Origin of the sequence: Planomicrobium sp. CPCC 101110, assembly GCF_007859395.1 — a bacterium.
Lineage (GTDB): Bacteria > Bacillota > Bacilli > Bacillales_A > Planococcaceae > Planococcus.
The window spans coordinates 1111487-1169157 of record NZ_VOHD01000003.1; the positions used below are offsets into that span (position 1 = coordinate 1111487).

At 45.2% G+C, this 57671-nt stretch carries 51 protein-coding genes and 1 other annotated feature (2 of these 52 running past the window's edge); of the genes, 39 read left to right on the forward strand and 12 right to left on the reverse strand.

Annotation, left to right across the window (positions count from 1 at the left end; translation table 11 throughout):
• Together FQV30_RS05405 and FQV30_RS05410 are read right to left on the reverse strand one after the other, a co-directional pair.
• Window positions 1–83, reverse strand: the start of a protein-coding gene (locus tag FQV30_RS05405) for a CsbD family protein (protein ID WP_146499085.1). It extends 109 nt beyond the left edge of the window; the window shows 83 of its 192 coding nt (coding positions 1–83); its start codon is at window positions 81–83; its stop codon lies beyond the left edge, outside the window.
• An 87-nt stretch (window positions 84–170) separates the two neighbouring features.
• Window positions 171–455, reverse strand: coding sequence for a hypothetical protein (locus tag FQV30_RS05410; protein ID WP_146499086.1), 285 nt, complete (start codon window positions 453–455; stop codon window positions 171–173).
• A gap of 476 nt (window positions 456–931) precedes the next feature.
• Between FQV30_RS05410 and FQV30_RS05415 the strand changes: the two genes are divergently transcribed.
• The gene (locus FQV30_RS05415) at window positions 932–2008 is read left to right on the forward strand and encodes a glycosyltransferase family 4 protein (protein WP_146499087.1); all 1077 of its coding nucleotides are present in this window, start codon (window positions 932–934) and stop codon (window positions 2006–2008) included.
• 67 nt (window positions 2009–2075) lie between these two features.
• Here FQV30_RS05415 and FQV30_RS05420 read toward each other — a convergent pair whose 3' ends face one another.
• Entirely contained in the window at window positions 2076–3125 is a 1050-nt protein-coding gene (locus FQV30_RS05420; protein WP_146499088.1) for an LCP family protein, read from the reverse strand.
• Window positions 3126–3243: 118 nt separating this feature from the next.
• Window positions 3244–3879: a YigZ family protein gene (locus tag FQV30_RS05425; protein ID WP_146499089.1), complete on the reverse strand. Its 636-nt coding sequence runs from the start codon at window positions 3877–3879 to the stop codon at window positions 3244–3246.
• A gap of 160 nt (window positions 3880–4039) precedes the next feature.
• On the opposite strand from FQV30_RS05425, the gene FQV30_RS05430 reads away from it, so the two are divergent.
• The 5 genes from FQV30_RS05430 to FQV30_RS18160 all read left to right on the forward strand — a co-directional run bounded on the left by FQV30_RS05430 (window position 4040) and on the right by FQV30_RS18160 (window position 8646).
• Window positions 4040–5185: a sensor histidine kinase gene (locus tag FQV30_RS05430; protein ID WP_146499090.1), complete on the forward strand. Its 1146-nt coding sequence runs from the start codon at window positions 4040–4042 to the stop codon at window positions 5183–5185.
• 27 nt (window positions 5186–5212) lie between these two features.
• The gene (locus FQV30_RS05435; protein WP_146499091.1) at window positions 5213–5887 is read left to right on the forward strand and encodes a response regulator; all 675 of its coding nucleotides are present in this window, start codon (window positions 5213–5215) and stop codon (window positions 5885–5887) included.
• A gap of 115 nt (window positions 5888–6002) precedes the next feature.
• The gene (locus tag FQV30_RS05440; protein WP_146499092.1) at window positions 6003–6563 is read left to right on the forward strand and encodes a nuclear transport factor 2 family protein; all 561 of its coding nucleotides are present in this window, start codon (window positions 6003–6005) and stop codon (window positions 6561–6563) included.
• A 59-nt stretch (window positions 6564–6622) separates the two neighbouring features.
• Window positions 6623–7990, forward strand: coding sequence for an ATP-dependent helicase ComFA (locus FQV30_RS05445; protein ID WP_255473321.1), 1368 nt, complete (start codon window positions 6623–6625; stop codon window positions 7988–7990).
• Window positions 7987–8646 carry a ComF family protein gene (locus FQV30_RS18160; protein ID WP_255473322.1) on the forward strand — a complete coding sequence of 220 codons (660 nt, stop codon included), beginning with the start codon at window positions 7987–7989 and terminating at the stop codon, window positions 8644–8646. Before FQV30_RS05445 ends, FQV30_RS18160 begins: the two co-directional genes overlap by 4 nt.
• Window positions 8647–8678: 32 nt before the next feature.
• On the opposite strand, the gene FQV30_RS05455 is transcribed toward FQV30_RS18160, so the two are convergent.
• On the reverse strand, window positions 8679–9386 hold the full coding sequence (locus tag FQV30_RS05455; protein ID WP_146499093.1) for an SDR family NAD(P)-dependent oxidoreductase: 708 nt from the start codon (window positions 9384–9386) through the stop codon (window positions 8679–8681).
• Between the two features lie 124 nt (window positions 9387–9510).
• Here FQV30_RS05455 and hpf point away from each other — a divergent pair, with 124 nt between their 5' ends.
• From hpf to FQV30_RS05515, 12 genes are all read left to right on the forward strand, one after another.
• Complete coding sequence (hpf, locus tag FQV30_RS05460) at window positions 9511–10080, forward strand: ribosome hibernation-promoting factor, HPF/YfiA family (RefSeq protein ID WP_146499094.1); 570 nt, start codon at window positions 9511–9513, stop codon at window positions 10078–10080.
• Window positions 10081–10341: 261 nt separating this feature from the next.
• On the forward strand, window positions 10342–12861 hold the full coding sequence (gene secA / locus FQV30_RS05465; RefSeq protein ID WP_146499095.1) for a preprotein translocase subunit SecA: 2520 nt from the start codon (window positions 10342–10344) through the stop codon (window positions 12859–12861).
• Between the two features lie 65 nt (window positions 12862–12926).
• A protein-coding gene (gene prfB, locus FQV30_RS05470) for a peptide chain release factor 2 (protein ID WP_146499590.1) occupies window positions 12927–14028 on the forward strand; the annotation gives its coding sequence in 2 pieces (ribosomal slippage) (window positions 12927–12998 and window positions 13000–14028; 1101 coding nt in all).
• Between the two features lie 166 nt (window positions 14029–14194).
• Window positions 14195–15067, forward strand: a complete 873-nt coding sequence (locus tag FQV30_RS05475; protein WP_146499096.1) for a YitT family protein — start codon at window positions 14195–14197, stop codon at window positions 15065–15067.
• A 51-nt stretch (window positions 15068–15118) separates the two neighbouring features.
• Window positions 15119–15460 carry a cytochrome c551 gene (gene cccB / locus FQV30_RS05480; RefSeq protein WP_146499097.1) on the forward strand — a complete coding sequence of 114 codons (342 nt, stop codon included), beginning with the start codon at window positions 15119–15121 and terminating at the stop codon, window positions 15458–15460.
• 262 nt (window positions 15461–15722) lie between these two features.
• Window positions 15723–16409, forward strand: coding sequence for a cell division ATP-binding protein FtsE (gene ftsE / locus FQV30_RS05485; protein ID WP_146499098.1), 687 nt, complete (start codon window positions 15723–15725; stop codon window positions 16407–16409).
• Window positions 16399–17283 carry a permease-like cell division protein FtsX gene (gene ftsX / locus FQV30_RS05490; protein WP_146499099.1) on the forward strand — a complete coding sequence of 295 codons (885 nt, stop codon included), beginning with the start codon at window positions 16399–16401 and terminating at the stop codon, window positions 17281–17283. Before ftsE ends, ftsX begins: the two co-directional genes overlap by 11 nt.
• A 186-nt stretch (window positions 17284–17469) precedes the next feature.
• Window positions 17470–18783 (forward strand): murein hydrolase activator EnvC family protein, encoded by a 1314-nt coding sequence (locus FQV30_RS05495; protein WP_255473323.1) that lies wholly within the window; start codon window positions 17470–17472, stop codon window positions 18781–18783.
• Between the two features lie 137 nt (window positions 18784–18920).
• Window positions 18921–19496 carry a redoxin domain-containing protein gene (locus tag FQV30_RS05500; RefSeq protein WP_146499100.1) on the forward strand — a complete coding sequence of 192 codons (576 nt, stop codon included), beginning with the start codon at window positions 18921–18923 and terminating at the stop codon, window positions 19494–19496.
• A 12-nt stretch (window positions 19497–19508) separates the two neighbouring features.
• Window positions 19509–20615, forward strand: coding sequence for a trans-sulfuration enzyme family protein (locus FQV30_RS05505; RefSeq protein WP_146499101.1), 1107 nt, complete (start codon window positions 19509–19511; stop codon window positions 20613–20615).
• A gap of 180 nt (window positions 20616–20795) precedes the next feature.
• Complete coding sequence (locus FQV30_RS05510) at window positions 20796–21857, forward strand: PDZ domain-containing protein (protein WP_255473324.1); 1062 nt, start codon at window positions 20796–20798, stop codon at window positions 21855–21857.
• 12 nt (window positions 21858–21869) lie between these two features.
• Complete coding sequence (locus FQV30_RS05515; protein ID WP_146499102.1) at window positions 21870–22127, forward strand: DUF2198 family protein; 258 nt, start codon at window positions 21870–21872, stop codon at window positions 22125–22127.
• A gap of 38 nt (window positions 22128–22165) precedes the next feature.
• On the opposite strand, the gene FQV30_RS05520 is transcribed toward FQV30_RS05515, so the two are convergent.
• Both FQV30_RS05520 and FQV30_RS05525 read right to left on the reverse strand, forming a co-directional pair.
• Window positions 22166–22471 carry an AzlD domain-containing protein gene (locus FQV30_RS05520; protein ID WP_146499103.1) on the reverse strand — a complete coding sequence of 102 codons (306 nt, stop codon included), beginning with the start codon at window positions 22469–22471 and terminating at the stop codon, window positions 22166–22168.
• Entirely contained in the window at window positions 22471–23163 is a 693-nt protein-coding gene (locus FQV30_RS05525; RefSeq protein WP_146499104.1) for an AzlC family ABC transporter permease, read from the reverse strand. The genes FQV30_RS05520 and FQV30_RS05525 overlap by 1 nt, the downstream gene beginning before the upstream one ends.
• A 363-nt stretch (window positions 23164–23526) precedes the next feature.
• Between FQV30_RS05525 and FQV30_RS05530 the strand changes: the two genes are divergently transcribed.
• The 7 genes from FQV30_RS05530 to FQV30_RS05560 all read left to right on the forward strand — a co-directional run bounded on the left by FQV30_RS05530 (window position 23527) and on the right by FQV30_RS05560 (window position 35519).
• Complete coding sequence (locus tag FQV30_RS05530; protein ID WP_186725534.1) at window positions 23527–24156, forward strand: TVP38/TMEM64 family protein; 630 nt, start codon at window positions 23527–23529, stop codon at window positions 24154–24156.
• 74 nt (window positions 24157–24230) lie between these two features.
• Window positions 24231–27707 (forward strand): helicase-exonuclease AddAB subunit AddB, encoded by a 3477-nt coding sequence (gene addB / locus FQV30_RS05535; protein ID WP_146499106.1) that lies wholly within the window; start codon window positions 24231–24233, stop codon window positions 27705–27707.
• Window positions 27685–31296 carry a helicase-exonuclease AddAB subunit AddA gene (addA, locus tag FQV30_RS05540; protein ID WP_146499107.1) on the forward strand — a complete coding sequence of 1204 codons (3612 nt, stop codon included), beginning with the start codon at window positions 27685–27687 and terminating at the stop codon, window positions 31294–31296. Before addB ends, addA begins: the two co-directional genes overlap by 23 nt.
• A gap of 10 nt (window positions 31297–31306) precedes the next feature.
• Entirely contained in the window at window positions 31307–32485 is a 1179-nt protein-coding gene (locus FQV30_RS05545) for a DUF418 domain-containing protein (protein WP_146499108.1), read from the forward strand.
• 43 nt (window positions 32486–32528) lie between these two features.
• Window positions 32529–33428 carry a fumarylacetoacetate hydrolase family protein gene (locus tag FQV30_RS05550; protein WP_146499109.1) on the forward strand — a complete coding sequence of 300 codons (900 nt, stop codon included), beginning with the start codon at window positions 32529–32531 and terminating at the stop codon, window positions 33426–33428.
• A gap of 69 nt (window positions 33429–33497) precedes the next feature.
• Window positions 33498–33878: a YisL family protein gene (locus tag FQV30_RS05555; RefSeq protein ID WP_146499110.1), complete on the forward strand. Its 381-nt coding sequence runs from the start codon at window positions 33498–33500 to the stop codon at window positions 33876–33878.
• Window positions 33879–34064: 186 nt separating this feature from the next.
• Window positions 34065–35519: an alpha-amylase family glycosyl hydrolase gene (locus tag FQV30_RS05560; protein WP_146499111.1), complete on the forward strand. Its 1455-nt coding sequence runs from the start codon at window positions 34065–34067 to the stop codon at window positions 35517–35519.
• Between the two features lie 49 nt (window positions 35520–35568).
• Here FQV30_RS05560 and FQV30_RS05565 read toward each other — a convergent pair whose 3' ends face one another.
• The gene (locus FQV30_RS05565; RefSeq protein ID WP_146499112.1) at window positions 35569–36420 is read right to left on the reverse strand and encodes a DegV family protein; all 852 of its coding nucleotides are present in this window, start codon (window positions 36418–36420) and stop codon (window positions 35569–35571) included.
• Between the two features lie 20 nt (window positions 36421–36440).
• The gene (locus FQV30_RS05570) at window positions 36441–37247 is read right to left on the reverse strand and encodes a Cof-type HAD-IIB family hydrolase (RefSeq protein WP_146499113.1); all 807 of its coding nucleotides are present in this window, start codon (window positions 37245–37247) and stop codon (window positions 36441–36443) included.
• A gap of 224 nt (window positions 37248–37471) precedes the next feature.
• On the opposite strand from FQV30_RS05570, the gene FQV30_RS05575 reads away from it, so the two are divergent.
• The 3 genes from FQV30_RS05575 (at window position 37472) to FQV30_RS05585 (ending at window position 40899) form a co-directional block, all read left to right on the forward strand.
• Window positions 37472–38239, forward strand: coding sequence for a prolyl oligopeptidase family serine peptidase (locus tag FQV30_RS05575; protein WP_146499114.1), 768 nt, complete (start codon window positions 37472–37474; stop codon window positions 38237–38239).
• A gap of 65 nt (window positions 38240–38304) precedes the next feature.
• Window positions 38305–38613, forward strand: a complete 309-nt coding sequence (locus FQV30_RS05580; RefSeq protein WP_146499115.1) for a metal-sulfur cluster assembly factor — start codon at window positions 38305–38307, stop codon at window positions 38611–38613.
• A gap of 141 nt (window positions 38614–38754) precedes the next feature.
• Window positions 38755–40899, forward strand: coding sequence for an ATP-dependent Clp protease ATP-binding subunit (locus FQV30_RS05585; protein WP_146499116.1), 2145 nt, complete (start codon window positions 38755–38757; stop codon window positions 40897–40899).
• A 19-nt stretch (window positions 40900–40918) separates the two neighbouring features.
• Here FQV30_RS05585 and FQV30_RS05590 read toward each other — a convergent pair whose 3' ends face one another.
• Entirely contained in the window at window positions 40919–41104 is a 186-nt protein-coding gene (locus tag FQV30_RS05590; protein WP_146499117.1) for a YjzD family protein, read from the reverse strand.
• A 187-nt stretch (window positions 41105–41291) separates the two neighbouring features.
• On the opposite strand from FQV30_RS05590, the gene FQV30_RS05595 reads away from it, so the two are divergent.
• The 9 genes from FQV30_RS05595 to FQV30_RS05640 all read left to right on the forward strand — a co-directional run bounded on the left by FQV30_RS05595 (window position 41292) and on the right by FQV30_RS05640 (window position 53394).
• A complete protein-coding gene (locus tag FQV30_RS05595) occupies window positions 41292–42227 on the forward strand; it encodes a beta-ketoacyl-ACP synthase III (protein WP_146499118.1) in 936 nt (311 codons plus the stop codon).
• A gap of 27 nt (window positions 42228–42254) precedes the next feature.
• Window positions 42255–43496 (forward strand): beta-ketoacyl-ACP synthase II, encoded by a 1242-nt coding sequence (fabF, locus tag FQV30_RS05600; protein ID WP_146499119.1) that lies wholly within the window; start codon window positions 42255–42257, stop codon window positions 43494–43496.
• Between the two features lie 184 nt (window positions 43497–43680).
• Window positions 43681–44733, forward strand: coding sequence for an ABC transporter ATP-binding protein (locus FQV30_RS05605; protein WP_146499120.1), 1053 nt, complete (start codon window positions 43681–43683; stop codon window positions 44731–44733).
• Window positions 44730–45740 (forward strand): ABC transporter ATP-binding protein, encoded by a 1011-nt coding sequence (locus FQV30_RS05610; RefSeq protein WP_146499121.1) that lies wholly within the window; start codon window positions 44730–44732, stop codon window positions 45738–45740. The genes FQV30_RS05605 and FQV30_RS05610 overlap by 4 nt, the downstream gene beginning before the upstream one ends.
• A 27-nt stretch (window positions 45741–45767) precedes the next feature.
• Window positions 45768–47486 (forward strand): oligopeptide ABC transporter substrate-binding protein, encoded by a 1719-nt coding sequence (gene opp4A, locus FQV30_RS05615; protein ID WP_146499122.1) that lies wholly within the window; start codon window positions 45768–45770, stop codon window positions 47484–47486.
• A gap of 153 nt (window positions 47487–47639) precedes the next feature.
• A complete protein-coding gene (opp4B, locus tag FQV30_RS05620; RefSeq protein WP_146499123.1) occupies window positions 47640–48605 on the forward strand; it encodes an oligopeptide ABC transporter permease in 966 nt (321 codons plus the stop codon).
• Window positions 48606–48614: 9 nt separating this feature from the next.
• A complete protein-coding gene (opp4C, locus tag FQV30_RS05625; RefSeq protein WP_146499124.1) occupies window positions 48615–49538 on the forward strand; it encodes an oligopeptide ABC transporter permease in 924 nt (307 codons plus the stop codon).
• 310 nt (window positions 49539–49848) lie between these two features.
• Complete coding sequence (locus FQV30_RS05635; RefSeq protein ID WP_186725535.1) at window positions 49849–51543, forward strand: peptide ABC transporter substrate-binding protein; 1695 nt, start codon at window positions 49849–49851, stop codon at window positions 51541–51543.
• A gap of 144 nt (window positions 51544–51687) precedes the next feature.
• The gene (locus tag FQV30_RS05640) at window positions 51688–53394 is read left to right on the forward strand and encodes a peptide ABC transporter substrate-binding protein (RefSeq protein WP_255473325.1); all 1707 of its coding nucleotides are present in this window, start codon (window positions 51688–51690) and stop codon (window positions 53392–53394) included.
• 117 nt (window positions 53395–53511) lie between these two features.
• Here the strand turns inward: FQV30_RS05640 and trpS are convergent, their stop codons facing one another.
• Both trpS and FQV30_RS05650 read right to left on the reverse strand, forming a co-directional pair.
• Window positions 53512–54501: a tryptophan--tRNA ligase gene (trpS, locus tag FQV30_RS05645; RefSeq protein ID WP_146499127.1), complete on the reverse strand. Its 990-nt coding sequence runs from the start codon at window positions 54499–54501 to the stop codon at window positions 53512–53514.
• 41 nt (window positions 54502–54542) lie between these two features.
• Window positions 54543–54753, reverse strand: a binding site (T-box leader).
• 42 nt (window positions 54754–54795) lie between these two features.
• Complete coding sequence (locus FQV30_RS05650) at window positions 54796–55137, reverse strand: DUF3899 domain-containing protein (protein WP_146499128.1); 342 nt, start codon at window positions 55135–55137, stop codon at window positions 54796–54798.
• 245 nt (window positions 55138–55382) lie between these two features.
• On the opposite strand from FQV30_RS05650, the gene FQV30_RS05655 reads away from it, so the two are divergent.
• Both FQV30_RS05655 and opp3b read left to right on the forward strand, forming a co-directional pair.
• Window positions 55383–57089 carry a peptide ABC transporter substrate-binding protein gene (locus tag FQV30_RS05655; protein ID WP_146499129.1) on the forward strand — a complete coding sequence of 569 codons (1707 nt, stop codon included), beginning with the start codon at window positions 55383–55385 and terminating at the stop codon, window positions 57087–57089.
• Window positions 57090–57280: 191 nt separating this feature from the next.
• Window positions 57281–57671 carry the beginning of an oligopeptide ABC transporter permease gene (opp3b, locus tag FQV30_RS05660; RefSeq protein ID WP_146499130.1) on the forward strand. The gene runs 545 nt beyond the window's last position, so the window shows 391 of its 936 coding nt (coding positions 1–391); the start codon lies at window positions 57281–57283; its stop codon lies off the right edge, out of view.

The window sequence follows — 57671 nt, forward strand, 5'->3', positions numbered from 1 at the left end:
TTGCCGACTTGGTCTTTTATTTCACCTTTGCCTTTGCTCACAGCACTCTTAAGTTTGTCAGAAAATCCTCCACTGTTGCTCATTAGAAATTCCTCCTTCTCGTTGTCTTATAACTTGTTTAGCCTTTTTTCCGCGTTTTCAAACGTTGAGCTCTTATATCAGTTGCTGCACTAAGAAGCCAGGATGCGTAAGGTATTTTGTGCGGCGTCTTGCACACTGCTGCAAAGGTCTTGCTCGGCTAATCTTCGAAGTGTGGTAATGGGGGTATGCGGGTTTTGTGCAACCCCTTTTCGCACTGCTTCATGCTGGTCCATGGACAAGTCGACTAATAATCCTGCGCAAGTGATTGCTTTGGCCAATTCGGCGCGCATTTCGTAGCCCATTTTAAGCACGGCTGCTTCGTCCCAAGGAGACCACTCGGTCTTCACTGCATAAAATTGCAGATCGCCATTCATTCCGGTTAGCACCTCTAGTCGAATTTATTGTAATATTCCAACTAATAATATTATATCATATTGTAGGGGAAATGCCAGATGGCGAAAGCCGGTGGAAGAAATGGTTTGAAAGGAAATTTGAATTTAACAGTTGAACCAGAGTGAATTCGTTCGCTTTTCAACATGGAAAAGCGAATCTTTTGGTTTCCGTAAATTGAAATTCAAATGAATGAGAAGGGGAAATGCTGAGAGAAGAAAAGGGGAAAATGGATATGGGCATAAAAATACAAGAATTTAATCACACGGCTAGGCTTTGCATCGGTAGAATTTTTTTTCAATACAGGGTAAAACTAACGAAACCTTCTGCGGCAAAGCACGTCTAAGTACTCAAAAGATTGAACAAAATGGATATAGATAAGGTTTTATTTTATACTGCGAGGTGGTATAATCAAATAATGGATTCTTATGTATATTGTTGAGTTCTAAGGAGGATAAATATGCTATACCTAACTATGGTTGTGGCATTCATCGCTTCGATTGTTCTGACTCCAATTGTCAAGCGGCTTGCTTTTCGCTTAGGAGCAGTCGACCGTCCCAATTACCGGAAAGTACATGCGAAAATCATGCCGCGATTAGGCGGACTAGCTATATTTGGATCGTTTTTGATCGGGTATTTCATCTTGCATCCCAGTGAACCGGCTTTCGGTCCGGCAGAAGCGGGATTTATTCCACTTGATTCAGCGATATTGATTGGTGCTTTTCTGATTATCATAACGGGTGTTTTAGATGATATATATGAAATAACAGCCAAAGCAAAATTGGTAGGCCAATTTCTAGCCGCCAGTATTATCGTTATTGGCGGTGGATTGGAAATTTCATTCATCAACTTGCCTTTTGGCGGTGAATTGGATTTCGGTTATTTCAGTGCTCCGTTAACCCTTATATGGATTATCGGCATCACAAACGCCATTAATTTGATTGATGGGCTTGATGGGTTGGCTACCGGCGTTTCTTCAATTGCGCTGCTGACCCTTTCTGTAATGGCCTTTATCATGGGAGACATTTTTGTCATGACACTCACGGCTTTGCTTGCCGCCAGCTCGCTTGGTTTCTTATTTTACAACTTCTATCCGGCAAAGATTTTTCTTGGAGATACTGGAGCTTTGTTTTTAGGGTTCATGATTTCTGTATTTGCCTTGATGGGCTTCAAGAATGTTACGATTGTTGCACTCATAATCCCAATCATCATGTTAGGTGTACCGATTTCCGATACCTTTTTCGCGATTGTCCGTCGCTTGCGTGAAAAGCAGCCGTTGTCAGCTGCTGACAAATCCCATTTGCACCATTGTTTGTTAAATATCGGTTTTTCGCATAGCCAGACCGTATTGATCATTTATGGAGTGGCCATTCTATTTGGCCTGGCAGCATTGTTGTTCTCTCAAGCGACATTGTGGGGAGGACTTCTGCTTATCAGCCTCATTTTAATCGCAATCGAGTTGTTTGTGGAAGTTGTAGGATTGGCCGGAAAGAATTATCGGCCACTTATAAATCTAGTTAAAATGATTGGAAAATAACGGATTGGACAAAGCCTTTGTCCAATCCGTTTGTTTTTTTATATTGGCCAGCAAAAAACCTCACAGTTTACTGTGAGGTTTCAGTGCTTGCCGGGGTTTCTGCAAGTTCAGTGTCTCCATTGTCGGATATACTTGAAGTATCTGGTTGTAGCCCTAAGTGGCTTCGTAATATGTCTTGAACTTCCATAAGGGATTCTTCATCCAGCTTCCAGTAATAGATGCCAGTCGACATATCATCATAACCATCGACAGTCAATGTTTCAACATCGGGCTTGCCGCCTTTAGCATATTCAAAAAATGCCTGCATATCTTGGAATGACAAGTTAGTTTTCATATTATCGCCAACCGCTTCGATAACATCGCCATACTTGGTAATCGAACCAGCGGATAATGCTTTATCCATAATTGCCTGTAAAATCATTTGCTGGCGCTTTCCACGTTCGATATCATTATCGTAATGGCGTGTTCTGGCAAGTGCGAGAGCCTGACTGCCGTTAAGGTTTTGAATTCCCTTTTGTAGAACGATTGCGTCTTTTTTATCGTTTTCATCTTGTTCTTTCAAATCATACGGCACTTCAGCAGTGATTCCGCCAAGAGCATCCACTACGTCAATAAATGCATCAAAATTCATATTAACGTAATAATCGACTGGAACATCCAATAATTCTTCAACAGCTTCAATAGTAGAAGAAGGGCCACTATATCCATATGCATGAGTGATTTTATCCTCATAACCTGCATCAGGTATAAGCGTGTAGGTGTCACGGGGGATGCTGACAAGCTTAACTGATTTATCAGCGTTATTCAAAGTAGCAAGCACTAAAGCATCAGAGCGCGTATTGCTGTCGGCAGCTCCGCGTTTTGCACTATTGTCGACGCCGATGAATAAGATGGAAATGTCATCATGCAGCGGTTCAACTTGTTCCTCGCGAAGTTCAGACATCTCCCGGTCTTCAAGTTGTTGAAATGCTAGATTTGCCGCATTTTCCGCTTTTTTAACTAGATATATTCCATAGGCAGATCCGCAAATCAGAAGTGAAACAGCCAGTGTCAAAAGAATCTTGATAGCCGTGCGTTTTTTGCTCGACTTATTCTTCCGGAAATTTTTACGGTTCATGGTTAAAGCTCCTTTTTTAGGGATGGCTAACCGAGTATTCAATTCGATTTTTCCAATTTGTCCTTAAACTTTTAAAATCTATTATACAGCGAATTTCCCATGCCGTAAACGAAAAGTCTCATGTTATTTTAAATTCCAGAAATTCTTTCTGATTACAGCGAACTTTCGCTTGGCCATTGGTAATTTCGTTCATCCAATTGGTAAAAACCGTTTCCTTTTCTGCAGGAATATGGACAAAAAGGTCAACTCCGTCTGTATACTGAATTTCTTTGAGTAGGTATTCGGACTGGCGTATTTCGTTTTCTACTTTCCCAAGCCAACTATAGTCAACGGAGATTTTCATAAGATGATGCAATCTCCGTTCGACGATACCGGCAGCGTTCAAAGCTTCTGTAGTTGCTTTACCATAGGCCCGGATCAAACCGCCCCCGCCTAATTTGATTCCGCCATAATAGCGTGTTATGACAACTACCGTATCTTTTAGCCCCTGTTTTTTCAATACTTCTAAAATAGGAACGCCGGCTGTTCCGCTAGGTTCCCCGTCGTCATTCGCTTTTTGGATAGAATCATGTTCGCCGATCAGATAAGCGGAGCAATTATGAGTGGCAGAGCGGTGGATGGCTTTGATGGAGTCGATAAATTCAATTGCGCCTTTCTCTGTTTCCGCCCTGGCGGCATAGCCTATAAACCTCGATTTTTGAATAATAATTTCCGCATCGGCTATTTCGCCCACGGTTTTGTAATTCTCTCGCATTTTAATTCCCCCTGTAGTAGAATGTAATCAGATAATTAGTAATATGTTTATTTATACGACTTTCCTTATATAGTGATATACTTGTTAATATTATAGCAGGCATAAAGAAATAAAGTTTATTCACTTTAGCATAGTGGAGTGCAGCTAAGGCGGTTATAAAATGGCTAATAAAATGAATGGAAAAGGTCTTGATTCCATTTTTGATCATTTGATTGCGACTATGGAGCAGTCGAAACAGGAAATTTTTTTAATTAGTGAACAAAGTCGGCAAAGTTATGAGGAAATGAAAGATGAGCTTGAAGAAGTGCGAACCAATATTTCCTCCGTCATAAAAGCTGGCGACTTACTAGAAGAAAAAACCCGTACTGCCCGCAGGCGTTTAGCGGAAGTGTCGCGTTCATTTGGATCGTATAGTGAAAGCCAAATCAAGAAAGCATATGAGCAGGCAAACGAATTGCAGATTCAATTGGCGTTGAACCGTTCTGAAGAAAAACAGTATCGAAAAAAGAGGGATGGTTTGCAACGCCGATTGCAGACTTTGCTGCAAACGATTGAACGGGCTGAACGCTTAGTCAATCAGGTTAATATAACAACAAATTACCTGACTTCCGATTTGGAAGATGTTGGAGATGCCATTGATAATACAAAGCTAAAGCAAGATTATAGCTTGCGTATTATTGAAGCGCAAGAGGATGAGCGAAAACGGCTGTCACGGGAAATCCACGATGGTCCCGCCCAAATGATGGCAAACGTTCTTCTTCGTTCTGACCTTATCGAACGGACGTATCGGGAAAAAGGATCTGAGGCCGCTTTTCGAGAAATTTCTTCTTTAAAAGAAATGGTGCGCGATGCTCTTACCGAAGTCCGAAGAATCATTTATGATTTGCGGCCGATGGCGTTAGACGATTTGGGCCTTGTGCCGACATTGAAAAAATACCTTGAAACTATTGAAGATTATAACCAAGGCGTACGAATCATGTTTCAATCGAACGGCATGGAAGTCCGTTTGCCTGCCAATCACGAAACATCAGTATTTCGGCTGGTGCAAGAAGCTACTTCAAATGCGATTCGGCATGGCAAAGCAACGAGCATTGACGTTAAAGTCGAGTGGCTAAAAAATCAAGCAACCATAGTTGTGAAAGATAATGGCTCTGGATTTGACCAGAGCATCGTAAAAAATCAATCTTTTGGGTTGATTGGCATGAAAGAAAGAATCGATCTGATAGAAGGCGATTTTTTCATCAATTCTTCTCCCGGCAATGGGACAGTGTTGATGTTTCAAATTCCTTTTAAATTGGGTATATAAGATACGGTATTCGAGGAGGACAACATAATGACGAAAATAATAATTGTAGACGATCACCAACTGTTCCGTGAGGGAGTAAAACGAATATTGGATTTCGAAGATTCTTTTGAAGTCGTCGCAGAAGGCGGAGACGGAAATGAAGTCTTGAAATTATACGAAGAATACAAGCCGGATGTGGTATTGATGGATATCAACATGCCGCAGAAAAACGGAGTGGAAGCGACCGGGGAATTGATGGACAAATACCCGGATGCTAAAGTCATTATGCTGTCAATTCATGACGATGAATCATATGTGACACATGCATTAAAAACAGGTGCCCTTGGTTATATGCTAAAAGAAATGGATGCTGAAGCAATCATTCAGGCGATCAAAGTGGTAGCAAAAGGCGGTTCGTACTTGCATCCGAAAGTGACACGCAATTTGGTTATGGAATTCCGCCGTTTAAGTGAACGTGAAAACAAAGGATCGTTCCATCAAACGGAAATCCGCCGCCCATATCATTTGCTTACCAAACGTGAAAGTGAAGTTCTTCAACTATTGACGGATGGCCAAAGCAACCGGGTGATCGGCGAGACATTGTTCATCTCGGAAAAAACGGTAAAAAACCATGTTTCCAGTATTTTGCAAAAAATGCAAGTGAATGACCGGACCCAGGCAGTGGTAACAGCCATCAAAAATGGCTGGGTAGAAGTACGCTGATCAGAAAAGACCTTGCAGCTTTAGCTGCAAGGTCTTTTGTTTTCTTTTGGTCACAGTTTCTTCATTTGAATTACGGTACCTGCTATGGCAAAATGAAACGCAGGAGGAATGATGGATGAAAAAAATGATGGTAATGGCAGGCTTGGCACTGGCGCTGGCTGCTTGTTCAGATTCAGAAGAGCCTTCAGTAAATGGGAACACGGTCGAAGACGGCAATTCGGCAAATGAAAACAACGCAGTCGACCATGGAATAGAAGATGAGTCGGTCGGTTTTACGTTAGGTGATGACGGTAAAGTGGTTGAAGCCGATGTTCCGGAAGAAGAGGCGGACGAAGTGCTGGCTGCATACAAAGAATATATCGATGCTTTCAATGAGGAAGACTTGCAGCGCTATATGAACGTAATCGCTTCAAATCCTGATGGCTTTGACCGTGCGGAAGACGAAGCGGCTTTGGAAGAAGCATTCAAGGTCTACAACACCACTTATTCAACGGGCAATGAAACCATTGTTGGATACGAGGAAAACCGGGCAGAAGTTTTTGCAGAAGTTGATGTCTTGGTGGAAGATCCCAATTCGGAAAAAAGCACCAAACAATCCGGCAGGCAAGTTGTGGTATTCATAAAAGAGGATGGGAATTGGAAAGTCACCAGCCTCCATTTTATAGGCAACTCATAAAAACTTCTCGCTATAAAAGCGAGAAGTTTTTGGTTTTTCATTGGAAGGATTCTGGTAAAATGAAAAAGAGAATTAGAAACCATGAAAGGAAGATGCCATTGACAGAACTTGAGCAATTTTTGACAGGCCGTATTTGGCTCAGGGAATTTATGCCTTTTGCGCAAGAAGAAGTGGATTCTGCAATTGCCGCTGGAAAAATAGGTGTGAAAAAAGGAATTACGGAAAATAAGGAATGTACCCGTTGTTTGGAAAGATCCCCTCAGAAAATCATCTCGTTTAACTGCGCGAAATGCCAGTCCGTTTGTTATTATTGCCGGCATTGCTTGAAAATGGGCCGAGTCAGTTCCTGTACTGAACTGATATATTGGGCGGACCCATCCCCGAAACCAAAAACACCCCATTCATTCATATGGAATGGTTTGCTGACAAATGCTCAGCAGCGCGCTTCTGATGAAGTGCTAGAAAGCCTCTCCTGCAATCAATCCCATCTTGTTTATGCCGTCTGCGGAGCAGGGAAGACTGAATTGCTGTTTCCGCCGCTTGCTAAGGCGTTGGAGAAAGGGCAGCGTATCTGCATTGCCGCTCCTCGGACTGATGTTGTTTTGGAATTATCGCCGCGCATCAAAGCGGTTTTTCCTGATTCCGTTATCCATACGTTATACGGCGGTTCTCCTGCAGAAACCGGTTTTGCCCAAATTGTAATTGCGACAACCCATCAGCTGTATCGCTTCGAAAATGCTTTTGATGCCATCATCGTTGATGAAGCGGATGCTTTCCCTTACTCCTTCGATCCATCTCTTGAAGGCGCCGTCATAAAAGCGAAAAAAAGGGAGTCGCCTATTGTATACGTTTCGGCTACCCCTTCTGATCGGTTACTGAAAGAGATTCCAAACCAATCAAAGATTTTCGGAAGATTTCACGGCCATCCATTGCCGGTCCCGCAATTTCGTCCGCTATGGAACTACAGAAAAATCTTTTCAAAAAACAAAATACCCAAATCATTAACGCGTTGGGTAAATGACCGGCTTGCCAAGAAAGAGCCGTTCCTGGTGTTCTTGCCGACGGTTGAATTGATCGAACAAGCGATTCCGCTTTTTAAAAAGCTGGATGCGCGCATTGAAAAGGTCCATGCATCCGATCCCGAGAGAAAGGAAAAGGTTCTAAAGCTTCGGGAAGGAAAAATTTCTGGTGTTCTTACCTCTACAATATTGGAACGGGGAATTACAATTCCAAATGTGCAGGCTGCGGTTGTAGGAGCAGATGAAGCTGTCTTCGATTCCGCTGCATTGATCCAGATTGCAGGGAGAGTCGGCAGGTCCTCTGATTTTCCGGCTGGAGAGATCGTGTTTTTTCATAACGGCATCGTCCGGCAAATGGACAAAGCGAAACGCCAAATCCTTTTTTATAACAAGGAGGGGTTCCGGTGAATTGTTATTTGTGCGAGCGTGAGCTGCCGCAATTGCCGTCTTGGCGAGGGCTTTTTTTGAATGATATTCAAGAAGTGATATGTGGAAGGTGCAAAAACGGGTTTATGAAAATAAGCGGCACGGTTTGCCCGATCTGCGGATTGCCGAATGAAGGCTTATGCAGAGACTGCCGATACTGGGAAACGACCGAATATGCAGGCCTTCTTCAAAGCGGCACAAGTTTGTACTATTATAATGAGGCTATGAAAGATTTTTTGCATCAGTATAAATTTCTGCAAGACATCGTACTTTCTGAAGTATTCGCTCGTCAGCTGCGCGATGAACTGGGCAAAACGAAAGCTGCTATAGTTCCCATTCCTATGCATCCGGATAAATTAGAGGAAAGGACATTTTCGCAAATTGACTGCATGCTGGAAGCGGCGGGTCTGCGATATTCACAGTATTTAACAAAAAGTGAACAAGTACAAGGCAAAAAAACAAAGAAAGAGCGGATGTCTGCACCCGATCTTTTCCATTGGAACGGCAAAAACGTGCCTCGGAAAATACTGCTGGTGGACGATTTGTATACTACCGGAACAACATTGCGCCACGCCGCAAAAGAATTGAAAAAAGCGGGGGCTGAGGAAATATCTTTTCTGGCCCTCATACGCAGTTAGAAAAAGCCTTCCGGAATGCCGGAAAGCTTTTTTTAATGTTCATATATCATTTTTCGTGTCATGCCGCCATCTATGATCAAACACTCGCCGGTAATGAACGAATTGCGGGGGTCGCTCAAGAAAAGGCAAGCGCGTGCAATGTCCTCCACTTTGCCGACGCGTCCGCTCCAATGCTGGGTATGGTCGACTTCCCGCAATTCTTCCGTGTCGCCTGTATGAATCCAGCCTGGTGCAATGGAATTCACCCGTATTTCTTTTTCGCTCAAAGTTGCGGCCAGCGAATGGGTCAATGCGTATATGCCGCCTTTTGAAGCAGAGTATGTTTCAGTGTTGGGTTCCGACATAAAAGCCCGGGTCGAAGCCATATTGACAATTGACCGGATATCTCCAGTCATATAGCGCGCCGCTTCACGGCTGCAGATGAATACGCTTTTTAAATTGGTGTCAAGAACGCGGTTCCAGTCAGTCTCTTCAATCTCCCATATGGATTTGAATTCCGAGACTCCCGCATTGTTGATCAACGCGTGGACTTCTCCGTAATCTTGATGGATTTGCGCAAATACGTCTATTACCTGCTGGAAGTTTCCTACATCACATTGCCTGGAATCCACGCCTTCTAGGGTGAAGTTTTCCAGGTCCAATCCAATAACGCGGGCCTTTTCAGATACAAAGAGCTCGGCGATACTTTTCCCGATGCCGTTTGCAGCACCTGTCACTACAATAGTTTTATCAATGAACATCCTATCATCTCCTTCCAATTAGTTTACCTGTTTTATCATACGGCAAAACTTTTTTACGTTTTAAGGAGGAACGGAAAGGGAAGATATAGAAATGTATAGCTAGATACAAGAAGGAGGAGTTAAGATGCTACAATTTAATATTAAAGCAGACAACGTAGAAGCAACTCCAGCGGTTCGTGACTATATTGAGAAAAAAATAAGCAAGATTGAGCGTTACTTCCCAGAGGGAACGAACGCTACAGCGATGGTTTATTTAAAATCAATCAACCACAGCCAAACAAAAGTGGAAGTTACGATACCGATGAAGAACTTAACCCTGCGAGGCGAAGAAAGCCATATAGAGTTATATGCGGCGGTAGATTTGATTGTAAGCAAATTGGAACGCCAAATCCGAAAATATAAAACAAAGGTTAACCGCAAATTCCGTGACCGTGATGGAATCGGCGTTGCATTTGCAGCAGCCGAGAATGAGCTGAGAAGCCAGAACGAAGAAGCGGAAGAAGAAGACGATTTAACGATTGTCCGCACCAAACAATTCGATTTGAAACCGATGGATGAAGAAGAAGCGGTTTTACAGATGAATATGCTGGGACATGATTTCTTTGTATTTACCGATGCAGAGTCGAATGGTACGAATATTGTCTATAAACGCAAAGACGGCAGTTACGGTTTGATCGAAACAAGTCCTTCATAAGCGATAATGGGAAAGCCTCTCGTGACGAGAGGCTTTTTTGTTTGTCTTGGATTCCTGCGAATCAACGCAAACTAAACCTGTCCGGATATTTGCACCGATGTATATGCAGTGTTAAAATAAGAAGTGAGATTTTTCGAAAAGGCCTGAAACGCACAAGGGATTTATGGAATTTCAAAAGCGTTGCGTTAAAAATTATACTATTATAGCAAAGGCGATCCGGTCTTTTTATCTGGCTGGACACTATGCAGGGAGCGGTTATAAATGCTTGGAGTATTGAACAAAGTATTCGACCCAAACAAACGGGAATTAAAAAGATTTGAAAAAATAGCAGATGAAATAGAAGCCCTGGCTTCAGAGTTTGCTGCTCTTTCTGATGAAGAACTTCAAGGGAAAACACCGGATTTGATGGAGCGCTACCAGAAAGGCGAAACCTTGGATTCTTTATTGGTAGAAGCGTTTGCGACGGTTCGTGAAGCCTCGAAGCGGGTTCTGGGCATGTTCCCGTTCCGCGTCCAAATCATGGGGGCCATTTCCCTTCATGAAGGCAATATTTCCGAGATGAAAACCGGGGAAGGCAAAACGTTGACTTCCACTATGGCGGTATATTTGAACGCTTTATCGAAAAAAGGCGTACATGTTGTAACTGTCAACGAATACTTGGCAAGCCGCGACGCTGAGGAAATGGGCAAGCTATTCCAATGGCTTGGCCTGTCTATCGGCTTGAATTTGAACAGCTTGACGAAAGAAGAAAAACGTGAAGCTTACGCTTCCGATATCACCTATAGCACAAATAACGAGCTTGGCTTCGATTATTTGCGTGATAATATGGTGCTTTATAAAGAAGAAATGGTTCAGCGTGAATTGAACTACGCAGTAATTGATGAAGTCGATTCAATTTTGATCGATGAAGCGCGTACGCCGCTGATCATTTCCGGACAAGCCGCAAAAGCCGCGCAGCTATATATGCAGGCGAATGCATTTATCCGTGTATTGACTAAAGATACCGATTATACGTATGACGAAACGACCAAAGGCGTTATGCTGACGGAAGACGGCATCGAAAAAGTGGAAAAAGCTTTCGGGATCGAAAACCTATTCGACATGAACCATGTGCGGCTGAACCATGCTATCAACCAGGCTTTGAAAGCGCATGTTACGATGCACAAAGATGTCGATTATGTGGTCCAAGACGGCGAAGTCATCATTGTCGATCAGTTTACAGGGCGTTTGATGAAAGGCCGCCGCTATTCGGACGGCTTGCACCAAGCGATCGAAGCCAAAGAAGGTTTAGAGGTCCAAAACGAATCGATGACCATGGCAACAGTCACTTTCCAGAACTATTTCCGCATGTACAGCAAACTCTCTGGCATGACAGGGACAGCGAAGACAGAGGAAGAAGAGTTCCGCAACATATATAATATGAACGTTATTGCGATTCCAACGAACAAACCGATCATCCGGGACGACCGGGTCGATTTGATCTATGCAACGATTGCCGGGAAGTACAAAGCGGTAGGCGATGATATTGCGGAGCGCCATAAAAAAGGCCAGCCGGTATTGGTAGGCACAGTCGCCATTGAAACGTCTGAAATCATTTCGGACTATCTGACGAAAAAAGGCATCAAACACTCTGTGCTGAATGCCAAGAACCATGCCTTCGAAGCGGAAATCATTTTAGGGGCTGGACAAAAAGGCGCTGTGACAATCGCGACAAATATGGCAGGACGAGGTACGGATATCAAACTTGGCGAAGGTGTTAGAGAAGTCGGCGGCTTGGCCGTCCTTGGCACGGAACGCCATGAGTCGCGCCGGATCGATAATCAGCTGCGAGGGCGTTCAGGACGTCAAGGAGACCCGGGCGTTACACAATTCTACCTTTCTCTTGAAGATGATTTGATGCGCCGTTTTGGATCTGATGCGATGCGGAATATGATGGGGAAACTTGGAATGGACGATTCCCAGCCGCTGCAGTCGCGAATGGTTACGCGCTCTGTGGAATCTGCACAGAAACGTGTGGAAGGGAACAACTTTGATGCACGGAAACGCTTGCTGCAGTATGATGATGTATTGCGCCAGCAGCGTGAAATCATCTATAAAGAGCGTATGGAAGTCATCGAAACGGATGATATGCGCGCGTTGGTCGAGAAAATGATCGACAGCACAATTGACCGGATGGTTGCAGTGCATACATCCAATGAAAAGCCGGAAGAATGGCATTTAAAATCACTCGCTGATACAATTGCTGCTAATCTGCTTCCGGAAAATACAATCACTGAAGCGGATTTGCGTGATAAATCTCAAGAAGAGATCACCGATCTAATCAAATCGGAAGTTACAAAGCATTATGATGAGAAAGAAGCGGAAATGACGCCGGAACGCATGCGTGAATTTGAAAAAGTGGTTCTGCTGCGTTCAATCGATTCCAAATGGATTGACCATATCGATGCAATGGACCAATTGCGCCAAGGAATCCATTTGCGCGCCTATGGTCAAAATGATCCGCTTCGCGAATACCAGAACGAAGGGTTCAATATGTTCGAAGCAATGGTTGAAGCCATTGAAGAAGATGTATCCAAGTATGCCATGAAAGCGGAAATCCGCAATAACCTGGAACGCCAGGAAGTGGCGAAGGGGCAAGCGGTCAACCCGAAAGAGGATGGGCCGCCAGTCAAAAAGAAAAAAGAGCCGGCACGCAAAAACGTTGAAATCGGCCGAAATGACGCTTGCCCTTGCGGCAGCGGCAAGAAATACAAAAACTGCCACGGGGCAGCAGCGCTATAGGAAGCATGAACAAGACCGAAGAGCTAAAGCTCTTCGGTGTTATTTTGAGGAGGAACATATAGATGATGGATTTAGCAGACATCCGCAATGAGCTCGACAAATCAGCCAAGAAATTGGCGGACTTTAGGGGGTCTCTTTGACTTAGAGAACAAAGAGGCGCGGATTCAAGAACTGGATGAAATGATGATTGACCCCGATTTTTGGAACAACCAAGAAAAGGCCCAAGTGGTCATTTCCGAATTGAACGGTTTGAAAGATATTGTTAATACGTATCACGGGTTTGTCGACACCCAGGAAAACCTGGAAATGACACTCGAGCTGCTTCGGGAAGAAGCGGATGAAGACTTGCACGAGGAGCTGAGTTCGGAACTGAAAACATTCCTATCGGAACTTAGCGATTATGAATTGCAGATGCTGTTAAGCGAACCATACGATAAAAACAACGCTATTTTGGAGCTGCATCCAGGAGCAGGTGGGACCGAGTCGCAAGATTGGTGTTCGATGCTGCTGCGCATGTATACTCGCTGGGCTGAAAAGCGCGGATTTAAAGTGGAAACGCTTGATTACTTGGCAGGCGATGAAGCCGGAGTCAAATCAGTAACATTAGGCATTAAAGGGCATAATGCATATGGCTATTTGAAAGCGGAAAAAGGTGTCCACCGCCTTGTCCGGATTTCACCATTTGATTCATCTGGCCGCCGCCATACATCATTCGTGTCTTGCGAAGTTATGCCGGAGTTTACAGGAGAAATTGAAATCGATATCCGTACGGAAGATTTGAAAATCGACACATACAGGGCAAGCGGTGCTGGCGGACAGCATATCAATACGACCGACTCCGCGGTGCGGATTACGCATTTGCCTACAGGCGCCGTTGTAACATGCCAGCAAGAACGCTCACAGATCAAAAACCGTGAAAAGGCCATGCAAATGCTGAAAGCGAAACTTTATGCACTTAAGATTGAAGAGCAGGAAGCCGAGTTGCTTGAAATCCGCGGCGAGCAAAAAGAAATCGGATGGGGAAGCCAAATCCGGTCTTATGTGTTCCATCCATATTCGATGGTAAAAGACCACCGCACCAATTTCGAGACAGGAAATCTCCAAGCTGTCATGGACGGGGACATTGATGGATTTATCAATTCTCTACTGCGGTCTAAGATGCAATAATTTTAAAGGCCCGGAGCAAATATTGCTCCGGGCCTTTTTGCTTTTTATGCTGGAATGAAACTGTACTTTAGCTGGATGAAGTTCACAAGAAGCCTGCCATTTGCTATACTCTGACAGGACTCATACGAACTTTACAAGAATCTTTACAGAAAGAGGCATCATAGGGATGAAGAAAAAACAGCAGCGATCCTACAATGAGCCGCATCCAACATTATCCGCTGTTAGGGATTATATCGGTGTCCTTATCGGATCTGCTATTGTGGCCATTTCCTTTAACGTTTTTTTGCTGCCAAATGAAGTGGCATCTGGGGGCGTCAGTGGAATCAGCACTATTTTGTACGGGCTATTTGAATGGAAGCCGGCTTTTGTCCAATGGACATTCAATATCCCTTTGTTTATCGCAGGAATCGTGCTGTTAGGCAAGCACTTTGGCATCAAGACAGCGGTCGGAACAATTTTTTTGCCATTTGTCGTTTTCCTGACAGAAGCGTGGGAGCCATGGACGCTAAATCCTTTGCTCGGTTCTTTGTTCGGCGGCATTATGATAGGCCTTGGGCTGGGCATTGTTTTCAGGGCGAAAGCTTCGACCGGCGGAACGGATTTGGCAGCTCAGATCATTGCAAAATACACCGGCCTTTCGCTTGGAACCAGTATTGCTTTGATTGATGGCTTTATTGTTTTGGCAGCAGCATTGGTGTTCGATATCGAAAGCGGGCTGTATGCGTTAGTGGGTCTGTTCGTCACAACAAAAACCATCGATTTTGTTCAAATCGGGTTTGGGCGTTCGAAGCTGGTTTATATCATTACCAACAAACAAGTGGAAGTCCGGGATGCTATCTACGAAGAAGTTGACCGGGGAGTGACGAAGCTTAATGCAACCGGCGGTTACACAGATACAGAAAAGCCGCTTCTTATGGTCGTGGTCCATCAAACGGAATTTACCCGTTTGAAACAAGTGGTGAAATTGGCCGATCCTTCTGCCTTTGTTATTGTATCAGATGCTTCTGAAGTTCTTGGCGAAGGTTTTAAACGTTCTTAAACTAGGTATACTTTACATAACGTGAAAAACAACTTGGAGGAGGCAACATACATGAAAAAGGGATTGTTAACAATGATGCTGGGCTCTGCACTCGCACTAGGGGCTTGCGGCGGCGGCGGGGAAACTACAACTGAAACACCGCCAGCAGAAGACGGCGGTTCCGGTTCATCCTCGGTAGACCCGGAACAAGTTGTCCAGCAAAACTGTATTTCCTGCCATGGTGAGAATCTGGAGGGTGCGGGGAATTTTCCGGCATTGAATAATGTGGGATCGCGTTTGTCCCAAGACGAAATCCGCAGCATTATCGACAATGGACAAGGCGGTATGCCAGCGGACATTATTGAAGGCGAAGAAGCAGATGCAGTAGCGGAATGGTTGGCAAACAAAAAGTAAACCGGCTTACAAGCCGGTTTTTTTGTGTGCAAAAATTTCAATTGATGGACACAATTCGATTTTTTTAATAAAAATATGCGAAAATCGACGCGGATTAAACTCGGATTTAGGGTCTTTAGATGCAAGAAATGAAGAGGTTCAAAAACAATTGAAACACAATTGTAATACAAAAAAAGGTTTGAGGTGATATAATGAGTCAGTCGGAAATTTTAGCGGAAATGCAAATTGGAGATAAATCCAGTATATATAGGTGGTTAAGTAAATGATTCAAATGAAGAACGTTTATAAGAAGTATCCGAATGGCATTGTTGCCCTCAACGGATTGACCGTTGAAATTGGGCAAGGTGAATTCGTTTATGTAGTAGGGCCAAGTGGTGCCGGAAAGTCAACATTCATTAAAATGATGTATCGGGAAGAACGTCCGACTTCAGGCCAGATGTTGATCAATAACGTGGATATCGCTACATTAAAAAACAAAAGAGTGCCAATGCTTCGCCGTCAGATCGGCGTAGTGTTCCAGGATTTCAAGCTGCTTCCAAGATTGAATGTCTACGAAAATGTCGCATTTGCCCTGGAAGTAATTGAAGAAACACCTGAAATGATCCGGAAAAGGGTAATGGAAGTGCTGGATTTAGTGGGATTGAAACATAAGGCTCGGATGTTTCCGACAGAATTGTCTGGTGGGGAACAACAGCGGGTTTCTATTGCGCGTTCAATCGTCAACAAACCCAAAATCGTGATCGCCGATGAGCCGACGGGTAATCTTGATCCCGAGACTTCTTGGGATATTATGGATCTGTTTGAACGGATCAATGCAACAGGAACAACTATTTTAATGGCTACCCACAACCGTGAAGTAGTAAACAAAAGAAGGCATCGTGTCATTGCAATTGAAGGCGGCTTGATTGTTCGCGATGTAGCTGGAGGTGACTACGGCTATGAAGGCTAGAACATTAACTCGCCATTTCAGGGAAAGTTTGAAAAGTTTGGGGCGCAACAGCTGGATGACATTTGCTTCTGTCAGTGCTGTTACTGTGACCTTGCTGCTAGTCGGTGTGTTCGTTTTAATCATGATGAATTTGAACAAAGTTGCAGATGATTTAGAAAATGACGTAGAAATTAAAACTTTCGTTTCTTTGGAAGCGGATGATGCTAGAATAGAAGCAATAGAAGCAACAATCCGATCCATGCCAGGCGTTGAATCTGTAGAATTTTCGACAAAAGAAGAAGAGTTGACTGATTTGGTTCTAGATTTTGGCGACGAGTTGAGTTTGTTCCAGCAAAGCAACCCGCTGTTTGATGTGTTTTACGTGAAAGCGTCGGAACCTCAGCAAACAGAGCAAGTGGCGACTGAAATCGCGAAATTAGACAATATTGAAGATGTGAAATACGGCGAAGGCAAAATTGAGAAGCTGTTCAAATTCCTGAATATGGGACGAAATGTCGGTTTAGTGCTGATTTTGGCATTATTATTTACCGCAATGTTCTTGATTTCCAATACGATTCGCATTACTATAGTTGCGAGACGCCATGAAATCGAGATTATGAAACTAGTAGGCGCGACCAATTGGTTTGTCCGAATTCCTTTCATCTTGGAAGGCATGTGGCTAGGTTTGTTAGGATCGATTATTCCGATTGCACTTGTATCTACGCTTTACTATCAAGTAACCGACTTCGCGCAGCCGAAATTAAGCGGTGAAATGATTCAATTGCTTGATTTGACACCGTTCATTTACCAAGTGAGCGCGTTGATCCTTGTGATGGGCGTATTTATCGGAATCTGGGGCAGCTTCATGTCCATCCGCAAATTCTTGCGCGTATAAAGAAAGAAAAGTGCTCTGTTAAAGGTTATTGTTGATTTTCTTCAGAAGGAACAAAGGATGCGCTCTTGTCAAAAAGAGCGCGGTTCCCTTCAAAATCAATAAATTCGTTTAACGGAGTTTTTTAATAGAAAAATACAGATAGAGACAGGCAGGCAAAGAACGTAAAGCCGAAAGGGGACCTCGAACGTGAGATCGAAATGGATGTTGTCAGGTATTTCAACTGTGTTGGCTTTAGCCATCTTGATGCCATCAGCTGCGAATGCGGACAAATTAAGTGAATTGGAACAAAAGCAGCAAGAAGCTCAGCAGCAGAAAAACGAGTTGGCTTCTGATATCAGCAAAAAAACGGAGAAAATGAGCGAGAATGCTTCAAAGCTGGAAAAGCTTATAGCGAAAATCGAGGATTTGAACCGGAAGATGGATGAGACAACAGCAAAAATCGACAGCGTACAGGCGGATATCGACTATACGAAAACGGAAATCGATGGGTTGAAAAAATCGATTGAAGAGCTCGAACTCAAAATAGAGGAACGTGAAGCGTTGCTTGAAGAACGCGCCCGTGCAATCCAAAAGAGCGGAGGTTCTGTGGATTATGTGGATGTGCTTCTTGGAGCAAACAACTTTGTCGATTTTATCGACCGTTTTTCGGCGGTTAATACACTAATCGAAGCGGATCGTGAAATTATGCGTGAACAAGCAGCCGATGAAAAACTATTGGCTGTACACCAAGCGCAAGTGGAGACGAAATTGGCCGAACAAGAACAACGCCGCGCAGAACTTGTTGGGCTTAATGACAAATTGAATGGCCAAAAGGAAGAGCAGGCAGGCTTTGCAGAAGAACTGAAGGCTGAACAAAAGCTCCTTGCTAAAGAAAAATCCGAATTGGTGCAGCAGCGCAACGAAGCTATCGATGTCAGCTCGAAATTAGAAAAACAGATCGAAGAAGAACAAAACCGCTTAGCTGAGCTAGCCCGCAAAGTGGAAGCAGAACGCCAGCGCAAGCTTGCTGCAGAACGCAAAGCGGCGGCTGAAAAAGTCCGGGCTTCAAATTCTTCTGCTTCTTCCTATACAGCTCCGGCGAAAGTTTCAAGTTCGGGTTTCGTCACACCTGCTTCCGGCCGTTATACATCTACATTTGGATGGCGAAATATTGGCGATGGACCTGAATTCCATCAAGGAGTAGACATTGCAAATAGTGTAGGCACGAATATTAAAGCAGCAGCAAACGGTTATGTATCATTCTCGGGAAGCATGGGCGGATACGGCAATGTTGTCATCCTCACCCACTCGATCAACGGGCAAACACATGCGACTGTATACGCGCATTTGAATTCGATTGACGTCTCCGCTGGACAACAAGTAAGCCAAGGCCAGCGGATAGGGGGAATGGGCAACACAGGCCGTTCAACCGGATCCCATCTGCATTTTGAAATTCATGTAGGTCCATGGAATGGTGCTCGGACCAACGCAGTCAACCCTGCATCGTTTGTATCGTTATAAGTTTGGACAGCCGGCATCTGGAAAGATGCCGGCTGTTTTGCTGTTCAGGAAGCTTTTTTGAAGGAAATTCATTGCATCATTAGTGGAATATTGAGTGCATTCTATCGTATGATGAAGAGGAACGGAGTGAAAAAGGAATGCCGAAAAAACTAATTGGATTGTTGCTGATTGCCGTTATGATCGGAATCGCTGTCGCCGGTGCTGTAAAAAATAACATCGAAGAAAACAAATCTCTTGAGACCTTGTCTGTCGGTACCGATGTGGAATTTTTGGCTACGAAAGATGGGCTGGCTCCAGGGGAAGTGGCGCCTGATTTCGAGTTAACGACTCTGTCCGGTGAAACCGCCAAGTTATCGGATTATAAAGGAAAAAAAGTGATTTTGAATTTTTGGGCCACATGGTGTCCTCCTTGCAAAGCGGAAATGCCGCTCATGCAGAACTACTATGATGAAGCACAAGGGGAAAATGTGGAAGTCTTAGCAGTGAATTTGACCACGCAAGACCGGGGGGTGGATAAAGTCAAGGAGTTCGTTGAAGCGAACAATCTGACCTTCCCTATTCCACTGGATAAAGAAGGAGATATCGGATCTGTCTATCAGGCCGTTACCATACCGACTTCTTATATGATTGATACAGAAGGCCGTGTTCAAAACAAGCACATCGGCCCGATGGATGAGGAAACTATGAGGGATTATATTGCCAATTTGGAGTAAGGGGATGAGTTTATGAAGTCGCTAGAAACGATGTCAGTGCACACGGCCAGAGCAGAAGACCGGATTATCCAACCGCAAGTCATGCCGATATTCCAGACATCCGCTTTTTCATTTTCTTCTTTGGAGGAAATGGAAGGCTATTATGAAGGAAACGGAACTTATCTGTACTCCAGAACTGCCAATCCAAATACCGATGCTCTCGGGCAGACGGTTGCCGAGTTAGAGGGCGCGCCGAAAGGGGTAGCAGCAGCATCAGGGATGGCGGCAATACTCGCTGGTATTTTATCGGTCGTCCAGACAGGGGACCACGTGCTTGCTGCTGAAGATGTTTACGGGGGCACTTTTTTTCTATTGAAAGAAGAGCTTGTACGAATGGGCATAATTGTCCATTTCACCGATTTTTCGGATAAAGCCTCCGTTGAACAGTATCTCATCGACTATCCGGAAGTGAAGCTGGCGGTCAGTGAATCGATCACGAATCCCTTCTTGCGCGTGGAAGATATCGCAGGGCTTTGCGGGTTGGCAAAGCGATATGGTGTTAAAGTGATGATTGACAATACGTTTGCCACGCCGTATACCGAAAAGCCATATGCGGCTGGCGCTGATTTGGTCGTCCATAGCGCGACAAAGTATTTAGGCGGGCATGGAGACGCTACAGCGGGAGTTCTTACAGGACATGCGGACTTGCTTCAACAGGCGGAGGCGCGCATTGTCAGCCTTGGCATGAACTTAAGCCCGTTTGAAGCTTGGCTGACGGTACGGGGCATTAAAACATTGGCGCTCCGCATGAAAGCGCAAACTGAAAATGCCAAGGAAATTGCCTCTTTTTTGGAAGGGAAGGTACGTGTATGGTACCCAGGAAAAGGTGCAATTGTAACATTTGAACTTCCTGAGCATGTGGACGTACATCAATTTTTTGCTGCTCTTGGCTGGATTAAAATTGTGCCGACGCTCGCGGGAGTCGAGACATCAGTCTCGTATCCATATAGTACATCGCACCGTGAACTGTCAGAAGAAGAGAAACAGAAAATCGGCGTGACTAAACAGACAGTCCGGCTGTCAGCAGGAATAGAAGGAACCCAAGATATTTTGGATCAGCTTCGCGCTGCGTTCAATTAACCGAAAAAGAAGTGCAGAATACGGATGTTCTTTGGTACAATGATAAGAAACGTGTGTTGCCGGTGATGGGAAGGTGTTTAGAACGTGTTAATGGATGTTGTGCTCGACATAGGTAGGTTTTTTATTAATCCCGTTTTTTACATATCGCTAATAGCCGCAGTTCTTCTAGGGTATTTTAGGGTGAAAAAAGAGCGGAAAGCATTTAGGACACGAATTGTCTGGGGCTGGACAGAGTTCGTCGGTTTGCTGAAAGACGGCTTTCTGTTTGCTGTTGTATTGTCCGTTCTGTTTGCAGGAATCGGTTTAGTGGTTCCGATGGAATGGCTGATTGCGCTGAGCATCGTCAGTATAGTGATGCTGCTCTCCGCCTTTTACCAATTGGGATCATTTGTTTATTTATCGGCAGCCGCTGTGTTTCTTGGCTGGCTGATGCGTACCAATGGCTGGTCCCTTGATTTCGGCTTTTTCCGTTACAATGGCCTTTTCCTTTCATGGAACTGGCTGCTTCCAGTTGCCTTGATCACAGGAGCAATTGTGTTGCTTGAAGGGTGGCTTGTCAAAAAACACGGTGCAGTCTCTGCATCGCCAAGACTGGAAAAATCCTCTCGGGGTCTGATGGCCGCCTTCTACAATTCGAAACGGTTATGGCTGATTCCTGTACTGTTGGTCGTACCTGGATCAGCAGTGGAATCGTATGCCCCTTACTGGCCGCAGCTGCCGATTGGGGAAAGTGTCTTTTCCTTTATATTATTTCCGGTTGTTTTCGGATTTCAGAACCGTGCGCGCAAAACCTTGCCAATCTATCTGTTTCCGGTCATCGGAAAATCCCTGATGATTGCTGGCGGAATGATTGTAGTATTGTCTCTAGGAGCGTTCCTATGGCCGCCGATGGCTTTAGTGGCTTTGATGGCCGGTTTGCTGGCGCGCCTGGGAATCTCCATTTTCTACGCCGTCAAAGAGCGCCAGGGAAATCACGCAGTCACACCACAGGCACTTGGCGTCATGATCGTCGATGTGCTTCCGGACTCGCCTGCCGATAAGATGGGCTTGATCCGTGGTGAAGTGATCCGCAAAGTGAATGGCTTGACGGTTTCAAACGAGTCGGAACTGTATGAGGCAATCCAAGTCAATGCGGCGCATTGCCGCTTGGAAGTGCTGGACCATAACAGGGAAGTCAGGCTTCGCCAGCACGTCATTTTCCGTCATGATCATCACCGCCTTGGATTAATCGTAGTGAAATAAGGAGACAAGAAAATGGAATCGATGGTTACAAAATTTTTATTGTCTTTGTTAGTGCCTGGCCTGCTTGTGGTTCTGTTCACGCGAGTGACATTTCACCATATCGTCGGATTGATTTTAACGGTTGCGCTGATTGCAGCAGCTGTCTATGCCGGTTATACAAATACCTGGTTCCTGTACGTTGTCAACGCCGCCTCCTTGACCCTAGGATTCTGGTATGCCACGAACATGTATGCCAAGCGCAAAAAAGCCGAAACTCATGAGAATGAGTGACGGCTTTTTTATTTTGTCTTTTCATCGGCAACCGGAAATTAAAAAATCAAGCTATAAACTGCTAAAATTGCAATCGAACCTAATACAACAACCATGACATCGGCTCCGGCAAAGGCTATGCCGAATGCGGCAGCTGCACCGATTACGCCGAACCAGACATTTTCCTGGACAAAAAAGATGGCAGGAAAGATCAAAGCGCCCAGAACTGCATAAGGGATATTACGAAGCACATGCTGCACAGGAAGGGGGAGTTCGCGTCCTTCCAAGAATGTCAATGGGATTGCGCGCGGAAGATAGGTCACTGCCGCCATCCCGAAAATCATCCACCAAAACCATCCGCCCATTAAGATTTCACCTCTTTTGGAGAAATAAGTTCAACGAAAACCGCGGAGACCAAAGTTGAAACCATGATGGCCCAGCCGGTTGAAAGCCACTCTGTAAAATAAAAGAATGAATTAGTAAGAGCAGCGATAACTGCGAGGCTCACTACTTTGCGGTTGCCACGCATCGATGGGACAAGCAATCCGACAAACATGGCATATAGCGCAATCGACATCGATGCCTGAAGAAATTGCGGTAAATTAGCGCCGATCAAATGGCCGATTGCCGTAAAAATGACCCAGCTACCGTATGAAATGAGTATGACGCCAGCTGCAAACGCCGTGCGTAATCTGCCACCTTTTTGGGTAGCCAATACCGAAAACGATTCATCGGTAACGCCAAAAGCATATATCGCTTTTTTCCACCTGGCTTCCGGCTGCATCTTTTCGTTAAGCGCTGCCGTCATTAGAAAGTGGCGGATATTGACGATAAATGTGTTCAATACTATGACTGCTGGAGCGACGCCAGCAGCAATCAATGAAAGTGATATGTATTGCGCAGCTCCTGCGAAAACGAAAATGCTCATGGCAGTCGCTTCAATAATGGAAAGCCCGGTTGTTTTTGCGAGCAGCCCGAAAGTCAGGGCTATCGGAAAATAGCCGATTGCTATACTGGTGCCGGCTTTCAGTCCGGCGGTGAACCCACGTGCATCCAAATTGCCTCTCTCCTTATGTACGAGTATTTCTCTTTTCCAAATCAGGGGAAAGAGTGTAAAGTAATGATAAACGTATATCTTGTGCCGGTTTGTTGGACTGGGGAATCGAGCCAAGAGCAGAATTTCATAAAGCACTCGCTTTTACCCCCGTTGTTCGCCGCATCAGATAGTCAGCTTATATTGCCAGTTTATCATTTGGTTTCCATTTAAAAAAGGAACCAATGGAAATAAGCATACCACTGACCCCCGTTTTGTTATGGCAGTCCCCCTTTGATTTCTGCGCGTCGAAAAATCTTCAATGCATAAAGGCGAAGGCTGTTTTTTGATAAGATAGATAAATATAAAGATTGAAGGATGGACAATATGATGGATATCGTTTCTTGGGAAAATATATATGAGTTGACTCAGTCATATCGGGCGTTAGGGCCGATTATAGGGGTTTTGCTTCCGTTTCTTGAAGCATTTCTTCCTTTTTTACCGTTGTTCGCTTTTGTCATAGCCAACGCAACAGCATATGGATTTTGGGTCGGTTTTCTTTTGTCATGGGCAGGGACTGTGGCAGGCTCTTATGCGGTATTTTTGATAGTCCGCAAATTTGGCCAAGCCCGTTTCTTGCATTTCATGACACGGCATAAAAGAGTTCAAAAGCTCATCCATTGGGTAGAGCAGCATGGGTTCGGCCCTCTTTTCTTGATCATTTGCTTTCCATTCACACCTTCAGCGCTCGTGAATGTGGTGGCCGGCCTTGCGAATATACGCCGGTATTATTACCTGGTGACGCTGATGGCCGGGAAATTTGTAATGGTCTTTATCGTCACCTTTGTCGGGCACGACATCCGTGCCCTGTTTACCCAGCCAATCCGGACAGCTATCGTTGTCTTGCTTATTGCGCTGCTGTATGTCGGCGGAAAAGTTCTCGAAAACCGGATGAACAAAAAAGCGGAAGCTGAGTTTCGCAGAATAAGAGAAGAACAAAGAAGAGGACAGCAATGAAACGGCTGCAGTGGATTTTATAGCAGATTTCCTATAAAATAAGAACAAACGTTCCTAGTTAGAGAGGTGATTTTGTGCCATTACGAATCGTATATGGACGTGCAGGTTCCGGAAAAACCCGGTTCATGCAAAATGAAATTATAGAGGAATTAAAACAGCGGGCGGATGGCGATCCGATTTTTTTGATCGTACCTGACCAAATGTCTTTCTCGACCGAGTATCGGTTGTCAACGACAGATGGCATGAGGGGAACGATCCGGGCACAAGCAATGACCTTCAAACGGTTGGCGTGGCGGGTATTGCAGGAAGTCGGAGGCATTAGCCGAAAAGAAGTGGATACATTCGGCTATCGGATGCTCATCCGCAGTTTGCTGGAGGAGCACCGTGAAGATTTCCACCTGTTCCGGAGGGCTGCCGGAAAAAGAGGGTTCACCGATCAGATCGAGCAGCTGGTCAAAGAGTTTTCAAGGTATTGCGTGGCATGCGACGAATTGACGAACATCCGCTCTTCCCTGTCTGAAGCAGGAGCTCCGCGGACATTGCTTGATAAAGCGGCAGACCTTGAACTGATTCTTACAGAAATCGAAAGCCGCCTCGGAAAAGTGTTTGTCGATTCTGAAGGGCATTTAGCTTTGCTGTCGGAGAAAATAAAGCATTCCGAAATTGTAAAGCACGCGGAAATCTATATGGATGGGTTTGTAACATTCACAGCCCGCGAATTTGAAATCATCGGTGAACTGATGAAATATGCGAAATCGGTGACCATCGCATTGCCGCTGGACGACCAGACAGATCCCCAAGACGAACAGGCATTGTTTTATCAGTCGGCGATCACTGTGCAGCGATTGGTTGAGCAGGCCCGAAAAGAAGGAGTAGCGATCGATCCATCTGTCCATATGCATTCTCCGCGCCGGTACAATAATCCGGAGCTTTCCCATCTTGAGCGGCATTTTGACGATTACCCGGCGAAAAAAACAGCTTCGGATGGAAATGTAGCTATCATTGAATCTTCGAGCAGAAGAGCGGAAATGCATGCCATAGCAAGAAAGATCCGCGATCAAGTGAGGGGCGGTTTAAGGTATAGCGAAATCGCCTTGCTGTACCGCGATCCGGAAGTCTATGACGAATTGATCAATACGATTTTTCCGCAGTACGATATTCCTTATTTTATAAGCCGGAAAAAATCGATGCTTCACCATCCGCTGATTGAATTCAACCGGTCGGTTCTGGAAGCTGTGCTGTCTAACTATTCATATGAACCGGTTTTCCGGGCTGTAAAGACCGATTTGTTCTTTCCTGAAGGAAGCGTTTCAAAATGGCGGGAAAGAAGCGACGTTTTAGAGAATTTCATCATCGCGAACGGAATTTACGGTGAGCGTTGGTTTGAAGAAAATCGCTGGTTTTATAAGAAATATCGGGGACTCGAATTTCACACAGGCATCCAAACCGATGAGGAATTGGCCATGCAGATGGAATTGCATGCAGTCCGCGATTTGATCCGGGAGCCTCTTGCCCGTTTGAAAACCGGTTTGGATGATTGTGCGACTGGAAGGGAAATCGCACAAGCGCTATATTCTTTTATAGAAGAAATGGATGTCTATGCAAAAATCCAGCACCTTAAGGAGCGGGAGGAAAGGGAGCACCGGCTGCTCGCCGCGACAGAACATGAACAGGCTTGGAACGAATGGATCGGTGTATTGGACCAATTTGTGCTGATGTTCGGCGATAAGGAGCTGGAGCTTGCTACGGCAGTGAAGATTCTGGATGAAGGATTCGAGACGCTGGAATTTTCACGCATTCCGACATCCCTGGATCAAGTGACGGTGTCAAAAATCGATTTGGCGCGTTTGATGGACATCAAATCGGTGTTCGTTATCGGAGCCAATGACGGAGTCTTGCCAAGAAGAATCGAGCAGGAAGGCCTGTTGACGGATGCTGACCGGGATTGGTTTTCCCAAGTCGGCATTGAATTGGCACCTTCTTCCAAAATGCGGCTCATGGATGAAACCTATATGGTTTACCGGGCGTTCACATCAGCATCCGATTTGCTGACAGTATCTTATCCGATTGCAGACGAAGAAGGCAAGGCGCTTTTGCCGTCGGTCTATATTCAAAAATTGGTCGACATGCTCGGCGTAGCCATTTGGCCGGCAGTCATTGATCCGGCGGAATTGGGAGAAGTTTCGCATCTGGAATATATTTCGCATCCACGGGCGACGCTGGCATATCTGACTTCCCAAATACGCGAAGGGGATTTGACGCCTGAGTGGCGGGCGGTGCTCGCCTATTACCATAAAGACCCGTTATGGTCATCCGTGGTAAACCGAATTTTGGAACCGGTCAAACCGAACAAAGCGGATGAGTTGCGTGAAGATGTTGCGGAACCTTTATACGGCACACCTATTTCCGCAAGTGTACCGCGCGTCGAGACTTATTTCAGCTGCCCGTTTGCCCATTATGTGCAATACGGATTGCGGTTGGAAGAACGCAGCCAGTACAAGCTGGCGCCGCCGGCAATGGGGGATCTGTTCCATGCGGCCATCAAATGGATTTCCGATGAAGTGAACAGGCTGGACGTTTCATGGTCATCATTGACCCGGAAACAGTGCCAAGAGCTGGCGAAACAAGCGATGGAACAGCTGGCGCCTTATTTTGTCAATCATATCTTAATCAGTTCACATCGCTACCGCTATATTCAGCACAAGTTGGAGGGCATTATCCGCCAAACTGCCTTCATGCTGAGCAAGCACGCAAAAGTGACAGGATTTGCGCCGGTCGCACTGGAGGTCGGATTTGGGCCGAAAGAGACCATTCCGCCGCTGGATATTGATTTGAAAAAAGGCCGCAAGATGAATGTGCGAGGGCGGATCGACCGCATTGATTCGACGGAAATCAATGGCAAACCGTACATTCGGGTTGTGGACTATAAATCGTCCAAACAAGGGCTTGATTTGAGCGATGTATATCATGGACTTGCGCTTCAGACATTCACCTATCTTGATGTTGCGTTGACCCATTCAGAACGCTGGCTTGGCGAACCTGCTGAACCGGCAGGCGTCCTTTACTTTCATATGCATAATCCGATGCTGAAATTGACCAAACTGATGACTTCGGAAGAGCTTGAAGAGGAAGTGGCCAAATCGTTCAAGATGAACGGCCTCGTCGTGGAAGACCCCGCTGTCATTTATGCAATGGATGAGGAGATAGAAGGATTCTCGAACATCATTCCAGTCCGGATGAACAAAAAAGGGGAAATTTCGAAGTCGCAATCCAAGACGGTGATGAAAGAAGACATGGAGATGATCCGCAAATTCGTCCGCAACAAGCACCAGAGTGCAGGCAATGGCATCTTGGAAGGGGACACGCGCATCATTCCGTACAAAGTCAAAGAAGATACGCCGTGCCAGTTTTGCTCGTACCGTTCAATCTGCCAATTTGATCCGGCAGATCCTGATCAGTCGTACCGGAAGCTGCCGGCACTGCCAGCCGACAAAGCGGTGGAATTGATACGAAAGGAGACGACAGAGAATGATTCCGATAAAACCAGCTGATGCCACGTGGACAGATGAACAATGGCGGGCGATATGGGCGAAGGGACAAGACATGCTCGTTTCCGCTGCCGCCGGTTCCGGAAAGACTGCTGTCTTGATCAACCGGATGATCGAAAAAGTACTGGACGAGGAAAATCCGATTTCGGTTGATGAGCTGCTGGTTGTGACATTCACCAACGCATCAGCGGCTGAAATGCGGCACCGCATGTCGAATGCACTGGAAAAAGCGGTGGCCGGGAATCCGGAATCCAAGCATTTGCGCAAGCAGCTGCGCTTGATCAACAAAGCCCAAATTTCGACGCTGCATTCATTTTGCCTGCAAGTGGTGAAGCAGTACGCTTACCTGCTGGAAATCGATCCAGGTTTCCGCATTGCTAACGAGACGGAAGCCGCCTTATTGCGCGATGACGTAATGGAAGCGATTCTTGAAGCGGCATATGAAGGGGAAGGGGCGGATGAAGTCTATCGTTTGGCTGACAGCTTCACTTCCGACCGCAGCGACCAGGCAATGGAAGTGCTGATCAGTAAATTATACGATTATTCGCGCGTTCATCCACAACCCGAGCAATGGCTTGAACAAGTTCCGGCGCTCTACGATGTGCCGCTTGGGGCGTCAATCGACAGCTTGCCGTTTATCGGCGACCTGAAAATGACGATCCGCCATGCGCTGGAGGAAGCGCTGCAAGTGACGCATGAAGGCCTCCGCATTGCCGCTGCCCCTGATGGTCCTGCTTTGTTGTCCGATACCTTTGAACTGGACGCCGCAGTCATAAAGACTGCAATCGAAGCACTTGAGGAATCATGGGAAACTGTTTATTCACTGGCTAAAACGTTCTCTTGGGCCAAAGCTGCCTCCGTCCGGAAAGACTCCTGTGATCCGGAGCTGGCTGATGAAGCCAAAGCCAAACGGAACCAAGCTAAAAAAATTGTCAATGATGTGTTCGACGCCTATTTTGTGCGTACGCCGAAACGCTTGTTGGATGAGATGCGGGAAATGGCGCCTTTAATGAAAACTTTGGTCCATCTGACGCAAACTTTCGCAAACCAATATAAAGCGCTGAAGATTGAGCGGGCCCTTGTCGATTTTTCTGATTTGGAGCATTACGCTTTGCGGATTTTATCGGATGAGGGAAATCCTTCCGCCATTGCGTTTGAGTACCGGAACCTCTTCAAAGAAGTTTTGGTGGACGAATACCAGGATACGAACATGCTTCAGGAAACCATTTTGAATCTTGTAAAGTCGGGCGATGAAAAAACAGGCAACCTCTTCATGGTGGGAGACGTCAAACAATCCATTTACCGCTTCCGCTTGGCAGAACCCATGCTTTTTTTAGGGAAATATTCCCGATTCACAAAAGAAGCGGGGCAAGCAGGCCTGCGCATCGACCTGAATGCCAATTTCAGGAGCCGCAAAGAAGTGCTGGATGGGACCAATTACATTTTCTCTCAAATCATGGGGGAACGGGTAGGGGAAATCGATTATGATGAAGCGGCGGCCTTGAAGGCGTTGGCACCCTATCCCGATCAAGAGATGCCGATTGAGTTGGCGCTGATTCACGAACCGGAAAGCGAAGAAGAATCTTCGGTTGACGACGATTTTGAAAAATCGCAATGGGAAGCCCGCTACATCGCCGGCAAAATCCGTGAGTTGATGGAGAAAGAGACGCTTGTTTACGATCCATGGAAAAAAGAGCAGCGGCAATTAGAGTACAGCGATATTGTTGTGCTGATGCGTTCCATGACCTGGTCAGGCGATTTTGTCGACGAATTCAAAAAAGCCGGCATTCCACTTTACGCAGAACTGACAGGCGGTTACTTTGACGCGCTGGAAGTCATGATCATGATGAATGCCTTGCGGGTGATTGATAATCCTTACCAGGATATTCCGCTTGTCTCGGTGCTGAGGGCGCCTTTTATAGGGCTGGCGGAAAATGAATTGGCGGAAATCCGGCTAGCCGCGCCGCAAGCTTCTTTTTATGAAGCGGTGAAAGTTTTTATCCGCGGGGGTTCTGGCATCGATCCAGCAGCAGCGGAGAAGCTGCGGCGTTTTGTTTTCCAGTTGGAAGACTGGCGCAATCTGGCACGCCGTGGTTCTCTGGCTGAATTGATCTGGCAGGTTTATCTTGATACAAATTATTACGAAATGGTCGGCGCCATGTCGAATGGCAAACAGCGCCAAGCGAATCTGCGTGCTTTGCATGACCGTGCGCTGGAATATGAGAAGACATCGTTCCGAGGACTGTTCCGCTTTTTGCGCTTTATCGACCGGATGCGGGAGAGAGGCAATGATTTAGGGGCGGCGAAGTCCTTGAGCGAAAAAGAAAATGTTGTGCGGCTGATGACGGTCCATAAATCGAAAGGCCTTGAATTTCCTGTCGTCTTTTTCGCGGGGCTCGGCAGATCCTTCAACGAAATGGACTTCCGGAAATCCTATTTGCTGGATCAAGACTACGGCCTTGCTGTGAAAGCCGTGAATCCGGATACTCGCATTGAATATACGTCTTTGCCGTTTTTAGCGGTCAAGGAAGTGAAGGAATTACAAATGAAGGCAGAAGAGATGCGGGTCTTGTATGTGGCGATGACGCGTGCAAAAGAACGATTGTTTCTAACCGCATCTGTCAAAGAAATTGATAAGCAGATTGAAAAATGGAAAGTGGCGTCAACAGAAGTGCGACTTCCTGAATTTGTACGATCGAGGGCAAAAGGCTATTTGGATTGGGTCGGTCCGGCATTGTCACGCCATCCTGATGCGGCGGATATCTTCAAATTGAATGGCAGCATCCTGGACCACCATTCGCGCTTCCGGATTTCTGTAGTGGAAACGCGCGATCTTCTCTCGTCTGCGGCGAATATCGATGAACTGCTGCAATCTAAAGCTGGAGAAGAAGATTTCACTGAAAAGATAACAGACCGCTTTGATTTCCGTTATCCATATCAGCACACGGTAGAAAAGCGGTCGAAGCAATCGGTTTCTGAGATGAAACGGCTGCAGATGCTGCAGCGCATGGATGAGCCTGAATCATTTGTCCAAACCGCGACGGCTGAACGCCGCACCGTTTTCAATCGACCTGATTTTATGCAGGAAAAGCGGCTGTCCGCTGCTGATGTCGGGACGGCGGTCCATGCGGTCATGCAGCATATTCCGCTTGACCGGAAATTGGCAGCCGCAGAAATCAGGGAGTTTGTCGATGCCCTGGTCGGCATGGAGATTTTATCGCCGGATGAAGGAAAGGCTATCAATGTCCGGGAAATTGAGCGTTTCTATGAAAGCGATATTGCGGGGCGGTTGATGAAGGCGACAAACATCAAACGGGAAGTTCCGTTCACGTATGCTAGGGAAGATGCTGATGGCGACCGCCAAATCATCCAAGGGATAGTCGATTGTTTGTTTGAGGAACCGGACGGCTGGGTGCTGCTCGATTATAAAACGGACCGCATCCGCCAGCTTTCGGATGTGCCGCATGAAATGGCAGCAAGGTATACTGTCCAGCTGGCAGTTTACCAGGAAGCTGTTGAAGCGATTTTGCGCATTCAGATCAAAGAGCGTTCGCTTTATTTGTTCGCCGCGGGCCATGAAGTGAGAATATAGGAGGATTTATGTGAAAATACAACCCGTTGCATCAAATGAGCGGGTGGAAGCGATTGATATGATGAGAGGCTTCGCGCTTCTTGGCATATTGATTATCAATATGCTGACCTTCCACTCGCCCTTATCATATGTAAATCCGTATACGTATTATACTCGTCCGTATGATGCCGAAATTTACGGATTTATTGATATTTTCATCCAAGCCAGCTTCTACCCGTTATTTTCCATGCTCTTCGGGTATGGATTAGCAATGCAATTTTTAAAGGCTGAAGAAAAAACACAGCTATTTATTCCGCTGGCGGCACGGAGACTGCTGGTTTTGCTCGGCATCGGCATTTTGCATGCATTTCTCCTATGGTATGGCGATATTTTAATCACTTATGCAGTGATTGGATTTTTGTTGATCGGCATGCTCAATCTTCCATCCAGGCTTCTGGCATGGCTGGCGGTGCTGATCTATGCAGTGCCGCATGCTTTGCTTCTGGCTTTGATGTTTATAGCAGTATCGGCTAATCCTAATTTTTATACAGGTATTCAAGCTGTACAAAGTTCAATTGACGCATATGCGAATGGAACTTTTGTCGATATTTTTGGTCAACGCCTGTCAGATTGGGTATACAGCAATAACCCGTTTAATTTTATCATTCAGATTGCGACCATCCTGCCGTTTATGATGGCCGGGGCGGCTGCTGCTAAATGGCGGTTGATTGAACGGGCTAAACAATACCGAAAGGTGTGGATTTTTCTTGCCGTCGTCCCGCTGCTTGCCGGATTGCTGCTGAAAGCAACTCCCCAACTGTTCGATAAAAATTACGCATTTGTTTATTTGCAGGATATTTTCGGCGGTCCGCTGGTGGCGGTCGGCTATGCGGCGATGATTGCTTTGCTCGCTCAAAACGCAGCTCTCCGAAAGCTGCTGCGTCCGTTTGGGCAAGTAGGACGGATGTCGTTGACTATCTATATTATGCAGTCGTTGATTGCCACATTGATTTTTTATTCATATGGATTCGGCTTGTATGGCCAAGTAGACCTGCTTACAGGAACACTGATCGCTCTTGGCATCTTCGCCATCCAGCTGCTGTTTGCGGAAGCATGGCTGTCCAAGTTCAACCAAGGCCCGCTTGAGAAATTGTGGAGAAGATTGACTTACCGGAAAAGTTTCGAAAATAATAGCAATTCAAAACCCTGAATGTGTATAATGAATGGAATCAAAGAAAAGGAGTGTTTAACGAATGAAGCTGTTATCGTTTCGCTATGGAGGAAAAGAACGTTTTGGGCCGAAAGTGAAAAAAGAAGAAGCCGTATGGGATGTACTTGAAATACAGCAGCAATTGGAGGTTTTACCATCTTTTCCGGCACAGCTGATTGTAGGGATCTCCCAGGGAATGGAATTTGTGGAACAAATCCGTAAGTTGGTAGAAGCTGCTTCCCAATCAGAACGCCCTGAAGATTTCAAACACTCTTACTCGGAAATCGAATGGCTGGCGCCAATTTCAAGAACTCCAAAAAATATCATTGCGATTGGAAAAAACTATGCGGACCACGCTAAAGAAATGGGGGCTGAAGCTCCTGAAGATTTAGTGGTTTTCACTAAAGCGCCAACTTGCATTGTGCCGGATGAGGCGACAGTGCCAGCCCATAGCGAATTAACGGATTCATACGACTATGAAGGTGAGTTAGCGGTAGTCATCGGAAAAGCGGGCAAGTCGATTCCGAAGCAATTGGCTTATGATTATGTATTCGGCTATACCATTGCCAATGATTTGACTGCGCGGGACATCCAAAGCAAGCATCAGCAGTTCTTCCTTGGAAAAAGCCTGGAAGGGTCTTGCCCGATGGGACCTTATCTGGTGACAAAAGATGAAATTCCGGAAGCGCAGAACTTATCTATTGTCACGAAAGTCAACGATGAAGTGCGCCAAAACGGCAATACGGAAAATATGATCCGCCGCGTTGATGACATCATCGCAGAAGTATCAAAATACGTGGCGCTAGAACCAGGCGATGTGATTCTGACTGGCACTCCTGCCGGTGTCGGCAAAGGCTTCAATCCGCCAAAGTTCTTGAAAGCGGGCGATACGGTGAAAGTTTCCATCGAGTCGATCGGAACACTCGTCACACATTTGTCATAACGGCAAGTTTGTCTTTTAGTCCCTTGGTTATGCTAAACTGAGAAAGACTAATTATAAAGAGGTGACGTTTTGGGAATTCTAACTGATTCGACTCATTTACACATTACGACTTGGGTCATAGCGCTTGTGCTTTTCTTAGTGGCGGCGTTTATGGACCGGAACAGCAAAGGGCGCAAAATCACGCATATGATCCTTCGCTTGTTCTATATCCTGGTCATTATTACAGGTCTGACATTGTTTATCGAATGGTCTTCATCTGACGCGATGCAATACGGATTGAAATTCTTATTCGGTTTATTGACAATCGGCATGATGGAAATGGTCTTGGTCCGTTCGAAAAAACAAAAACCGACAACGCTTTTCTGGATATTGTTCGCAGTGTTCTTATTTGTGACGATGTTCTTCGGATTCAAATTGCCGGTTGGCAGCAGTTTTTTAGCAAACCTTTAAAAACAAGCGCATCTGCGCTTGTTTTTTTATTGTCTTCTCGAAAATTTCGCTGAATTCACAGTTTAGACGAAACCTGACGAAAGAAACAGCCCTTTCTTCAACTTAGCGTGGCGGCAAAACCGGGATTTTGTTAAAATGAATCGGGTGTAACAGAATCTAGTTGCCTCATTTGAAGGAGGATTTATATTGAAAGCAAAGTGGCTCTTAAGCATTTTTACCGGAATGCTGATCATAAGCATGGCAACTCCTGCAACAGCGGCAGAAGATTCGCGCGAACTGCAAGATGAAAGCATATATGATGTTTTGGTTGACCGTTTTTTCAACAAACAAATTCAAAACGATTATGAAGTGAACGGGGCAGACCCCGCTGCATTCAACGGAGGCGATTTTGCCGGGTTGACCGGGGAAATCAACCATATCGATGAAATGGGCTTTACTGTACTGTCAATTGGGCCGGTTTTTTCTTCAGAGACTTATGACGGCAAAAAAGTGCTCGACTACAACAAAGTGGAGCGCCATTTTGGAACAGAAGAAGAATTGAAGGCATTGATTGATAAAACCCACGAAGTGGGCATGAAAATAATGGTGGATGTACCGACGCAGCAAGTAAGCGCAAATCATGTGTGGGTGAAAGAGAATTCACAATGGTTCACGGAAAATGAAGATGGAACCATGGCTCTGGACCTTGAGAATCCGGAAGCGCAAACGGCTTTGACAGACTTTGCGGTTGGTTTTGTCTCTGACTACGAAATAGATGGGATGCGGCTGCAGCAAACAAGCGCTATTCACCCGAATTTCATCCAATCCTTTTCTGAAGCGATAAAAAGCGTCCGGGATATTTACTTGTTAAGCGATCAAGAGATGGAACTGGTTAGCGGCCTTGATGCTGCAGTGGTGCCCGGTATTGAAGGGGCGCTTCGCAACGCGTATAAAAACTTCGACCATGAAACATCCGATTTGGCCGAGTTGATGAAAACCACCGAAGGAAATTTGATCCAGGTCGATTCCTTGGCAAATTCCCGATTTACAGCGGATATGATAGCGGAAAAAGGATATCCTCCTACGCGCTGGAATTTGCTGTTTACACAATTGTTCACGATGCCGGGAATCCCTGTTATGCAATACGGTTCTGAAATTGCTATGAACGGTGAAGAGGCCCCTGAAACGCATCAAATAATGGATTTAGGTGTAGATCCGGAAATGGCGGAACATATCACCAATCTCAATTCATTGCGCAACACATCTGAAGCGCTTCGTACAGGCGATTTGGAAATTTTGCATGAAGAAGGCGGCTGGCTCGTTTACAAGCGATCCAATGACGAAGAAACATGGATTATCGCCATCAATAACTCTTCAGAAACTAAAAGCATCTCATTGCCGGCTGACATTGTCGGAAGCGATAAAGAAATGCGCGGATTGTTTGAAAGTGATATCGTTCGCCAAGAAGCGAATGGAGAATATATGATCACGCTGGACAGGGAAGTGGCAGAGACGTTCAACATCATAGAAGAGCGCGGATTCAACAAGGCGTATATCGCGGCTTTGATTGTCTTGTATGTTGTCTTTATGATATTTTTGCGGATTGTCTGGAAGAAAGGCAAGCAACGCAAAGCTGATGAAGCTGCAAAAGCGAACGCATAAGAAAAAGCACCTGTCTTAAAACGATAGGTGCTTTTTGCTTCTTGATTTTTTACAGCGCCCGGTTCAAAAAGAAAACAGCCAGTGTGCCTGGGCCGGTATGGGAGGCAATTACTGAACCGATCAAATAGATTTCCACATTTCTTGGATGGAAATGTTCTTCAATTTCATTTTTGACGAAGGCGGCGAACTCTTCATCATCTCCATGGCTAATGGCAATCGTTTGATTTCTAAGCTGTTCGCCGCGTGTTTCCATCAGCTCGATCATCCGTTTGACTACTTTTTTGCGCCCGCGCAACTTCTCAATCGGCACAAGTTTGCCTTCCTCTACGTGAAGCAGGGGTTTGATATTCAACAAACCTCCGACAAAGGCGCTGCCTCTTGAGATTCGACCTCCCCGAGCCATGTAATCGAGATCTTCTACCGTGAACAAACTTTCCATATGATCTGCCATTGTGCGAACGCGCTCGATAATTTCACTGAGCGGCTGGCCTGCATCCCGAAGCTTTGCCGCCTCTTTCACAAGGAGGCCATGGCCAAGAGAAGCAGCTTTTGAATCCAGTATGGTCAGGTTCAAATCAGGATAATCCTCCCGCACTTGTTCGGCCACCATGACTGCTGTGTTATATGTGCCGGACAGTTCCGAAGAAAAAGCGATATAAAATCCTTCATCCTTGTCTTTCGCCAATTGTTCGAACGCCGTCAACATTTCTTCAGGCGAAACCTGGGAAGTTTTCGGCTGGATGCCTGAACGAATAGCATCATACACCTTTTGGGAATGGATCGTTCGGATGTCCTCGTATTCCTCATCACCGATGTGGACGCGCAGCGGAAATAAAACCACTTGTTCTTTTTCGAAAAACTCTTTCGGCAGGTCTGAAGCGCTATCTGCAAATAATCTCATTCGAATCCCCCGATTTCTGCTTACAGTTTTAAACGATCAATCAGCAATTCAGCAATTCCATCTTCATTGTTCGTTAATGTGATCTCATTGGCAATGTTTTTAAGCGGTTCAATGGCGTTGCCCATGGCAACTCCCAGGCCCGCATATTCCAACATTTCCAAATCATTGTCTTCATCTCCGAAAGCGATGATGTTTTCTTTCGGTATGCCAAGCGATTTGGATACCCGGTCAATGCCGACCGCCTTGCTCAAACCGCTTTTGACTATTTCGATAACATGCCAAGGGGCGCCCCATCTTCTATGGTCAATCACTTCGGCGTGGACCGAGGACAAATGCTCATGGATCAACTGCACTTTTTCGACCGGCGCATGGATAAGCATCGATGTAGGATCCACTTTTAAGTAATTGCGCAGATCCCCGGTAGTGATGCTTGGATCTCCGAACCGGAAAATGTCCATCAGTTTTTCGTCATGGTAGTGCACATACACATCATCCAGCACCTCCGCCACGATGTTGTAAAAGTCAAATTCGTGCATCGACTCGACCACTTCATGGACAACATCAAGGGAAATTGGCGTATGGTGGGTTCCCCAATCGGAGTCGGTCGGATGGTGTACAAAAGCGCCGTTAAAGTTAACGATTGGTGTGTTCAATCCCAGTTCTTTATAATAAACTTCGCTCGAACGGAAAGGGCGCCCTGTAGCAATCATAACTTGATGTCCAGCATCCAAAGCTTTTCCTAACGTTGTTTTTGTTTTTTCTGAGATGACTTTTTGGTCAGTCAGTAAAGTGCCGTCCAAATCCAGGACGATTAAATGTTGTTTCATAAATAGCCGTCTCCTTTCTCTACATGTATAGTGTAGCGATAAGTGGCGCATTCCGTCAAAAAATATCAAGAAAAGGGGATGCGGCATGAAAAACGAAGCAGGTGTGCCGAAAGCTTGCAGGTTTGCAAAATTGTTGCAGATGGATTGTTTGCGGGCCGCTTGGAACATTGGTACGATTGATGATATGGAGTAAAGTCAAAAAAAGTAAAAGGATGTGGAGTAGAGTGAAAGTAGAACGTGAAGTATGGAAAGGGATTCCCTTGCTCCATGTTGCACCGGAAGAGGGATGGAGCAAGCCGCTGCCAACAGTGGTTTTTTTTCATGGCATTACAAGCGCGAAAGAGCATAATCTGCACTATGCCTACCAATTGGCCGAAAAAGGCGTGCGCGTGCTTTTGCCGGACGCGCTTTTGCACGGTGAACGGACAGAGAATTTACCGGAAATGCAGCTGATTGTCCGCTTTTGGGAAATCATACTGAACTCCATCAAAGAACTGGATTACATAAACCAAATCGCACATAACAAACAGCTGGTCAAAGGGGAAATGGCGATTGGCGGCACATCAATGGGCGGGATTACGACGCTTGGCGCTTTGGCCGCCTATCCATGGATCAAAGCGGCATCAGTCATGATGGGCGCGGGCAACTATGTCGAACTTTCAAAAGGGCAAATCGTCCAATTTGAATCACGCGGATTTCAGCTGCCTTTCACTGAACAGCAGCGGGAAGAGTTGTTTGAGGCATTGGGAAGATTCGACAGCACGAAAAATCTGCATGCATTCAAGCAGCGCCCTGTCTTCTTTTGGCATGGGGAACAGGATACGGTAGTGGCATTTGAACCGACATTCAACTTATACAGCCATTTGAAAGATTACTATCGGGAAAAGCCGGAACTTCTTTATTTCATGCGGGAAAGAGAGGCAGGGCATGCGGTCAGCCGCCAAGGGATGCTCGCTGCAACAGACTGGCTCGCCAAGCATGTGAAGGCTTAAGCAAGTAAATTTCATTTCCGCAGAAAGTTTGCTAAGATTAAAAGACAGAAAAGGGAGGGAATCTTATGGATCAAGATATGCGCGATAGCATCATGGGTGCTTTAGAAGGAGTCGTTGACCCGGAGCTTGGCGTTGATATTGTCAACTTGGGCCTCGTTTACGACGTTGATATGTCAGAAGAAGGATTTACGGTCGTAACCATGACGTTAACTTCAATGGGATGCCCTATGGGCCCGCAAATCGTAAATGATGTGAAACAGGCCTTATACGAATTGCCGGAAGTATCCGAAGTGGATGTGAAAATTGTCTGGCAGCCGGCATGGAGCAAAGACAACATGTCCCGTTATGCGAAAATGGCGCTTGGCATTCGATAAAAGTGAAAATGATCGATTCTTCAACGAACCTGTCCGGCTATTTCGGGCAGGTTTTTTTGTGTGTATCGTTTGCCATCCTGCGTAAAGTCACCTATAATTAAATTAGTCAAATAAGGTCAAACTCGTTAAGGAGTGATTTTTATGGTCCGAATGAATACTGAAGAACAAAAGAAACCGCTCGAGCAGTACGGGCGCAATATGGTGGAAGAAGCCAAATCCGGAAAAATGGATCCGGTTATTGGCCGTGATCAGGAAATACGCAATGTTATCCGTATTCTATCCCGGAAAACGAAAAACAACCCCGTGTTGATCGGCGAGCCAGGTGTCGGTAAAACGGCGATCGTTGAAGGGTTGGCCCAGCGCATTGTCCGCAATGACGTGCCTGAAGGCCTCAAGGAAAAGGTGATTTATGAGCTGGACATGAGCGCATTGATCGCGGGGGCAAAATACCGAGGCGAGTTTGAGGAGCGGCTTAAAAGCGTATTGAAGCAGGTGAAAGACAGCGAAGGCCAAATCATTTTGTTCATCGATGAAATCCATACCATTGTCGGAGCCGGCAAAACCGAGGGTGCAATGGATGCAGGGAACATGTTGAAACCGATGCTTGCGCGTGGGGAATTGTTCTGCATAGGCGCAACGACGCTTGATGAATACCGGATGCACATTGAAAAAGATCCGGCACTTGAACGGCGCTTCCAGCAAGTGATGGTGCGTGAACCTTCTGTCGAAGATACGGTTTCGATTTTGCGCGGTTTGAAAGAACGGTTTGAACTGCATCATGCTGTGCGCATCCATGACCGTGCCATCGTGGCGGCAGCGGCCATGTCCGACCGCTATATCACAGAACGTTTCCTGCCGGACAAAGCGATTGATTTGATAGACGAAGCATGCGCTATGATCCGCACTGAAATCGATTCGATGCCGCAAGAACTTGATGAAGCAACAAGACGGCTCATGCAGCTGGAAATTGAAGAGCAGGCATTGATGAAAGAAAAGGACTCGGCAAGCAAGTTGCGGCTTGAGACATTGCGCAAGGAAATTGCGGAACTGAAAGCGGCGTCTGCTGACATGCAAAAGCAATGGTCGGAAGAAAAAGAGTCTTTAAAGAAAATTCAGGCCATGCGGGAACAGCTGGACCAATACCGCAGACAGCTTGAAGACGCAGAGAACAAGTATGACTTGAACGTAGCGGCTGAACTTCGGCACGGCAAGATTCCGGCGTTGGAGAAAGAGCTGGCGGGATTAGAAAAAAATCTGGAACATGGAGGGGCTGAGCGCCTTCTCCGCGAAGAAGTGACCGAAGAGGAGATTGCGGGCATTGTGGCACGCTGGACTGGTATACCTGTTACGAAGCTCGTGGAAGGCGAACGTGAAAAATTGCTGCGCCTTGACGAAACGCTGAAAGAGCGGGTCATCGGCCAAGACAATGCAGTGCGTTTAGTGACTGAAGCTGTATGGCGTGCGCGAGCAGGCATAAAGGACGAACGGAAACCGATCGGATCATTTATCTTCCTGGGGCCGACCGGAGTAGGGAAAACCGAGCTTGCAAAATCGCTGGCTGCAAACCTGTTCGATTCTGAAGATCATTTTATCCGTATTGATATGTCGGAGTACATGGAAAAGCATAGTGTATCGCGTCTCGTCGGAGCGCCTCCAGGATATATCGGTTATGAAGAGGGAGGCCAACTGACAGAAGCGGTGCGGCGCAATCCGTATTCTGTTGTTCTGCTGGACGAAATAGAGAAGGCGCATCCGGATGTCGCCAACATTCTCCTGCAAATTCTGGATGATGGGCGCATCACAGACAGCCAAGGGCGCCTCGTCAACTTTTCGAACACAGTTGTCATTATGACTTCCAATATCGGTTCCGCTTTTATCGGTGATGAAAGCGACGAACACAATATCGAGGATATCGTCATGGCAGAACTTCGCCGGCATTTCAAACCAGAGCTGTTGAACCGCATCGATGACATAGTCATCTTCCATGCATTGAACAATTCGCATTTTTACGGCATTGCGAAAAAAATGCTGGCTGAACTGGCTGGCCGTATGCGCCAACAGCAAATCAGCCTGTCTGTCGATGATGCAGTAGTGGAGTACATTGTGGAAGCGGGCACCGATGCAGTGTTTGGGGCTCGCCCATTGAAACGCTTTATCCAACGGGAAATAGAAACTAACATCGCCCGGGAATTGATAAAAGGGGATGTAGAGCCGAACACGGGGCTGCATTTGGGCATGGACAACAAGCAATTGAAAATCAGCAAAAAAGAAGCGCAATCCGAATGACGGATTGCGCTTCTTTTTATTAATGTTTTTCTGGTGCCGGGCTGTCCGGAATGATTGAAGAAAGGATAAAGATCAACACTGAAACAACCAAAGAAATGTAAACGCCATTCATAAAGTCGAAGTGAACGTTTTGTACAGCGCTTACTACATAGTTAAGCAACGAAATTAATAAAAATGACCATAAGAAAGTTCCAATAAATTTCATCTAATTTCACCTCTACATAAAATATCTTTAATCATCATATCATACGCGCCAACTGACAGAAAGAATGTTTCGCTTTTTTAGCGATATTTTGTCGGAAGTATGTCAATCAGTTGAAAAAATGCAGTCGTTAACGTATTATTAATACCAGGTACTAATAAGTGATGATAAGTGAAAAGAGGGGCTATCGATGAATGCAGGAATAATCGGTATTGGCAGATGTCTGCCGGAAGATAGATTAACGAACTTCGACTTGGAAAAACGTATGGATACATCGGATGAGTGGATCCGCACAATGACAGGCATAGAAGAACGCCGGATTGCCAGGGATGAGCAAGACACATCGCATATGGCGAGAGAAGCTGCCCAAAAGGCGATAGAAGATGCGGGAATTGACCCTGCTGAAATCGGCTTGATCTTGGTTGCTACAGTTACCGGAGATCAGCCATTTCCATCTATGGCCTGCATGATCCAGCAAGAGATCGGTGCCGTCCACGCAGCGGCAATGGATCTTTCGGCCGCTTGTGCGGGCTTTATGTACGGGGCGGTCACAGCAAAACAGTTTATCGAATCTGATGTATATAAATATGTATTGGTTGTCGGCGTCGAAAAACTATCAAAGATTACAAATTGGGAAGACCGGAATACTGCGGTCCTGTTCGGTGATGGAGCTGGAGCGGCTGTTTTGGGGAAAGTCTCGGACGGCAGAGGAATTTTGTCGTTTGAACTCGGAGCAGACGGCAGCGGCGGAAAACATTTGATTCAGGAAGATAAATACCTGCAGATGAACGGCCGGGAAGTGTTTAAATTCGCAGTACGCCAAATGGGCGAATCAGCTGAAGCGGTGATTGAAAAAGCCGGGCTGACAAAAGAAGATGTCGACTTCCTGATTCCTCATCAGGCCAATATCCGCATTATGGAAGCATCCCGTACTCGTCTGGATCTTCCAATTGAAAAAATGTCGAAAACGATTCATAAATACGGCAATACATCGGCTGCGTCAATTCCGATTTCACTCGTAGAAGATGTGGAAGAAGGCCGGATCAAAGATGACGATCTAGTTGTCATGGTCGGGTTCGGCGGCGGATTGACATGGGGCGCAATTGCCATGAGATGGGGCAAATAATAAGATATGCGAAAGGAAGAAAATAGAATGTCGAATCGTCGTGTAGTCATTACAGGTATGGGCGCTGTAACGCCGCTAGGGAATAATGTGGAATCCACATGGGAAGGCATTAAGGCGGGTAAATCGGGAATCGGTCCTTTGACAAGGCTTGATACAGAGAAATTCCCGGCAAAAATTGCCGCTGAAGTGAGAGATTTTTCTATTGAAGATTACATTGAGAAGAAAGAAGCACGCAAAATGGATCGTTTTACACATTACGCGCTTGCTTCTTCAATAATGGCGATGAAAGATGCAGGTTTGGAATTAGACGAAAAAACAGCGCTCCGTACGGGAGTGTGGATTGGATCTGGAATCGGCGGTATGGAAACCATTGAAAACCAGATGGATGTGCTGAATGATCGTGGCGTTCGCCGCATCAGCCCATTTTTGATTCCGATGATCATTCCGGATATGGCGTCTGGCCAAGTATCGATTTACTTCGGGGCCAAAGGGATCAATTCTTGTTCGGTAACTGCATGTGCTTCTGGAACGAATTCCATCGGTGATGCGTTCAAAGTCATTCAGCGAGGAGACGCTGATGTCATGATTTCTGGCGGTGCAGAAGCTCCGATTACAAGACTTTCGGTTGCAGGCTTTACCGCAAACACAGCTTTAACCACGAATGAAGATGTGGCTACCGCTTCACGGCCATTTGACAAAAACCGTGATGGATTTGTTATTGGGGAAGGTGCCGGCATTGTTATTTTAGAAGAGTATGAACACGCAAAAGCGCGTGGCGCCAAAATTTATGCCGAAATGATTGGCTATGGCTCGACCGGAGATGCACACCACATCACTGCACCGGCGCCAGGCGGAGAAGGCGCAGCGCGTGCAATGGTCCAGGCCATTGAAGACGCTGGCATCGATAGAACAGATATCGGTTATATCAACGCCCATGGCACAAGCACACCTTACAACGATTTGTTTGAAACGATGGCGGTCAAATCAGTGTTTGAAGAACATGCATACAAACTTGGCATGAGCTCAACCAAATCAATGACGGGCCATTTGCTTGGAGCAGCTGGAGGAATTGAAGCGATTTTCACGGCTTTAGCGCTGAAAGAAGGCATCATGCCTCCAACTACAAACTACGGTACACCGGATGAAGAATGTGATTTGGATTATGTGGCAAACGAAGCACGCAAAGCCGATCTTGCTTATGCAATGAGCAATTCACTTGGTTTTGGCGGCCATAACGCGTCAATAGTCATGAAAAAATTTGAAGAATAATTTATGAACACCTTGCCGTTACGGCAAGGTGTTTTTTGTGCTTTTATACAAAAAAGAAAGGGATAAACCGATGAATAGAAAGAAAATTTATAAAACTTTATAAAAACATATTGAACTTGTAATACTTTTGTAATAAAATTTGAATTAGTAAGAATTGCCAGAAAATAATTTAAGAGGTGTTCAAATGTCTGCTAACTATGCATCAAATCACCAGACACCCCTTCTTCAAGTGAAAAATCTCCAGACGGGTTTCAAGATTGATGGGGATTACTTTAATGCAGTAGAAGGTGTTTCATTTAATATTCAACGCAAGCAAATTGTAGGCGTCGTAGGTGAGTCCGGCTGCGGAAAAAGTGTAATGTCCTTATCTATCATGCAGCTTTTGCCGGCAGGAATAGGAAAAATACGGGGCGGAGAAATTGAATTTGAAGGCGAAGCCATATCTAAGCTGTCCGACAAAAAGATGAACAACATTAGAGGGAAGGATATCTCAATGATTTTCCAGGAGCCGATGACATCATTGAACCCTGTATTTACCATCGGTTATCAGATACAAGAAGTCATCTTGAATCATGAGAAAATCTCTAAAAAAGAAGCGCGCAACCGCTCGATATCCCTTCTGAAAAGTGTAGGAATTCCGCGGGCAGACAAAATTGTTGACGAATATCCCCATCAATTGTCCGGGGGAATGAGGCAACGGGTGATGATTGCGATGGCGATCGCGTGCCAGCCGAAATTGCTTATTGCAGATGAGCCGACTACTGCATTGGATGTGACTGTACAGGCGCAAATTCTGGAACTGTTAAAAAGCATCCAAGAAGCTAATGATATGTCAATCATTCTGATCACACATGATTTAGGCGTTGTGGCGGAAATTTGTGATGAAGTTCTGGTGATGTATGCGGGGAAAATCGTTGAACGTGCAAACGTGGAAGAGCTTTTCAATAATCCGAAGCACCCATATACCGACCTTCTGATGAAAGCCATACCGAAAATGGATGAAGATGTTGAAAAGCTGGCTACAATTGACGGCCTGGTTCCTTCTATCACCAACATGCCGCAAGTCGGCTGCCGCTTTTCCAACCGCTGCCCGAAAGCGATGCCGGAATGCATGACAATAACCCCGCAGCTTGGGGAAGTTGCCGCGGGGCATGAAGCGGCTTGCCTGTTATACGATTCAAGTTGGCCTTCTGGAGAAAAGCGCCAAAAAGAAAGGGAGGGTGCATCCGCTGTATGACAACAAGAGACTTTATACAGGAACGAATAGACAGCCTCCAGAACCGTGATGTGCTGTTAGAGGTGCAGAACTTAAAGACCTATTACCCCGTTACAGGAGGCTTCTTCAAGAGGGTTGTCGGGAATGTGAAGGCGGTGGATGATGTCTCGTTCTCCGTCCGAAAAGGAGAAACGCTTGGCTTGGTAGGCGAATCCGGATGTGGAAAATCGACTACCGGCCGCACCATCTTGAGGCTTCTGAAACCGACTGATGGGAAAATTTTGTTTGAAGGCAAGGACATCACCAAAATCTCAGGTTCTAGGCTTCAAAAAGCGCGGCGCGATTTTCAAATGGTTTTCCAAGATCCTTATGCGTCGCTCAACCCGATGCAGATGGTAGGCGATATTGTAGCCGAGCCGATCCTTAATTATGAAAAGCGAAGCAGAAAGGAATTGGAACCGGAGATCAAGAAGTTATTGACTCGCGTCGGCCTGCCAGAAGAAGCTTATTATAAATATGCGCACGAATTTTCCGGTGGACAACGGCAGCGGATAGGGATTGCCCGCGCCTTGGCTCTGAATCCGAAATTGATAGTAGCGGATGAACCTGTTTCTGCACTAGATGTATCTGTGCAATCCCAAGTTTTGAACTTGCTGAAAGAGCTGCAAATCGAATTTGATTTGACTTATCTGTTTATTGCGCACGATCTTAGCGTAGTAAAGCATATGAGCGATCGAATCGGAGTGATGTATTTGGGCAATCTCGTTGAGCTTGCTTCAAATAGAGATTTATACAGAGAGCCGCTTCACCCTTACACCCAAGCCCTGATTTCTGCGATTCCGGAACCAAATACGGCGATCAAGAAAGAACGGATTGTGTTGAAAGGGGATGTGCCAAGCCCGCAAAATCCGCCGACCGGCTGTCCGTTCCATACGCGCTGCCCTATGGCGATGGAAGTTTGTTCCAAAGACAAGCCTCTATTAACAGAAGTGCGGCCAGGCCATCACGTAGCATGCCATTTGTATTGATCAAAAAAAATTTTTAGGGGGAACAACATGAAGAACAAATCCTTGCTTGTGCTTTTTGCTATGCTTCTAGTCGTATCTGCGTTCTTGGCAGCATGCGGCGGTGGCGGCAGTAATGAAGCGTCCAATGAATCAAACACTAAGGAAAATGCAGCAGAAGGCGAGCCGCAAAAAGGCGGAACATTGGTCTATGGGATTGATGCACCGCCAGAAGGACTGTTCAATGCAGCATTCTACGGAATTGCAACAGATGCAGAAGTTATTGCTCTCTATGATGAAGCTCTGATCGAATATAACGAAAAATTAGAGCCGATCCCGAACGTCGCGTCTTGGGAAACCGAGGATAACAAAGAATTCACATTCACATTTAAAGAAGGCGTAAAATGGCATAACGGCGAAGAACTTACAGTCAATGACTGGGTTTTCGCGCTTGAAACTATTGCAAACAAAGACTATGACGGCCCTCGTTACACAAATGTCCAAACAATTGAAGGGGCTGAAGCTTTCCGCAACGGAGAAGCAGATTCAATCTCTGGAATTGAAGTAATCAGCGATTACGAAATCAAAATCACATTTGATGAGGCACGCGTCAACAACTTGACTAACCTTTGGGCATACCCGCTTCCAGAATCAGTTCTTGGGGATGTGCCGGTAGCTGAAATGTCGGCATCAGAATGGGTGCGTACGACTCCGATCGGAATCGGGCCATTCAAAGTCGATAAAATTGTTCCTGGCGAGTCAGTGGAATTCTCAAAAAATGAAGAATATTGGAATGGCGATGTAAATCTTGACAAAATCATTTTGCGCGTCATCGACAACACTTCTGTTGTAGGGGCTTTGCAGAATGGCGATGTTGACATGATTTCCCTTCAACCGGTCACTGCTCCTGAAGTAAAACCGCTTGAAAACATCAATATCACAACTTATCCGGGGCTTACTTACTATTATGTAGGATTCAAGCTGGGCAAGTTTGATAGTGAAAAACAGACAATTACAGAAGAACTTCCAAAATACCAAAGCAAAGAATTGCGTCAAGCAATGATGTACGCGATGAACCGCCAAGAATGGGTGGATGCCTTCTTCTTCGGTTACGCGAACGTTGTCAACAAGCCGGTTCCATCTGCACACTGGAACGCTGCTGATGACAGTGAGTTGAACACATACGAATACGATCCAGAAAAAGCGAAGCAGATTTTGGATGATGCCGGCTATGTAGATACAAATGGCGATGGCTTCCGCGAAGACCCGAATGGTGACGAGTTTGTTGTTAAATTCTCTCACTACGCTACGGGCAACCCGACATTTGAATCCCGCGCCCAAGCAATCACGCAATATTGGGAAGCTGTAGGCCTTAAATCTGAACTTGAAATGGTAGAAGTTAACTTGTACTACGAAATGGTTGAAAAAGATGATCCTGCTATCGAAACATTCTTTGGCGGCTGGGGAACTGGTGTAGATCCAGATCCATCTGGTTTATGGAAAGCGGATCAATTGTGGAACTACCCACGCTATAACAACCCAGAATCTGATAAGTTGCTCGATGATGCATTGAACATTGATATCGTTGGTGATGATCAAGAAAAACGCAAAGAGTTGTACGTTGAATGGCAGAAGATTGTCAACGAAGATCTTCCGATGCTTTATATTGCAGAACTTGAAGAAATTGTTGCATTGAACAAACGTGTAGGCGGGGCTACTTATGATGTTTCCGGACAGAATAACCCAGCTGAATGGTATGTAACAGAATAATAAGAAAAATTTTCAACGATGGGTTTTCAAACCCATCGTTGAAAATGATTTTAAAGCTCTTATGCACGGTAAGGAGTGTTTGACAGCAACATCAAATAACTCTTGCCGTGCCGGAGAGCCCAGCTAAGAACGATACAGACAAGGAGAGTATACATGCTGAAATATTCAATAAGACGATTGCTTGGAATGATTCCTATGCTCATCCTGATATCCATAGTGGTTTTTTCTTTAGCCAAATTGATGCCTGGAGATTCTTTAAGCGGCGAAATCGATCCTCTTAATACAAATCCGGAATATATTGAAGAGATGCGGGAGAAATTAGGATACAACGATCCTCTCCCTGTCCAGTATTTCAACTGGATTACAGGTTTTATGCAAGGGGATTTTGGCAAATCCACAAAGTATAAAACCCCTGTTGCAGAAGTAATCATGGAAAAAATTCCGAATACCCTTTTCTTGGGTATCATGGCGTTGGTAATCACCTATATATTAGCTTTTCTAATGGGAATGTATTCGGGCAGAAAACCGTATACCATAGGGGACAATGCAATAGCAGGCATCAACTACATCATGCTTGCCATTCCTTCTTTTGTCGCTGCAGTTTTCGCCATCTACTTTTTTGCCTTCCAGTTGAACTGGTTCCCTTTCGGCGGCTCGGTTGATATTGTCGTTGAAGAAGGTACGCCCGAATACTGGTTGAGCAGATTGCATCATGTATTATTGCCAGCCATTGTTCTTGGTGCCATGAGTACGGCTTCCTATACTCAGTTTCTGCGGAACGACATCATCGAGAATTCCCGGAAAGACTATGTCCGGACAGCCCGGGCAAAAGGTACGGCAATCAGCAAAATTTATAATGTCCATATTTTGCGAAACTCGATTATCCCGCTTGTTACGTTTTTAGGTTTTGATTTTGCCGCCTTGATTGGCGGGGCGATTATCACAGAAACAATCTTCACTTATCCGGGCATCGGCCAATTGTTCTTGGATTCAGTTAGCTCGAGAGATTATCCAACATTGATGGCGTTGACCATGCTGTTGTCATTCTTGACGCTGGCAGGCAACTTGTTGGCAGATTTACTATATGGAATTGTGGATCCGCGGATTCGATTGGATTAAGGAGGAAGCATGAATATGGCAACAACATCAACTTTAACACAGCAAAAGAAGCCGGAAAGAAGCTTATCTCCTTGGCAAATAGCCAGGAAAAAATTCTTGAAAAATAAATTAGCAATGATCAGTTCCGTTTTTATCATTTTAGTGACGCTTCTATCATTGGCTGCACCATTTTTAGCGCCTTACCTATCGTCGATTCCGGATGTTTCCAAAGTAAACATCAGTTCCATGAACATCACACCCAACAGTGAACACTGGCTTGGAACCGATAAAAGCGGCAGGGATGTCTTGACAAGACTGCTGTATGGCGGAAGAATTTCATTATTGGTAGGCTTTAGCGCGACGGTGCTGGTCATTTCAATCGGGACGCTTGTTGGTTCTATCGCAGGATTTTTCGGCGGAGTCGTCGATAGTGTATTGATGAGATTTACAGATTTCGTATTGAACTTTCCTTTTCTCGTTTTTGTTATTGTGCTGAACACGATTTTGATGGGAATCGTTGATGGATTATGGGTTTTGATCATTGTGATCGGGCTGCTGAGCTGGGGCGGGGTTGCGCGGCTTGTACGCAGTAAAGTATTGGCCGAAAAAGAAAATGAATACATCATGGCCGCTTTGTCTATCGGTTGCTCGCCGTTCAAAGTCATCGTGAAACATCTTTTGCCAAATGTCATGTCGACAATAATCGTCCAAGCAACATTGATTTTTGCGAGTATGATCGTTGTCGAGTCGGCTTTGAGTTATTTAGGTTTTGGAGTTCCACAGTCCACGCCAAGCTGGGGGAATATGCTGTCTTCCGCCAACGAGCCGGATGTTCTTCAAGGCAAGCAATGGATTTGGATGCCGCCGGCCTTAGTCATTATTTTTACAATACTGTCGATCAATTTTATTGGGGAAGGGCTGAAGGATGCCTTGAACCCGAAATCATTAAGGTAAGAACATTGTTTGATATCAAATGGAAAATCCCAAGGAAGAAAAGCTGTTTCCTTTTTATCAATTCGTAAACAAAGCCGAAAAAAAACATATGAAAAAAGAAGATGCAGGATTTGCTGCATCTTCTTTTTTCGGTTCTTTTTTATACATATATTATAGAAGGAACTTTATTTGGCTAGAGGAACAGAGAAAAAGAATTTATCAAAATGTTGTTAAAAACATTAGAAAATAATTAAAATATACTATTATTTATTGAGTCTAAGAGTTAAAATTGAATAAGATGAAATTTTCAGAAAAACGGGAGGTTATTCAAGTGAAGAAAGGCAAAATTCTGCTTTTGCTTGTCCTCGTTTTAGTGTTAGGAACTTTTTTAGCGGCCTGCAGCGGCGGCGGTACTGAACCGGCAGAAAGCGGAGGAGAAGACGGAGGAGGGGCTACAGGCGAACCGGATGCAGTGCAGGAATTGAATTTGATGGAACGTGCGGAAATCCCGACGATGGATTCGGCTATCGCGGAGGATGAAGTGACGTTCAACATTTTAAACAATGTTAATGAAGGGTTATTTCGTTTGAACCAAGAGAACATAGCAGAACCGGCAATTGCTGAAAGTGAACCGGAAGTCAGCGAAGATGGACTGACTTACACTTTTACTTTGCGTGATGCGAAATGGTCAGATGGCAGTCCGGTAACAGCGCATGATTTCGTTTTCGCTTGGCAAAAAGCAGTGGATCCGGAAACGGGATCGCCTTATGGCCCTTACATGATGGGAGGAACCATCAAGAACGCTGCAGAAGTTGCGGCGGGGGAATTGGACAAAGCGGAACTGGGTGTAGAGGCAACAGATGATAAAACACTGGTTGTCACTTTGGAACGCCCCGTCCCTTACTTTATCTCTCTAATGTCGTTTGGTACGTTCTTGCCGCAAAAAGAGGGATTTGTTGCAGAGAAAGGCGACGACTATGCTTCAAACTCAGATAATGTTCTTTATAATGGCCCTTTCATCATGACGAATTGGGATGGTACAGGCCTCAACTGGACATTGGAGAAAAATCCGGAATATTGGGATGCTGAAACTGTGCAGCTTGATAAAATCAATTATGACGTAGTAAAAGAACCGAGCACGGCAGTCAACCTTTATACATCAGGCGAAAAGGACCGCGCTGGTTTGACCGGTGAATTCGCGATGCAGTATGCACAAGACCCAGAAGTGGTCAGAGAACTTGATCCAAGTACGTTTTACTTGAAATTCAACCAGGAGCGCAACGGTGAAAGAACCGCATTAGCAAACGCCAATATCCGAAAAGCTCTTGCCATGGCTTTTAACAAACAAGACTTGACGGACATCGTTTTAGCGGATGGCTCCCTTCCTGCAAATTACTTGGTTCCGGTGGAGTTTGCTTTTGATGAAAACAAAACGGATTTCCGGGAAGTCAATGGAGATATGCTGGCTTTTAACGCCGAAGAAGCAAAAACGTTTTGGGAACAGGGACTGGAAGAAGAAGGCCTAACAGAATTGACTCTTGAACTGCTTGGTGGAGATACTGAAACAGCGAAAAGCGTCGATGAATACATGAAATCCCAGATGGAAGGGAATTTGGAAGGATTGACTGTCGAACTTAAAGCGGTTCCTTTCTCAGTCCGTCTGGAACTGGACGAAGCCCAGGATTATGATATCCAAAGTGCGGGGTGGGGGCCGGACTATCAAGACCCGATGACATTTCTTGATTTGTTTGCAACCGACTCTCCACAAAACAAAATGTCCTACTCCAATGAGGAGTTCGACGCACTGATTGAATCCGCAAAAGGGGAGCTCGCCCAAGATCCAGAGGCACGTTGGGATGCGATGGCACAAGCAGAGAGGATATTGCTTGAAGAAGACGCCGCCATTGCACCGACCTATCAGCGAGGCACTATGTCATTGCAAAAACCATATGTGCAGGGAATTGTCTCTCACCCATTCGGCGGCAATTACGGATACAAGTGGGCATATATTTCCGGAAAGCAATAAAAAAGAACCTGCATCCGCAGGTTCTTTTTTATCCTTATCCTGTCCTATTTGCAAAAGATCCAACATATTAATTTCAATCCTTAAAAGGAAACCTAGCAAAAAAAATCATACATAAAATTTCAAACTAAAGAGGAGGCTTTTCCGGTGAAGAATCACAAGCTAATATTAGCGTTGTTTTTAATGTTCGCAGTCGGCGTATCAGCAGCGGCATGCAGCGGTACGGAAGAACAAAGCATCGCTTCGCAGGAAAGGGAGACCAACCCCAGCGGTGATGTCCCGAGCGAACCGGATAGTGTACAGGAACTGAACTTGGTGGATTATTCGGAAATTCCGACGATGGATTCCGCTGTTGCCGGAGATGTTGCGGCGTTCAATCTCTTGATAAATGTGAATGAAGGGCTCTACCGGCTGAATCAGGAAAACACAGCTGAACCTGCTATTGCCCAAGGGGAACCTGATGTGAGTGAGGATGGTTTAGTTTATACATTTAAATTGCGTGATGCCAATTGGAGTGATGGAACTCCGGTAACTGCGCAAGATTTTGTTTTTGCTTGGCAACGGGCAATCGATCCGGCCACTGGGTCGCCATATGGCCCTTACATGATGGCGGGCACTATTGAAAATGCTGAAGCTATTGCAGCGGGAGAGATGGACAAGGCAGAACTTGGCGTTAAAGCGGAAGATGACAAAACCCTGATTGTAACTTTAGAACGTCCGGTTCCTTACTTCATGTCATTGATGGCATTTCCTAGCTTTTTCCCTCAACAAGAAGAGTTTGTAACTGGAAAAGGCGAAGAATACGCATCAACTTCAGACAATATCCTATATAATGGACCGTTCCTGCTGAAGAATTGGGATGGTACGGGCCTGTCTTGGGCATTAGAAAAAAACCCCGAGTATTGGGACAGCAAGGCGGTCAATCTTGAGAAAATCAATTTCGACGTTGTGAAAGATGTCAATACAGAAGTGAACCTCTACAATTCCGGCAAAAAAGACCGGGCTATACTGACGGGGGAATTTGCTCGGCAATACAGTGATAGTCCAGACTTGATCAACGAAAAGGAAGCCGCAATCGCATATATTAAATTCAATCAAGAACGAGACGGAGAAAAAACTCCGTTGGCTAATGAAAACATCCGTAAAGCCATTGCAAAAGCATTCGATAAACAAGAGCTGACTGAAAACATATTATCGGACGGTTCACTTCCTGCCAATTATATCGTACCGTCTGATTTTACATTTGATGAACTAGGGGAAGATTTCCGTAAAGTGAATGGAGATGAGATGCTGGCATTTGATGCCGAAGAAGCGAAAAAACTTTGGGCCCAAGGCTTGGAAGAAGAGGGGATAAGCGAATTGACGCTTGAACTGCTTGGAGATGACATTGCAGCAGCAAAAATGGTGGATGAATATTTAAAAAATCAATTGGAACAGAACCTAGAAGGTTTGACCATCAACTTAAAGACCGTGCCATTCAATGTGCGCCTCGAATTGGATGAGGCACAAGACTATGAGCTGCAAAGCGCTGCTTGGGGGCCGGATTACCAAGACCCGATGACATACTTGGATTTGTTTGTGACGGATTCCCTGCAAAATCGGATGTCTTATTCAAACAGCGAGTTTGATGCGTTGATTGATTCGGCGAAAGGGGAACTGGCATTGGATCCGAAAGTCCGATGGGAGGCGATGGCGCAAGCTGAAAGAATACTGATTGAAGAAGACGCTGCTGTGGCACCGGTTTATCAGTTCGGTTTTACAGTTCTTCAAAAGCCGTACGTAAAAGGAGTTGTCAAGCATCCTTTTGGCGGACAGTTCGGATATAAGTGGGCATACATTTCAGGGAAGGAGTGAAAGTTGCAGTGAGCTTTATCTTGTTCGGGGGCACATGCAATGATTTTCTGGCTTCTGTACGAGAAAGAATTGCCAAACCTAAAGAAAAGAGGCTGCAAAATGCAGCCTCTTTCCGTTTCATTTGCGCTTGCGGCCGAGGCCCATCGCATTCTCCATTTTTTTTAGCGTTTTGTTGGCCAGTGCGTTGGCTTTTTCAGCGCCTCTATCGAGAATAAGATCCAGTTCTTCGGAATCCAGAAGCTCCTTATAACGTGCCTGGATCGGAGCAAGATGTTCGGTTACGGCAAAAGCGACAGCGGCTTTGAAATCTCCGTAGCCGGAACCTTCGTATTTTTTCTCAAGTTCTTTGATCGTTGTATTTGTAAGAGCTGCTTCGATTGTCAAAAGGTTTGAGACTCCTGGCTTGTTTTCCGTATCGAATTTCACGACGCCTTCTGAGTCCGTGACCGCGCTTTTGATTTTCTTTTCAATTGTCTTTAAGTCATCCAACAATGAAATGACGCCTTTTTTGTTGGAATCCGATTTGCTCATCTTTTTAGTCGGATCTTGCAGCGACATAATGCGTGCGCCATTTTTTGCTATACGTATTTCCGGGATAGTCAAAACATCATTGAATTTCTTGTTGAATCGTTCTGCTAAATCGCGGGTTAACTCGATATGCTGCTTTTGATCGTCTCCGACTGGAACCACATCAGTTTGATACAACAGTATATCCGCGGCCATCAAAGGGGGATAAGTCAGCAAACCAGATGAAACAGTAGCGTTTTTAGCGGATTTGTCCTTATACTGGGTCATCCGTTCAAGTTCGCCGATTGATGATATGCATTGCATCATCCATCCGGCTTGGGCATGGGCTGGAACTTCGGATTGAATGAATAAGGTGGCTTTTTCTGGATCGATGCCGACCGCCAGATAAAGGGCGGCGAGCGACTTGATGGTCTTTCTTAATTCCAGCCGATCTTGCGGCATTGTGATTGCATGCAGATCCACTATGCAAAAAATGCATTCGTACTCATCTTGAAGTTCCGTGAATTGTTTGAACGCGCCGATATAGTTTCCAAGTGTAACGGTACCGGTAGGCTGGACGCCTGAAAAGATTTTTTTCATTCATATTCCTCCTCAAAATAAAAAACACAGCACACATCCCAGAAAGGGACGAATGATGTGTTTTCCGCGGTACCACCCTAGTTGCCAATCCATGGCCACTCTTCTTCATAACGTGAAGATCACGGAATCGGCTACTGCAGTTCACCGATTCAGCTCAAAAGTCCATTCAACGCAGCACTCCATCTGTTCCCACCAACCACAGACTCTCTTATAGAAGCCACTGCATTTACTCTTCTTTATCATCGCTTGATTATATTTGCTATTATAATACACAGCAGTTTTTTTTCGCAACGTTTATAATTCGTAAATTACAAGCATCAAGCCCATCAAAAGCAAAGTGATAAAGCCGATAATCAAAAGCGGGGCACTCGAAAAATCAATAAGCTCTGAAGGCGGGCGCATTTCGTCATCTTCCATAGTGCTTTTGGCTTTAAAGACTTTTCTCATGCTGATAGTGAAAATATCAAAAACCCCTGTTCGGATTACGAATATCCACAATCCGACAAATACTATAACACCACCATAAATAAACGAATTATTAATATAGGACAATAATGATAAATTTTCAGCTCTAAATAGAATTGTTAAGAAAATAAGGATTTGAACGGCAGCTATTCCAATTACTGTTTTCTTCACTTCTTATACACCTCAGTTCTTTTTAAGTTTAGAAGAATTCAAGCGAAAAATCAAAAAAAAATTATATTTTTTTTGAAAAGTCAAGTGCCTATAAATCCCATAATTACGCCGTTTTTCATTAATATTAATGTCATACTATTGTTACAATAGCAATTATGATTTCAAAAAAGTACTGTACAATAAAATTAGAATATGTATAATTAACAGTGTACCAAGTTTTCAGAAAATTTAAGGGGGACAATCAAGTGAAGAACAGCAAGCTATTTTGGCTTCTTAGCCTAGTTTTAGTTCTTAGTGCCTTCTTAGCTGCCTGCGGCGGCGGAGGAGATTCTAGCTCTGAAACAACCACTGAAACAGAAGAAGGAACATCAGAAAGCGGTGCTTCAGGCGAACCAGATGCAGAACAAGTGTTGAACTTGATGGAAAGCGCTGAAATTCCAACTATGGATTCGGCAATCGCTGAAGATGCTGTAGCATTTAATATCTTGAACAATGTCAATGAAGGCCTTTACCGTTTGAATCAAGAAAACGTAGCTGAGCCTGCAATTGCTGAAGGTGAACCAACAATCAGCGAAGATGGATTGACTTATACATTTAAATTACGCGATGCCAAATGGGATAATGGCGAGCCTGTAACAGCTCAAGATTTCGTATTCGCTTGGCAGCGCGCAATCGACCCGGCTACTGGGTCTCCTTACGGTCCATACATGATGGGCGGCACTATCAAAAACGCTGCAAAAATCGCAGCTGACGAAATGGACAAAGAAGAATTGGGTGTTAAAGCGGTAGACGAAAAAACTCTTGAGGTAACTCTTGAGCGTCCAACTCCATACTTCCTTTCATTAATGTCATTCGGCACTTTCTTGCCGCAAAACGAAAAATTCGTTACTGAAAAAGGCGACGACTATGCTTCGAACTCTGAGAACTTGCTTTCCAACGGACCATTTAAACTTACAAACTGGGATGGCACTGGCCTTACTTGGTCAATGGAGAAAAACCCTGAGTACTGGGATGCAGAAACAGTTCAACTTGAAACAATCAATGTCGATGTTGTAAAAGAGCCTGCTACTGCAGTTAACCTTTACAACTCCGGCGAAAAAGACCGTGCTTTGTTAACTGGCGAATTTGCATTGCAATACGCTGACAACGAAGAAGTTGTAAAAGAATTGGAACCGACAATTTTCTACTTGAAATTCAACCAAGAACGCAATGGAGAAAAAACTCCGCTTGCTAACGTTAATATCCGCAAAGCCATTGCTATGGCGTTCAACAAACAAGATTTGGTAGATGTGGTTCTTGCAAACGGATCACTTCCTGCTAACTACTTGGTGCCGACTGAATTCACTTTCGATGAAAACAAAGCGGATTTCCGCGAAGTAAATGGCGACTTGATTTCTTTCAATGCTGAAGAAGCGAAAAAACTTTGGGCTCAAGGCTTGGAAGAAGAGGGCGTAACAGAAGTGACGCTTGAACTTCTTGGCGGCGATACTGAAACTGCCAAGAGCATGGATGAGTACCTGAAATCACAATTGGAAGAAAATCTTGAAGGTTTGACAGTAAAACTTAAGGCTGTTCCTTTCCAAGTGCGTCTTGAGCTTGACCAAAAACAAGACTATGAAATCCAAACAGCTGGATGGGGTCCTGACTATCAAGATCCAATGACATTCATCGATTTGTTTGTAACAGATTCTTCACAAAACAGAATGTCTTATTCTAATGCAGAATACGATGCATTGGTTGAATCTGCTAAAGGCGAGCTTGCACAAGATACAGCTGCACGCTGGGATGCAATGGCTCAAGCAGAAAAACTCCTGCTTGAAGAAGCTGCAATCGCACCGATTTACCAACGCGGTCTAATGTCACTTCAAAAGCCATATGTACAAGGAATTGTTACTCACCCATTCGGTGGAGATTACAGCTACAAATGGGCTTACGTTTCTGGAAAACAATAATTTAACTTAGTCACTGCAACAAAATATGGAGAGAGTATATCGCTGTTAAAGTGCATATACTCTCTTTTATAATGTGTGGAAATTCACGGAAAATTAAAGATTTTCTGCTAAATAGAGAAAAGAACATGCATAACTGTTTTAATAATCAGAATGCTTGTATAATAGAACTAATCATTTTTGGAGGTGCTATTATGGCACGATATATTGGTAAGCGCTTAATATATATGTTGATCACTTTAGCGTTGATTGCAACATTCACTTTTTTCCTAATGAAAATTTTACCAGGTTCCCCAGTCGCTTCCGCAGATAAATTATCTCCTGAACAAAGGGCAATTGTCGAAGCAAGGTACGGTCTTGATAAGCCCCTACCAGTCCAATATTTCGATTATATGTTTGGTCTTGCACAAGGCGATCTTGGAATTTCCATCAACCAGTTCAAAGGTGCCAATGTTACAGATGTCATCCAAAGCCGCATGGGCCCTTCAGCACAAATTGGTTTTCAAGGCATGTTACTGGGCACTTTTTTAGGGATTTTGCTTGGAATGATCGCGGCATTGCGCCAAAACACATGGGTTGATTATT

Excerpts from the sequence above, each read along its gene's own strand:
- FQV30_RS05570 (WP_146499113.1), bottom strand. The coding sequence starts at position 37,247 with ATGAAACAACATTTAATCGTCCTGGATTTGGACGGCACTTTACTGACT.
- opp4A (WP_146499122.1), top strand. The coding sequence starts at position 45,768 with ATGAAGAACAAATCCTTGCTTGTGCTTTTTGCTATGCTTCTAGTCGTA.
- FQV30_RS05505 (WP_146499101.1), top strand. The coding sequence starts at position 19,509 with ATGAAGTCGCTAGAAACGATGTCAGTGCACACGGCCAGAGCAGAAGAC.
- FQV30_RS05500 (WP_146499100.1), top strand. The coding sequence starts at position 18,921 with ATGCCGAAAAAACTAATTGGATTGTTGCTGATTGCCGTTATGATCGGA.
- FQV30_RS05445 (WP_255473321.1), top strand. The coding sequence starts at position 6,623 with ATGAAAAAGAGAATTAGAAACCATGAAAGGAAGATGCCATTGACAGAA.
- FQV30_RS05550 (WP_146499109.1), top strand. The coding sequence starts at position 32,529 with ATGAAGCTGTTATCGTTTCGCTATGGAGGAAAAGAACGTTTTGGGCCG.
- FQV30_RS05595 (WP_146499118.1), top strand. The coding sequence starts at position 41,292 with ATGAATGCAGGAATAATCGGTATTGGCAGATGTCTGCCGGAAGATAGA.
- trpS (WP_146499127.1), bottom strand. The coding sequence starts at position 54,501 with ATGAAAAAAATCTTTTCAGGCGTCCAGCCTACCGGTACCGTTACACTT.
- cccB (WP_146499097.1), top strand. The coding sequence starts at position 15,119 with ATGAAAAAGGGATTGTTAACAATGATGCTGGGCTCTGCACTCGCACTA.
- FQV30_RS05425 (WP_146499089.1), bottom strand. The coding sequence starts at position 3,879 with ATGCGAGAGAATTACAAAACCGTGGGCGAAATAGCCGATGCGGAAATT.
- opp4C (WP_146499124.1), top strand. The coding sequence starts at position 48,615 with ATGAATATGGCAACAACATCAACTTTAACACAGCAAAAGAAGCCGGAA.
- FQV30_RS05610 (WP_146499121.1), top strand. The coding sequence starts at position 44,730 with ATGACAACAAGAGACTTTATACAGGAACGAATAGACAGCCTCCAGAAC.
- FQV30_RS05605 (WP_146499120.1), top strand. The coding sequence starts at position 43,681 with ATGTCTGCTAACTATGCATCAAATCACCAGACACCCCTTCTTCAAGTG.
- FQV30_RS05515 (WP_146499102.1), top strand. The coding sequence starts at position 21,870 with ATGGAATCGATGGTTACAAAATTTTTATTGTCTTTGTTAGTGCCTGGC.
- opp4B (WP_146499123.1), top strand. The coding sequence starts at position 47,640 with ATGCTGAAATATTCAATAAGACGATTGCTTGGAATGATTCCTATGCTC.
- FQV30_RS05430 (WP_146499090.1), top strand. The coding sequence starts at position 4,040 with ATGGCTAATAAAATGAATGGAAAAGGTCTTGATTCCATTTTTGATCAT.
- FQV30_RS05440 (WP_146499092.1), top strand. The coding sequence starts at position 6,003 with ATGAAAAAAATGATGGTAATGGCAGGCTTGGCACTGGCGCTGGCTGCT.
- FQV30_RS05590 (WP_146499117.1), bottom strand. The coding sequence starts at position 41,104 with ATGAAATTTATTGGAACTTTCTTATGGTCATTTTTATTAATTTCGTTG.
- fabF (WP_146499119.1), top strand. The coding sequence starts at position 42,255 with ATGTCGAATCGTCGTGTAGTCATTACAGGTATGGGCGCTGTAACGCCG.
- ftsE (WP_146499098.1), top strand. The coding sequence starts at position 15,723 with ATGATTCAAATGAAGAACGTTTATAAGAAGTATCCGAATGGCATTGTT.
- FQV30_RS05475 (WP_146499096.1), top strand. The coding sequence starts at position 14,195 with ATGAAGAAAAAACAGCAGCGATCCTACAATGAGCCGCATCCAACATTA.
- ftsX (WP_146499099.1), top strand. The coding sequence starts at position 16,399 with ATGAAGGCTAGAACATTAACTCGCCATTTCAGGGAAAGTTTGAAAAGT.
- secA (WP_146499095.1), top strand. The coding sequence starts at position 10,342 with ATGCTTGGAGTATTGAACAAAGTATTCGACCCAAACAAACGGGAATTA.
- FQV30_RS05520 (WP_146499103.1), bottom strand. The coding sequence starts at position 22,471 with ATGGGCGGATGGTTTTGGTGGATGATTTTCGGGATGGCGGCAGTGACC.
- FQV30_RS05435 (WP_146499091.1), top strand. The coding sequence starts at position 5,213 with ATGACGAAAATAATAATTGTAGACGATCACCAACTGTTCCGTGAGGGA.
- FQV30_RS05565 (WP_146499112.1), bottom strand. The coding sequence starts at position 36,420 with ATGAGATTATTTGCAGATAGCGCTTCAGACCTGCCGAAAGAGTTTTTC.
- FQV30_RS05585 (WP_146499116.1), top strand. The coding sequence starts at position 38,755 with ATGGTCCGAATGAATACTGAAGAACAAAAGAAACCGCTCGAGCAGTAC.
- FQV30_RS05580 (WP_146499115.1), top strand. The coding sequence starts at position 38,305 with ATGGATCAAGATATGCGCGATAGCATCATGGGTGCTTTAGAAGGAGTC.
- FQV30_RS05410 (WP_146499086.1), bottom strand. The coding sequence starts at position 455 with ATGAATGGCGATCTGCAATTTTATGCAGTGAAGACCGAGTGGTCTCCT.
- FQV30_RS05415 (WP_146499087.1), top strand. The coding sequence starts at position 932 with ATGCTATACCTAACTATGGTTGTGGCATTCATCGCTTCGATTGTTCTG.
- FQV30_RS05455 (WP_146499093.1), bottom strand. The coding sequence starts at position 9,386 with ATGTTCATTGATAAAACTATTGTAGTGACAGGTGCTGCAAACGGCATC.
- hpf (WP_146499094.1), top strand. The coding sequence starts at position 9,511 with ATGCTACAATTTAATATTAAAGCAGACAACGTAGAAGCAACTCCAGCG.
- FQV30_RS05530 (WP_186725534.1), top strand. The coding sequence starts at position 23,527 with ATGATGGATATCGTTTCTTGGGAAAATATATATGAGTTGACTCAGTCA.
- addA (WP_146499107.1), top strand. The coding sequence starts at position 27,685 with ATGATTCCGATAAAACCAGCTGATGCCACGTGGACAGATGAACAATGG.
- FQV30_RS05420 (WP_146499088.1), bottom strand. The coding sequence starts at position 3,125 with ATGAACCGTAAAAATTTCCGGAAGAATAAGTCGAGCAAAAAACGCACG.